Consider the following 57,671-nt stretch of genomic DNA (forward strand, 5'->3'; position numbering starts at 1 on the left):
CTACCTTCAATGATTCTGGATAGTGTTTAAAGGTTTGTCCCTTATGCGCCATGAAAAAATGCACCCCTTAGAATTCATCGGAATAACCAAGGGTTTTTCCAATGTCTATTCTAAGGGGTGCACTTCATGCAGAGCCGGGGGGAGTTTTTGGTATAGGATGCAAGTATGTTATCGATTCAAGGCTGAGAAGTATTGATCATCGGAGGCTGCGGGGCTTGAAGCTCGTAGCCTTGGGCAATGGAGCCCTGCTTGTGAACCTTGGCGATCAGGAAACCTATCAAACCGCCGATGGCAGAAGCCGGGATGCCGATGGTCCCCATTCCGAACATGCTGGCAAACAGGACTTCAAAGAGTGTGAGCCCGGATTCAGGCAGCGCATAGGCGACAAGCCAGGATACGGGATGGATCAGAAGAGCGACGGATACGCCTGCCCAGATGCCTTTTTCTACCGTAATTTGCTTGACTTTATGAAGGACAGATGTCCATACGACGAGCGCAACGACAAAGCTTGAGACGGTGACAACGACAGTAAAAGAGAAACTGAATTTCAAACCGACCGATAACAGCCAGGCCAGTAAGGAATAGGTGCAACTGTACAGCAAGCTTTTGAATACGTTCATTGTGATCACCCTGTCGTTTTGGTTTAATGGGTTGCAAACGGTCTCTTCCGAGATAAGGCAAGGCGTCTATTAACTTGGGCGACATACGACTTTACGAGATAAGTATACATCAGAACAGGCAGATCTGGAACGGGGGAATGTGGAGATTATTATTATTTTTTTGTGAAAAGAAGGGCCTTTGTACCTGTCTCATAGGCGGCGAAGCGCAAAAACAAAAACTCCCGCGCTCTGAATGTTAACAGAAGGCGGGAGCATATCGAACCAGGGGGACTGGTTAATCAAGCCGGGTACAGTTAATTATCACAATTAAAGCAGAATAATCAGGCCGCCGGGAGGCACTGGCAATGAATGCAGACCCTGCGTGAATGATACCACCTGATAAGCCGCTACATCGCCCTTGCAGTCGAGAACGGTCATCTTGCGCTCTCCGGTATCCGCAGCAAAATCAGCGGCAATCCGGTTCTGCAGGGTTCCGTTTACCAAGATGAAGGAGTCTCTCGGGAGCTCGCCGACTCTCACAATATGTTCGGCGTAAACGGCTGTAATGGTTTTGTGTTCAGCAGCCGCAGTTACGACCGGATAGAGCATGTCCGGCGATAACGGTGTGAGCTTGCCGCCGAGCAGCACATCCCGGTTGGTCATCCAGAAGCGGAGCCAGAAGCTGACCATCTGCTGGTGATCCTCCGGTAGACGGTCCAGCAGCATGGAGATCTGCGGCACCGAGAACAAGGAGTTGATAAGCTGCAGCGCAGCGCTCTCTACGGGTTCTTCGGGGTTCCACATCAGCATGTCCGAGTGAACCGCGGTATCTCCGCTCAGCAGCCGGATGTCGATGGAACCGATCCGGTTCTGGCTGGAGTTGTTCGGGCAGTCCGCAACGCGGAACATGTTGCCGTACTTCCTCATCAGCGGGCCGATGTACTTCTGCCGGAACTCGATGATGATATCCGGCTTGATGCTGCGCAGGCGCGCCATGATGTCGGTCAGCAGGCGGTCGACCGCTTCCGGTACGGAATCGTAATCTCTTCCGCCGCCGAGCGAGTCTTTCATCTCCTCCGACAGGTTGAAGGAGTCGACGAAATCAAGCTTGAAGCCGTCGAGATCCCAGTCGCGCAGAGCCTGCTCGTAAGTGCCGATGAGGTACTCGCGGACTTCCGGGAAGCGCGGGTCGACCACGGCTGTGCCATCGGTGCCGTACGTATCGATGAACTTGTTCTCGAACTTCCGGTAAGCGCCGGAATACGGGCCTACGAACGGTACGGAGTACCACAGGATGTATTTCAGTCCGGCTTCGTGCACCTTGAATACATGACCCTTCATGTCGGGGATGCGCTCCGGCGACACTTGCCAGTCGCCGCAGTAGGCGTAGCCGCGCTCATTGCTCGTCGTCTGCCAGCCGTCGTCGACAATGACGGCTTCGCAGCCGAGCTGCTTGGCGAGGCGGCACTGCTCTTCGACCTGTTCGGGTACCAGCTCCTGATGGAAGCTGTACCAGGTCGAGTACATCGGCATCCGGGCCGCCGCCGGAACCGGAGATGGCTCGCAGCCGGGCATCGCGGCCCACCACTCGCCGACTTCCCGCAGGCTGTCCGCGTAGAACAGCTCGCGGGTGTCGAGCCGGATGACCGCTTCGTACTCGGTCATTGGCGGGCTCGGCTCCGTAAAGAGCTGCAGCAGGCACTCGAACTCGGCGGTTTCCTCATGGATGCCTGCGCGCATTTTGTGCGGGCGCAGCGCATCGGAGTAGGCGACGGTCAGACGGTTCAGACCGTTCAAATTGTACAGGCTGTACACGGGCGCAAGAGAAGTGGCTTTCGAATCGAAAGCCGGGCTGAAGTCGATGCGCAGCCCTTTGTCGCGGTTTGCGCCCGGGTCCCAGTACCCCTGGATATCGACCGCGGGATGATTCCAGCGGATCTGAATATCGCGAGGGGCCAGGGGAGTGTCCGATTCCATGCGGAGCCGGATAAGCTCGATTTCCCCTTCGCTGGAAAAGGGAGTCAGGGAGATGCGGAAGCCTTCTCCTCCCCTGACGTTCATGGCGTAAGTTCCGGTAGCGTAGGTCATGAATGTTCCTCCATGGTGCATGTGATGGTAAGGCTGCCTGGAGAGTTTGCCAGTCCATTGCAGCGTGTTTTCCATATTCTCGCATAATTAATCCCGATATTGGGAGCGCGCTTTGCAGCTATCCAGTATCGCCGTTCTTCATAGGCTGAATCTTACAGGCTTTATTTGACTGCCTTATCCTTTGACAGCCGAGCTGACGGTCAGTGCTTTCTCTACTTGTTCGGAGAACACCAGGTAGATGAGCAGTGTCGGAATCGTTGCAATCATCATTACAGCGCCCATTGCGCCCCAATCGGAGCTGAACTGGGTCTGGAAGTACAAGAGTCCGAGCGGCAGCGTTTTGAGTGTTTCTTCACTGATCATGACGAGTGCCATCAGGAATTCGTTCCAGGCGAACAGGAAGACGAAGATACTGACGGATGCAATCGCAGGTATTACGAGCGGCACCATGATTTTGAAAAAGATCGTATAAATGCTGGCCCCGTCGATCTCGGCCGATTCTTCGATTTCGTGCGGTAGCGAACGGAAGAACGCATAGAAGATAATCGTAGCAAAAGAAAGCTGGAACGCCACATAAGGCACAACGACCGCCAGGTAGCTGTTCTGCAGATGCAGCGTGCGCTCGATAATAAGCAGCGGAATCAGGATGATCTGCATCGGGATGAACATGCCGATCGTCACATAGGTGCGTGCCGCACCCGCGAATCTCCATTTCATACGGGCTGTCGCATAGGAGAACATGAGCGCCAGTACTACGGTACAGATCACGGTAGCGATGGAGACGATCAGACTGTTTTTAAAATATAAGACGAGATCGAACATTTTGAACGCATTTACATAGTTTTCAAAGCGCCATACTTGGGGCAATCCATATACGTTCGTTGAGAAAATTTCCTCATTGTTTTTAAAGGAATAGAACAGCAGCCAGACCAGAGGATACAAGCTCACCACGACAAAAGCGGAGAGGGCTGCATAAACGGCAGTTTTCTTAAAAGTTTTCATGATGGCCTCCCTCCTAATAGCTGATTTTTTCTCTGGCGATAAAACGGTTGATCAGAATCGTGAACAGCAGGCATTCCAGTACGAGAATGGTCGCCGATGCGGCCCCGTACCCGTATTCGTTCGCGCGGAACGCGGCTTTGTACATCATGAAGGTCAAGGTGTAGGAAATATTGCCCGGGCCTCCGTTGGTCATGACGAACATGTTTTGGAACGCATTCAGACCGCCGGTGATAGCGATGATGAGACAGAACTTGTACGTTTCGCTGAGCAGAGGAATTGTGATGCGCGTATGTTTGATCCAGGATGTAGCGCCGTCAATAGCGGCGGCTTCGTATAAGTGCTCGGGAATCGCTTTGATCGCGGTGTAGATCAGAATCAATTGAATCCCGAGGTTCTGCCAGGCGTTCGTAAAGGCAATCGCCCAGATGGACGTGTGCTCCCCGGCCAGCCAGGATTGCTGGTAATCCAGTCCGAGTGAAGCGAAGATGTTATTGAGAAGCCCGCCGTCCGCATTATAAATGGCAATCCAGAGCTGCGAGACGACGACACCGGACAGAACGACCGGCACAAAGTAGGCTGTTTTGAAGAACTTGCGGCCTTTCAGTCTGGCATTGGACAGGGCAATCGCCAGAATGGTTCCAAGCCCGATCTGGTAGACAACTAGAACGAGTGCGAAGATCAGTCCGTTTTTGACGGACACGAAGAAATCAGGGTCATCCATCAGACGGATGTAGTTATCCAGACCGTTAAAGATCGGGGTGCTCAAGCCGTCCCAATCGTAGAAGCTTTTCTGGATCGTTTGAAGAATGGGAATGAAGACAATCACGGTAAATACCAGCAGGGTGGGAACCGTGAAAACCAGCAGCGCCAGATTGTTTTTGAATTTTGTGCTCATGGTTTCCTCCTTTTAAAAACAGGTTATCCCTCTGCAGGATAACCTGTTTTTATTTCTACCGAATTATTTGCGGGCTAACTCAAGCGCTTTGTTCATGTCATTGATATAAGCGTCTGTTTTACGGTCGACCAGGAACTTCTGGGTGTTGTCTTCTACGGAAGTCTTGAACTTCGCATTGGACAATCCCCAAGGGAAGGTGGTCATCGTCTTGAAGTTAGCGGAATCTGCTACGTATTTCTTCTGAAGAGCACCATGTGGTGTGTTAGGCTGTGGAGCGTCTTTCAGAATCGGGTTAGGATCGCCGAGCAGCATGATTCTTTGCTTTGCAAATTCAATGGAGAACAAGGCTGCGTATTTAGCTGCGATATCTTTGTTCTTGGAGTTTGCCGATACCGCAAATCCCTGGTTGAACCCGCCGCCGCTGACATTCCATTTCACGGCTTCCGCTTTGTCTTTGTCTGCGAAAGGAGCGTAGATGATGTCTACATTGTCGCCCATGGCCTTGGTGATATCGTTCATCGCCCAAGCGCCGTTCAGGGTCATAGCCGCTTTACCGGAAGTGAACTGCGCGAGCGCATCTTCCCAGTTGGTGTTGAACGCGCCGCTGCTCAGCAGGCCGGCTGCCGTCAGTTTGGACAATTTGTCCGCTGCTTTGGTGTAAGCGGCATCGGAGAAAGTGCCTTGTCCGCTTTCAAGCTTCTTCAGGCCGCCTGGTTCTTCGCTGACAATAGCCATATCCATCAGCTGTACGCCGGGCCATTTTTCTTTAGCAAAGAGAGAAAGCGGAGTAATGTTTTTAGATTTGAACGTTTGTACGGCTGTCAGGAACTCATCGTAGTTGGCAGGAACTTTGACGCCGTTATCTTCAAACACCTTTTTATTGATGAAAATCAGGGATGCCCACTGGCCGACGTTAGGTACTGCGTAGGAGTGGCCGTCCTGGTCCCAGAGAAGAGTCTTGGACGTTTCGTTCAGCTTCTCTTCGATTTTGTTTTCTTTGATTACGTCGTCAAGCGCAAGAATGTTGTTGGATTTCTTGAATACGTCAATCAAACCGCTGGATGCGAAGAAAATGTCGGGCAGATTGCCCGCCGCCGCATACGTTTTGATTTTCTGCTCATCGTCTTGAGCCGCTACTTCAAAATCAACATCAACTTCAGGCATAACTTTCTTCAGTTCGGCTTTAGCCGCGTCATAGACTGGAATGTTTTCTCCACTGTATTGGGCGTAGAACTTCAGTTTAACCGCTTCGCCTGTTTTGCCGTCTGTTCCGGTGCCGCCGGAAGACTTGTCATCGCCGTTTCCGCACGCTGCAAGCATCAGCACAAGTGCCATGGCAAGCAGCAGGCTCATTCCTTTAACTGCTGTCTTTCTCATCCCTAATCCCCCTTAGGTGTACGTTCATCTGTTGGTGCAACACTTATTCTATAGGAAATAGGCCTTTTACAGCATGGACAAAACGGCACTCATTTGTACTATTCGGACAGTCTGCTCTTGCGGGTCTCGTATTCACTGGGCGAAAGACCTACATGCTTCTTGAAGGTCTTGCTGAAATAACCGGGGTCGCTGTATCCGACCATCTCGGAAATATCGGACAACCGGATATTATTTCCCGAACTGAGCAAATCTTTGGCTTTCTGCATGCGGACTTCTGTGATGTAATCGTTAACACTAAGGCCAAGCTCGTTTTTGAAAATTTTTCTCAAATACCGGGAGTTGATATACAAATGGTTGGAGACCTCTTCCACCTTCAGCTCGTTATTCTTGTACTGCTGGTCAATATAACTGCGAGCCAGAGAGAGCAGCTTGGCTGATTTGGACAGCTTGCCGCTGCCGGATGCATTCATCGTCGCTAGGTACATGCCGGAAAGCCATTCGAATGTGGATTCGAGGGACGGCTTGTTGCGGATTTCGCGATAAGGAAGGAAGCCGCTGCCGAATACTTCGTCGACCGTTTTTTCCACCTCATAGATATGAGTCAGACACAAGGAAACAAGACCGGCGAGGATCATGTACGTGTAGTCCCCCGACAGGTTCCGCTCCCGGATATAATCGTAAATTTCGTTCAAATCGGCCTGTATGCCGTCCCAGTCATGCAGCCGGAGGTGAAGCAGCAGATTCTCGTTAATTTCACTTGGATAAAAGCCGATGTTGGCCGTTCTGGACTCAACGGCTGAATAATCAATCACTTCATCCCCGCTTAGAGCCATCCGGTTCTGCAGAGCCACGACGGATTCCATGTACGATTCGCGGATGGAGGCGCAGCCGGCTCCGGGATTGCCCAGGCCCACCGTCACATTAAATCCGAAATGCCGTTTGATAAAATGGTACAGCTTCCGGAACGGATCACGCATCTGCGCGGGCATCTGCTCTTCGGATTCGGTCATCATGATCGAGATGACTCTGCCCTCAGGGCCGTTAAAAACGAGGTGGCTTCCTTCTAAATCGATGAGATCACTAAGCAGATTGGCGATAATGTATTTACGAAAGCGGAGTTCGTTTGCATCAGGAAGCTGGTCCTGCGTGTGCACGATTTCAACGGAGGCCACCCGGAAATAATTCAGCTGTGCCGGAATGCCGAACAGCTCAAAGTTCTTATGCAGCTCCTCGCCGCTGCTATATTCGTCACTAATCAGGGAGTTGAGGAAGCTCTCGCGAATCAGGAGATGGTCCGCCTGTTCCCGGTTCTCGCGGTGTTTCCTTTTATCAAGCGACTCCTTTACTTTGAGCAGGGTCACCAGCAGTTCCTCTTCGGTAAAAGGTTTCAGGATATAATCAACCACCCCCAACCGGATTGCCCTGCGGGCATACTCGAATTCGCTGTGGCCCGTTACAAGAATAACGGCCAGATGGGGGTGGTTTTCCCGGACCCGCTCTGCGAACGTCAGACCGTCCATGAACGGCATATTGATATCGGCGAAAATAATATCGGGGGAGTGGGTCTCTACGAGCTCAAGGGCTTCCAGGCCGTTCTTAGCTTCCCCGCATATTTCAAATTCATAGGAATCCCAATGGATCGCATGCCGCAGGTATTTGCGGAATACGGCTTCATCATCGGCAATAACTACTTTATACATCTGAGCTGCCTCCTCTTTTGACAGGTGAGGGAATCGTGACGATCACGTCCGTTCCTTCGCCAGGCTCACTTTCGACTGTGATTCCGTACTGCTCTCCGAAATATAATTGAATCCTCTCGTCTACACTCGCCAGACCGAACGAAATTTTCTCTTCCTGGGGCCGGTTTAGTAAGGCAGCCAGACGCTCCGGCGCAATCCCGACTCCATCGTCCTTAATCTCGAAAATAGCCAGCTGCCCTTCCAGCCGCCCCTGAAGAATAAGCTTCCCGAAGGTGCCCTTCTCCTTCAGGCCGTGGTAGATTGAATTTTCAACCAACGGCTGAAACGTTAGCTTGGGAATCAAATAGTCCATCAGTTCTTCGGGCACATCGATCTGGAAATCAAACGTATCGGAATAGCGTGTCCGCTGGATAAGCAAATAATTGTAGACATTCCGGATTTCTTCCCGCACGGGTATGATTTCTTTGCCGTTGCTTAGCGCGATCCGGTAGAAGTCGGCCAAGGCCTTGGTGGCCCTGCTGGCCTCATCCGGTTCGCCGGATTTGCAGAGCACATAGATCAAATCGAGTGTGTTATAGAAGAAATGCGGCTTGATCTGCTCCTGCATCAGAGCCAGCTCCAGCTCCCGCTTCTTCTTCTGCTCGACCTCTACCTTGGCGAGCAGATCCTTCACCCGTCCGATCATGAGATTGAAGCCGGAGCCAAGCATCCCGACCTCATCGGAGGTTTTGACTTCGATCGGCCCTTCGAAATTGCCGTCCCGAATCCGGCTCATGTTCTTGGTTAGCTTAATGACGGGACCCGCAATAACGCGGGATAAGATAAGCGCCCCTGCCAATGCCAGCAGAACACAGACCAGGCCGATGATGATAATCGCGGCGGATACTTTGCGCGTATCTTCGGTCAAAGCCTTGAGCGGGGTTTCGTTAAACAGTTTCCAGTCCAGCTTTTGAAAATCCATTGCGGTGACAAGTCTGTCCTGGCTGCCGACTGTTCTAATCTCCGCAACGGTCTGTTCGGACTTGGCGAGAGCTGCAATATCCTTATCCTCAATCGGCTGCAGGATATTCTTCTTATCGAGGGAGGAGACGATCACTCCTTCCCGGTCGGCGATGTAATAGTCGCTTTGTTTCACGGGGCCGATTGTGTTATAGACCGAGGAGAGAGCCTGTTCCTTAATGTTGAGGACAAGGACGCCCAGACTATCCATCGATTCGGTGTCCAGAATATTTTTGCCGAGAGTAAGGACGGGCTGGGTCTTATCCGAGACCAGGTAATCCCTCACCTGCAGCGGGAACCATAAATGCCTGCCGTTGGATGCCCCGATCTCGCGGAGCAACCGGCTTTCCAGTGCCTTATCCAGTCCGGCTTCCATCTGCCTCTGGGTGCTGTAGATCTGATTGCCTGTATCAATGAAGGCAGCCGATTCTATATCCGGGAAAGTCATCAGAGCGAACTTCAGCTTGTCCTCAAGCTGCTGCCGGTACACGAGCTCATCGGCCTCCTGAGGACCCTGGCTTTCCGGCTGGTCGGGATTGGGCTGTTTGGGCGTGCGGACGCCGCTTTTATTCAGCTCCATCATAATCATATTTGCGGAGCTCTCCGCATTCGTCAGAATCATATCGATCCGGGTGACAATCAGCTTGGATTCGTCCAGTACATTCTTTTTGGTTTTTTCTATAATGCTCTGCGTATACACATAGTAAGAAATAAGACCAAGTAAAAATAGCGGGATGACGACAAGCGGAATAAAGATAGTCATTATTTTATTTTTAATGCGCTGTTTGCGGAACCAGCCCGTTAATTTGGCTTTCATGAGGTTTAGATCTCCTTGTTTACCTTTGTGGGGGCCTTATTGAACAGGCACGGTGGCTTATAACCTGCCATGTCGTGTTATTTTAGTATAGTTGATTTAGCTGGCTTCATGCGACCCATATCGTCAATAACCGAGTTTTTTCAACAAATTCTAGCAAAGTTAATTAGGGTTTATCTTCTTTAGACCGGCTTGGAGTGAGGCGGTTTGTCAGTTTGCATTTTAATGGATAATATCAGAAAATTTGACTTTGGCTTCCGGCTCTTTTACGATTAAAACAGGATAAAGTTAGGTCATTAAACTATTCGATAATGGAACTATTTAGAGGAGAGCAGGTGGACCATGCCAGTAGAGCCGCGAATCGGATTTATGCTGAAGCAAATGAATGCGGCCCCGCAGCCCGATTATGAACAGTTGTCTGCGGATGAACTCCGCCGGAGTAAGAATCCGGTCTATGTGTCTGAAGAGGGGAGAGAGGAAGTCAAGCAGGTCGCGGACCGGGTGATTCCTCTTGAAGGCCGTGATCTGCCCGTCCGGGTATATACACCGGAAGGAGAAGCGCCCTATCCGGCGCTGGTTTACTATCACGGAGGAGGTTTCGTGTTGGGCAGTATCGATTCACACGACTCGATCTGCCGCAACTTGGCCAACTCTGTCCGCGCGGTTGTCATTTCGGTTGACTACAGGCTCGCCCCCGAGCATAAATTTCCGGCAGCGGTAGAGGACGCTTACGAATCCCTGCTGTGGATTGCGGAGCATCCCGATGTATTCGGTATCGACTCAGCGCGCATGGCTGTAGGGGGCGACAGTGCGGGAGGCAACCTCGCGACAGTGGCCGCTATCAAGGCCAGGGAAGCGGGCAAGCCAGCCCTTCTTTATCAGCTGCTCTGCTATCCGGCCGCAGGTTTCGAAGAGGAAGATCCCGCTTCTCTGCGTGAGAACGGGGAGGGTTATATTCTGACTGCCGGCATGATGGAATGGTTCTCGAAGCAGTATTTGAACAAGGAAGAAGAAAGCCGGAACCCGTATGCGTATCCGATTCATTTTCAAACAGAGGATTTGACGGGTCTGCCGCCTGCTATGGTTGTGACTGCCCAGTATGATCCGCTGCGCGACAGCGGACAAGCTTATGCGGAGAAACTGATGAACGCCGGAGTAGAGGTCGTCTATAAGAACTATGAGGATCTCGTGCACGGATTTATGAATATGCATCAGCTTGTGCCGCGCACTCAGGAAGCGCTGAATGAAATGGCTTCCCAGCTCCGGCTGGCTTTAGGAACAAACGGGAGATTTAATTGACGTATGCTATCACGACGTGGATGCCGGTCTGTGCGGAAGGTTACTTTTAAGAAGAAAAACGGAGGCGATCTGGAATGAATGAATTGTTTTCCATCGATTTTCTGAGAAATCCTTACCCGACTTATGCTTATTTACGGAGCAACCAGCCTGTTATGTATATGGAACCTTTGCAGACATGGTCTGTGTTTCAATACGATCACGTCAAAAGTGTGCTGTTCGATCACGCGAATTTCTCCTCCGAACACCGGCTGAAGCCTAAGGACGGACCCGCTCCGGGTGCCGGGGGGGATCATGTAGACAGTCCGGACAGCAGTGCAGGCGGCTTCAGTCTGATTACGCTGGACCCGCCGCGGCATACCCAGCTCCGCTCGCTTGTCAGCAAGGCGTTTACGCCTAAGGCCATAGCCGCGCTGGAGCCCCGGATCGTCGAACTGACCCATGAGCTGCTGGACAAAGTCAGCGCCAGCGGTGAAATGGATCTCATCGGGGATTTCTCCTACCCGCTTCCGGTCATAGTTATTGCAGAGATGCTGGGTATTCCGAGCGAGGACCGTGAGCAGTTCAAGCACTGGTCGGACGAAGTGGTGGCCTCGGCCGACAACTTCGCCGGAGAGCAGAGCAGCGAAGCGGCGGATGCGCGCTCGGCTATGGATGATTACTTCCGCAGCATCATCGCAGAGCGCCGGCTGAACCCGCAGGATGACCTGATCAGCGCCCTGATTGCTGCAGAAGACTCGCAGCAGCAGCTCTCGGAGAAGGACATCCTGTCGTTCTGCGCCCTGCTGCTTGTGGCCGGGAACGAGACGACGACCAATCTGATCGGCAACGCGGTACGGTCGCTGCTGGACCATCCGGACCAGCTGCAGAAACTGAGAGAGCAGCCGGAGCTTCTGCCGTCTGCGATTGAGGAGGTGCTCCGCTACCGCTCCCCTCTGCAGGCGATGTTCCGTACGGCGGCGCGCGATGTCGAGATCGGCGGCCAGAAGATCCCTGCCGGCAGCCGGGTCGTGGCGTGGATGGGGGCCGCCAATCACGATGAGCAGAAGTTCGAAGATGCCGGCACCTTCGACATCACGCGCAGCCCGAATCCGCATATCGCGTTCGGGCACGGGCTTCACTTCTGCCTCGGCGCGCCGCTTGCCCGCCTGGAGGCGAAGGTTGCGCTTGAGGCGATCCTGGAACGCCTGCCGGATCTTGCCCGCGCGAACCAGGAGCCGCTGACGCCGGCCCGCGGGTTCATCGTGCACGGCGTCAGCAGCCTGCCGCTGACGTTCACTAAGACGCCAGCGCGAGGCGGGAGCTAGGGCGGGTGTAATCCCGCAGGGGCGCGGCGGGGAGCGCCGATTGTGATTATTCTTCAGCCGCCTGCTGCAAGAGATCGGATTCCGGCTGTTAACAGGGTATCACAATTAGCCTAACCGTTTATTCCAGTCAGACAGGACGGACAGGACAGACAGGTCAGGCGGGACAGACAGGTCAGGCCGGAATAACGGACAGCAGCATCAAAAAAAACGGAGGCCGGTTGGCCTCCGTTTTTGCGGCATTAAAGAAAGACGGCCCGGCTTTACGCCGACCCGTTGTGATTATGATTCGTAAGAATAGGAAGCATTTTGACCTGCTTCACCATCTCGGATTTACAGATCGGACAGAGGGGTACTTCATTAAACGAGAAGTTTTCCCGCATCCAGCACACACAGCTTTCTTGGCTGCAGGCCCAAACGGCAATTTCTTCTTCTGGAACAGGTTCCATGTTCTTTTTGGAATAATGCATAGTGACCCTCCTTCATTTCGTCGGCCTACTTCTATAATACGCAAGACCGTACGTGAACTTGACTGCCATGAAAAAGAACTGCCTAATCCCAGGACAGGCAGTTCCTTCTATAGATTGTGTAGTTGCTTATAGTTTAACAACGTTCTCAGCTTGCGGTCCGCGGTTGCCTTGAACGATGTCGAATTGTACGCGTTGTCCTTCGTCGAGTGATTTGAAGCCCTCACCAGTAATTGCGCTGAAGTGTACGAATACGTCTTTGCCGCCTTCAACTTCGATGAAGCCAAAACCCTTCTCTGCGTTAAACCATTTTACTGTTCCTGTTTCCATTCTTGGAAAACCTCCTAGAAATTTAAAGATTCATTCGTATCGGTTTAGGAAAAAAGTTCACACATTACAAAGTGTACCCATTCCTGCGTGATATCCTTTGTAATATGTGAACTGATTTCTAATCTTATACGAATAACTCATTTTACCATATATTTTGTGTTAAAGCAACTTGCCGGGGATTCTCCGAAGATAATCCTTACAACCCGGAAGCAGGGCTTCGCATGCCATAAACCCTTGATATGAAAGGATTTATAGCTTTTTCTCCCCGAGTGGAAATGGTCGTATCCAATGAAACATTTTGAAAATGCTGGTATACGGTGGAAAAGAGCAGCTGGTAAAAATCAAGCGCCCATTTAACCGGCTTCGTATCACCGCATAGGAACAGATCGACATGAGAAAATAAAGGGAGCGGACATACGGCTGCCCGAAACGGCGGAAATTCTGATCGTACCTGTCACTGCCGTATGAGAGGTGCCGACCAGGCGGCGATTCATTGAAACGGCTTCAATTATTTCCGATACGTTTCTCCTTTGTGCAGAGCGGGTACTTGTACTTCTAAGGAATTTTCCATTTTAGAGGGAGAAAAGGTCGTTTGCATTCAAGGTGCATCTAAGGCCTTTGTGCGGCGGATGTCCGTCGTTTGTATAAACCTTTCATCACTTTTAAAGGCCTTGAATGATACGACGCTTTCTTCCGCCATAAAAGGAGGGAATGTGTATGAAGAAAAAAGCAAGTTTATCCCTGCTGATGTCAGCCAGTCTGCTTCTCTTGACCACCGTTCCCGCAAGTGCGAAACAGGAAATGATAGAAGAACCGAAACTGTCTTTTCCGGTTATCAGCGATATTCACGTATCGGTTGACCACCCGGAATCTCAAAGTAAATTTAAAGCGGCTGTGGAAGATCTGTACCGCATTGACCCGGACGCGGATGCGCTCGTTATCAACGGGGATTTGACGAATGGAACAGCCAGGGATTATAAACTTTTGAGCGAAATATGGAAGCAGGTACCGCTGCCGCCCCGGACATTCGCCAATATCGGGAATCATGAGTTTTACTCGTCATGGCTGAATAAGGATGGCGACTGGAGTCCGGATTCTTTTCCTAATAAAGTATCGGATTCCGATTCCATTCAAAGCTTCCTCAAATTTGCCGGAGAACAGAAAGTATACCGCGAGGAAATGGTTGGCGGCTATCCATTTCTCTTCCTGGGCTCGGAGAAATACCGGCAATCGGATCCCAGTATTGAGGAAGACGCCTACTTATCGGATGAACAGCTGGACTGGCTGAAAGATCGGCTGGCAAGGCACGGTGAATCGGCCAAGCCGATTTTTGTCTTCCTTCACCAGCCTTTGCCGGACACAGTAGCGGGCTCCTCCGTCAAGTCTAACCAAAGAGCCGTTGTACAGCATAAGGAACTGAAAAGTATACTGTCTGAGTATCCCGAGGTTATTTTCTTTACGGGCCATTCACATTGGGAACTGAATCAGCCGAATACGCTGGTGACGGACGGATTCACAATGGTGAATTCCTCTTCAGTTGAGCGGCCGTGGTCTTCTGATGGCAACGGCGGGGAGAAACAGCTCGGAGAGGAAGAAAGCGAAGGTCTCTACGTAGAGGTGTATGAAGACTCGGTTTCTATTAAAGGCCGCGATTTTAAGGAAAAGAAATGGATTACCGAAGCACAGTATACGGTCCCTATCCGGAGATAATTTCAGCTTCAGGGGGAATCGGGCGGAACACGTGATAGAGAGAAGACAGCAGCCTTGTCAGTGGAAAGATCGGGACAAGCTTGCCCCTATGAGATACATAAGGCATCGGCCAACGGCCGGTGCCTTAGCTTTTTTAAGCGTGCGCGTGATTCAGCTTGTGCAGTATAATGAGGAGAATAATCGGAAGCAGGGGGATTGGATGAATGGGGTATCTGTATTTGGCCATTGCGATTATCGGAGAAATTATTGGCACCACCATGCTGAAATATTCGCAAGGATTTACAAAACTGCTGCCCAGCGCCGGGGTGATCCTGGGATACGGGTTTGCCTTTTACTGTTTGTCGCTTGCGCTTAAAACGATTCCGCTGGGTGTGAGCTACGCTATTTGGTCCGGAGTCGGAACTGCTCTAACAGCGATTATCGGGTTCCTTCTCTGGAAGGAAAAACTAAGCGCTGCGGGAGTGGCGGGGATTGTCTTCATTATTCTGGGCGTCGCGCTGCTCAATATTACTAGTAACACACACGCGTAATGAGGGGATAGCGGCTGGAGCGCCCGGCAAACGAATCGGCTGCCTCTGAATACTTCTTCATTCAATGATCGAGGTTGCAGCTCTTCCGTTTCTCAGCCAGATGGCGATAGAGATGAAGGACCTGTTCTCGGCATTCCGGACTGAATAGGCCTGCCGGTGACCCCGGCTTGCCGGGCGGTTACATTGTGCATGCCTGCTTACGCCATAAAGAGGCTGCTCCCAAGTCATCTATGACTTAGGAGCAGCCTCTTTACGCGTCTTTGCAGCTCGTTCGCTTTATCTTGCCGGCTCATGCATTTCCTGTAATAAACAGGTAGGCGGAGTAGAGGGCAAGAACGACGATCGCAGAAGCTACGAAGGCTTCCGCCGGCCTGTACATGGAGATCGGGCCGCCTCTATGGGTACCGGAGAACGAATAGAAGAGCAGGCCAAGCGCGTACAGCATACAAACGTAGAGCAGATTGTTTATACCGGACGCATAGAGCAGGAACAGGGAGTAGAGAAAAGCCGTACAGCCGAATACCAGTTCACGCTTGCGCACGGATGACCATGCGCCGGAGGCTGCATCCGGCAGCTTATCCGCTGTCTGTCCGTAAGCTTTGCCGCTCAAGGCCATCTTAATTAGAAAGAGGGCGGAGAGAAGATACGGCAGCAGGGCAGCGGTAGTCGCCACCAGGTAGAGCGCTCGGTAAGTTGAGGATGCCAGGACCACGAGCAGCAGGAACAGCTGCACCGTACCTGTCGTCATCCACAAAGCGGCAGAGGGGGCTCCCTTGCTGTTCTCGCGGGACAGCCAGCGCGGCATAATGTGCCGCTTGGAGGCTACGAATAACGTCTCCGCCGACATGAGTGACATGCCGAGCAGTAGCCCCAGCAGGGAGACGATCAGACCTGCGTTGATCAGCAGAGCCCCCCAAGGCCCTGCCGCCGCTTCGAGCACATAAGCGGCAGACGGGGTCTGCAGTCCCGCCAGCTCTTCTCTGCTCATCACTCCGTAGGAAAGCAAAGAGAGCAGCATGTACAGGACGAGTGTGCCGATCAGCCCGATAACGGTCGCTTTGCCGACATCGGACTTGCGCTTGGCGCGTCCTGACAGGACGACTGCGCCTTCGACGCCCAGGAAGGCCCAGACGGTTACGAACATGGCCTGCTTAATCTGGCTTCCCACATCAGCCAGTCTGACCGGTTCGTGTGCGGCAGATACCGCAGTCGTCCACAGATCCGCCAGGAATGTCGGAGAGTGGAAGAATACAGCCGTAATCGCGATGAAGACAAGCACAGGGATCAGCTTCGCCATGGTAACCGCGATATGGACGGAAGTCGCTTCTTTCATACCGGCTAACTGCAGGGCATGAAGCAGCCAAATGACAACGGAAGCCAGGAAAATGGCAAGGAGATTGTTGCCTCCGTCAAAGATCGGGACAAAATAATCGAGCGCCCCGAAAAGCAGCACAGAGCTTGCCACGATCGTAAGCATATTAGCAAGCCAGTATCCCCAGGCGCTTATAAAACCGACAAAACGGCCGAACCCCGTCTCGGCATAACGGACGATTCCATTATCCAGATGAGGCAGCCGATTAGCTAGACTTTGAAAAGTAAGGGCGAGCATAATGACTCCGAGACCAGTTAGCATCCATCCGATCAGGGCCGCGCCGCTTCCCGCATCCTGCGCCATATCGGCGGGCATGCTGAAGATTCCGCCCCCTATCATTGAACCGACGACTAGAGAAATGAGCGGAAGCAAACCGAGTTTGCGCGGTTCGTTAGACATTTAGAAGGACTCCTTTATTGCACCTTTTGTATACCTGTGTTGAGTACAGGGTTGTATTATAGAGGGTTTAATCGGATAAAGCAATGAAGGATAAATGGCATTTATGGAGCTGCATGATACGATCAAAAAAGAGCGCGGGAGCTGTCCTGCACTCTTTTTCCCAAGTGGACTGCCAGCCTTCAAGCTAAGTAGTGATCATTCCTCCGCCGTTGACGTGGATAGTCTGACCGGTCACATAGCTGGAATCATCGCTGGCCAGATACACATAAGCGGGTGCCAGTTCAAAAGGCTGCCCTGCGCGCTTCATAGGCACATCCGTCCCGAATGTGCTCACCGTCTCGGCCGAAAAGCTGGAGGGGATAAGCGGTGTCCAGATCGGACCCGGCGCGACTGCATTTACCCGAATGCCCTGCTCGACCAGAGAGAGCGCGAGTGAACGGGTGAAAGAGACAATGGCGCCTTTGGTCGACGAATAGTCGATGAGATCCTTCTTACCCTGATAAGCGGTAATAGAGGCGGTGTTTATAATAGCGGACCCGCACGGCAGATGAGGAAGCGCAGCCTGGGTCATGAAGAAGAAAGGGAATACGTTAGTCCTGTACGTGTCGAGCAGCTGCTCCTCCGAGATGGCCAGAATACCCAGCTGCGGGAACTGGACCGCGTGATTGTTAACGAGTATATTCAATTTGCCGTAAGCCGCCAGCGTCCGCTCAACCGCTTCACTGCTGGCCTCTTTACAGCGCAAATCCGCCTGGATGAGCAGACAGCGGCGTCCCAGCTGTTCGATTCTGGCCTTGGTTTCCTCGGCGTCGCTCCACTCATAGAGGAACACGATAGCCAGATCAGCGCCTTCTTTGGCGAAGGAAATCGCAGCCGCGCGTCCGATGCCGCTGTCACCGCCTGTAATCAGGGCGACCTTATCCCGCAGTTTGCCGCTGCCCTTGTAATAAGGATTCTCAGAGATGGGCCTGGGTGACATGAGGGATTCTATTCCCGGCTGGCGGGCCTGGTGCTGCGGGGGAAAGGAGATCGGCTTCTCTTCACAGACGGTTTCTTTGCCTACATAAGGATAAATGGGATACATGACAAACCTCCTGGAACACATTGTTGGAACTCACTTATATAGCAATGTATTCCGCCCGCCCAGAAGGGTGCGTAATTCGCCGGCATCCCGGCCCGGCTGCATCAAAGCTTGCGGAGCATGTCCAGGACACGCATATAGTAATCGTCCGGATGGGGAACGAAGTGCTCCTTGCGCAGGATGCGGGCAGTGTGGACGGGGAGTCCGGCAGCCGCTGTACCTGCGGCTGACACCCCGCGGATTTCGATCGAGTCCACCTTGCCCTCGAAAAGCGCTGTCAGCTGCTGTAAATCCGCTTCGTAGAGTCCGGCGACTTCTTCCTGTTGAAGCTTGTACGCCGTTAGCGGAAGATCGCTTGAATAACCGAAGACATGACAGATTTCCCGGTCGATAAAAGGCTTGCCTGACACGATACCCCGCGCTTCATAACGGGTCGTGAACAAGAGTGACAGAACATCAAAGCTTACGGCAAGCCCAAGCTCCTCTTCGAGCTCGCGCGCCGCTTCCCGGATCGTTTCACCGGCGGTCATGTGGCCGGCAGCCGTTATATCATACAAATCCGGGAATGTGTCTTTGGTAGACTGGCGCTGCTGGAACAAGACCATCCGCCGGTCGCCCTCGGGACGAACGAGCCAGCAGTGAAATGTCTGGTGCCAGTATCCCTTGGCATGTACCTCTGCCCGGGGAGCTGTGCCGATATGGTTGGTTTCTTCGTCATAGATATCGAATATTTCCTGGTGCATGGAAAATCCCTTCCTTCTAACGTTCTAACGTTGCTGGAATCTAAACGAAATATATCATATAAATCCGAAGGAGGACCACTCCGGGCGCATGATAGATCGGATTCATCCAGACTGGCACATTCAGAATGCAAAATAGAGCTGCGTCGGCGGTTCACCCGCTTCACGGGCTGCTCCGGCATGACCCGGCTCTTGCTCCAGCGGCAGCCATGGGACCTCCAGCGGGGCCGGGCGGCCGGCCTCACGGACTGAAGCGGGGCGGTAAGCGTCTTGGCTGTCCGCCCGATCTTCGTCCTCTTCCGCAGCGCCAAGCCCATACCGCTGCCTGAGCCCGTCGATATAGTGCTGGACGGGTTCGCGGTATTCCCTGGGCGCGTAGGCCGACTGCTCGTAGAGCTTGGCATATTTGCCCGTGAGATGAGGATAGTGCCGCCGGATAGACTCGAAGAACCATACCTTCACCTCGGAGGCACTGAGCCGGAGGTATGAGGTCATCACAAACCTCGCGCCGCTCTCGGCAGCGGCTGCGAAGAGGGCTTCAAGCTCTTGCTGCCCATCCGTTATATAGGGAAGCAGGGGAGCCGCGAAGATGCCGGCGGGAATACCGGCATCTGCAAGCTCGCGGACGGTCTCCAGCCGTTTGGCAGGGGAGGGCGCCCCCGGCTCAAAATTCCGCCAGACGGCTGTATCCAGCGTATTCAGGCTGATATTCACAGAAGTAATCCGCATCCGCCGGAGTAGGTCCAGATCCCGCAGAATCAGCGGGGAGCGGGTCGTGATGGACACGGGGACCGGATAATCCGCCAGCACCTCCAGGCATCCGCGCGTCAGCTTCGCCCGGCCCTCGGCCTGCTGGTAAGGATCGGTTGCCGTACCGATTGCGATGCGGCCTAAGCCGGCCAACCCTTTGCGAGAGCGTTCCGCTTTGCGCAGTTGTTCCCGCAGCGCCTCGGGGGCGTTGGTCTTCATTAGAATTTGCCGCTGGAACGTATCGTCTCCGTTCATCCCGAGAAACGAATGCATAGCGCGGGCATAACAAAAGCTGCAGCCGTGCTGACATCCGCGGTAAGGATTGATTGAGTGCTCAAACGGCATAGAGGGCGCTTTGACCGGATTAAGTACTTGTTTGGCTTTCACTTCTTCATATTGGACAGGATTCATCGATTCAGGAACCTCCCGTTGACAGCTGATTTACAAATAAGAACATATGTTTCTATTTAGTGTATCATACATGCGTCAGCCATGAATACCGTCTCTTGCAGAATGAGACTCCCCCAATAATATCCATAGCCTAGAGAAGGCTTGTCCGATCCTGTAAACGGGAGGCGAAACAGGTCGGATCGGCGCTTGACAAAATACGCAGACGCATTGTATTCTAATACAGGTCGGTTTTGGCCGGCATTATTTGTAGCTGAATATGCTGGTGTAGCTCAGGGGTAGAGCAACGCACTCGTAATGCGTAGGCCGGGGGTTCAATTCCCTTCACCAGCATTTTTATAAACTTATGAACTTGACACTAACGCGGTTTCTCGATTAACGAGGAGTCGCGTTTTTTAACTGTACGATCCTATACCAAATGCCCTGCCGGAGAGACCGGCAGGGCATTTTTTATTTGGACCCGTATTTAGAGAGCACTTCTTTCTTCAGGGTATTAAATTGGCCGACTTCTCTTCCTACATAATCAAGCTTATCGAACTCCTGCAGCGTATACTTTGTCGTTTTATAATCGCTTTCCTTAGCAGGCTGGCTGATCGTTAAATCGAATTTCCCCTGGTACAGACCTCTAATGGCGTAGACCCCCTCGGGTGATTTAGCTAAGAAGAGCATATATTTCCCGCTTGCGGTCATGTTTTTATACCCTTCCGTATTTACATACATCCCGTCCTCCATATAGCCCGGTTCATACACGGTAATGATGTCCCCGGGATTAAGATCTCCTTTAAAGGACTGGTTTACTTTCACATCGACTTTACCTGCCGCATCAATCTTATGGCCATTCTGAGTGAATTCTTCTACTTTAGCCGTGGATACAACTTGGGCTTCTACAATTACTTTTGAAAAAGACTCCAATTCTTTAAGATCTTTATATACCTTATAGTCGGCTTGAGAAGTGGATAATAGAAATCCCTCCTGATTAACGGCTTCTTCAGATTGCATACGGGTTGGCGGGTATTGGTTTACCGCTGCATAACTTCCTGCTAGAAGCAGGACCAAGCCTGCTGCGTATAGCCATTTTCTATTAAACAAAGTGATCTCATCCCCTTAAAATAAGTTACAAACAATAAAGTGAGCAATTTTAATTTGATTTAGTATTTCCACTTCACATTTTGTTCATCAGCCCAACTAGGAGCTAACATTGAAAACTGTCCTGTTATCATTACAGAATCCCAAACTCCGTTATTGGAAGAAGGTGGGGATTGATGAGCCAGTTTCATTACATGCCCCCACTCGTGTATAGCTGTCTTTAAACGTTCATTATCACTGTACAGGAGTTCATCCATAATATAGTCGTTTAGAAGAACATGTGCCTTGTAGAACGGCGTTTCAGGTCTTAAATAATCAGCATCCGGAACTTTGCTTCCATTGCTATAATAGGCTTGCATTAATCCGGAATAGTCAGCCCATGTATAATAACCAGCAAAAGCACGAGTGTCGGCACTTTGGTAATCAAATACTCTCCCATAACCTACATCTGCATCAGTAATTTTATCCCAGCCATTTCTTGCGCTTTGATTAATCCAACCGTAACCAAGATCGGTGACACTCTGATCTACATAATGTTTCATGTCAGCATAAACGTTGGTTGGGAACCCTTTACATGGCCAAAATGCTGCATCATACATGGCTGCAGCTTGTGTGACATTTGACATGTTAAAGAAAGTGAGTGAAGCAAGTACAGCGCAAACTGGAAAAATATTTAATTTTTTTTTCGTGATGATATTCATAAGTACCCCCTTAAGTGAAAAATTATACTGGTTAAATTTTATGCACTAGAAATGCATATTATTTTCTATCTTTCATAACGTGAAAAATATTCCAAATGTTGCATTATTTATATTTTTTTATAAAAACCTATTATTTTTCAGTAACGCGCAGGAGAACGGACAAAAAACGTCTGCGGGATCCACAGACGTTCCGTCATTTTGGAATAGGAGTTAAAAATTAGCAGCAGTCAAAACGGGCTCTTACCGAGAGCCTCATTAATCATAGCCTTGATCTCCTTACTCATTTCTTCCTTACTTTTATCCGCCGTAACATCAGGCAGTTTGCGTCCATTCACAAAAAACGCCGGTGTCTCTTCAGCTCCCATTAACAGCGCTTCATTATGATCGCGCGATACCGCATTGTAGACACTGACGGTATTCAGTTCCCGCATGACCCGGTCAGCATCAATCCCCGGCAGATGGGTCTGGATAAGTGTCGCGAGGTTGGCGGAACTCCAGCTCGCCCCCCGCCGGGAAGCGATTTCCCGGAAATATTTCTGGAAGGAGGGAGGGTTCTGTCTGAATATGGCTTCTCCCGCGTAAGCAGCCGTTTCCGAGTCCTCCAGAACGGGATAATGAATGAAACGGAAGCGTAACTCGTTATTCATGACGGAATCTTTGAACGCTTCATATATTTCGTCATGAAGCTTGAGGCATTCGTTGTCCGTAACGGCGCAAGCTTGCGCGATTTCTACCTTAGCCGCAGGGCTGCCGATGATTGGACGTCCAGCGGAGGGGGCAGGGTCTTTCAAGTCAAGGAGTTCCAAAACCGCATTCCGGTTGTCTTCTTTATACCGGTTAATCGCTCTGGCTTCCGCAAGATCCATAGGACGGACTGTAACCGGGATTTTTTGTGCTTGAATTTTCTTTTTAGCGGTACTGATTTCTCTTTTATCGACCCATATAAGGGTAAAAGCCTCTGCTTCTTTGGAGAAGAATGTGGACCGTATTTGCAAATGATTGGATTTGCCGCCGGACATTCGCGGCTCGAATGCCACTTGGCTGACGGAAGACCATGGCGTGAGCTTCTCCCCGCTCCAGAATCTGTTTACGTGTATGCCGTCCTTATCCAGGTACTGGTAGGTGAGCAGGCTGAGTACAGATATTGCAGCCACTGCCGCATAAGTACTTAGCAGGATTGCTTTACCTCTGCGTGATCTTCCCATCCACCAGCCCAGCATGACCAGAAAAACAATCAGAAATGCGGGCAGGACATTAACGGTTGAATAGAATGCCCACCCGTCTTGAGGGAAAAAGAGCCGTTTTTGCAGCCAATCCAGTATGTAGTGAAGCACGGCTAAACCAGCCATGAATAGAAGGACCTTTAATAACTGGGCCCAGAAGCCGGGTTCTTTTATTTTTTTGTACCCGGCCGGAAGTTTCTTTCTTTGCCGTTTTTTTCCCATCTTGCCTCCCCCTTTTTTGGAGCCTAGGTTTTTCCGGGCTTCCTTACAGGTATTGTTACGATTCATTCATGTACAGGTTTCTGCCGTTAGTATTTCTTGCTTTAAAAGATCAGCAGGATTGAAGATCTGCTCTGGCAATCATAAACCTCCTAAATGATTTTGTAACAGCCGATATAGGAAAAAAATGGGGAGAGCGAAGATTTAAAACCGACATGTTTCGAACATTTCGTGTGAGGTCTTATAAAAGAAAGGCAAACATCCGATAAACGGGTAGAATGCTGCTGCAAGCGGCAGACAAGCGTAAGCCGGATTCTAGATAGCCGTCTTATCTGCAGCCTGGATAACGGCAGCCGTATCCGAAATTACAGCAAACTCTTCGTGAAGATTCGCAAGTGTCATCGCATGAATATCCTCGGCCTTATAAAGTTTGCCGTCCGGACCGATCCGGTCAAAAGTTGCGGCGGCATCCGATACGAGGATGGTAGGAAAGCCCAGATTGCCTGACATGCGCGTGGTCGTCTCGACGCAGTGATTCGTCGTAAGTCCGGCGGTAACCACACAGTCGCAGCCCAGGTGACGAAGCCGCTCTTCGAGGTCTGTGCCGATGAAGCCGCTGTTCACGGATTTGCGGAGCACCAGTTCACCCGGCAGCGGCAGTGCTTGCTGCTTAGGGAGGACGGCTTCGGAATGTTCACGGAACAGGGAATCCGGGGATACGCCGATATGGTGGATATGAATGACGGTCCGCCCGGTCCGGCGCCACGTATCGAGAAGCCGTGCGATATTGGCTTCTGCCTGAGGATTGTTTCTGCGGCCGTAACGCGGATGGTCAAATGCTCTTTGAACGTCAATAAGGAGAAGGACGGCGTTGCTGCTGATTAGCATACTAAAACAGCTCCTTTCATTTCTGCTTATATTTTACGTGGCAAAGCAGGGATGGAACAGATTATACTGAAAGGAAATGAATGTCTCATCCAATTCTTTGTAAGCCGCTTGCGATAATAACTTAAAAATTGAAGGTCAGGGAAAACTAGCAGAAAATTTCACAGCAGATAAAGAAAAGGGGGAGCTAGTTTTGGATCACACAGATCATAATATATTAGCCATTCTTCAGGAGAACGGACGCATCAGCATGACGGAGCTGGGGAAAAAGGTGGGGCTGACCTCACCTGCCGCAGCGGAACGTGTCCGTCGTCTGGAGGACCGGGGGGTTCTGACCGGGTATCGCGCCTCTGTATCACCCGATGCTTTGGGTAAGACCGTCGTAGCCTATATCCTGATGGAGACGGAACATTGCAAAAGGTACGTCGAGTTCGTGCGGACGGTTCCGGAAGTGGCGGAGTGCCACAGAATTGCGGGTCCTTACAGCTATTTGACCAAGATTATCACGAGTACTGTAAGGGACCTCGAACTATTTATCGACGCATCCATGCAGTATGGCAAACCGACCACGCTTGTCGCTTTGTCATCGCCTTTGGCGCATGCGCCCATACTGCCGAAGCTGGAGCAATCGGTCTTATAAAGGATCTATACAAAAGGTTCTTAGAACGCACCTTAATTTGACTTCCTCCCGTTATAAACGTATATTGGTTTCAGACATTTTAATTTTGCGCAATTTAAATTGGATCAAAATGGATAATTCGGGAGGTTAAGAAGATGGGTGTATATGAATACAAGGCTCAGCGGATTAACGGAGAAGAACAGTCGCTTGCCGATTACGAAGGAAAAGTCCTATTGATCGTCAACACGGCGAGTAAATGCGGATTTACCCCCCAGTATAAAGGACTTCAGGAACTTTACGACCAATATAAAGACCGGGGTTTTGAAGTGCTCGGCTTCCCCAGCAATCAGTTTATGGAGCAGGAGCCGGGGACAGCGGAGGAAATCGAGCAATTCTGTCAAGTGAATTACGGTGTTACCTTTCCCATGTTCGCCAAAGTCGATGTAAAAGGAAAGGATGCCCATCCTTTGTTTGACTATCTGACCAGCCGCACAAAGGGGATTCTGTCCAAAGAGGTAAAGTGGAATTTTGCCAAATTCCTCGTTAACCGCTCCGGAGAAGTGGTAGAACGGTTCGCGCCGACCACGGTCCCTGCCAAAATCGCGGATGACATTGAAAAGCTTCTGGCTGAATAAAGAAACAAGTTGCGGTATAGCTTCACTTGACCTGTAAAGTAAGGATGATCTCAAATGAATTCAGAATCCAGACATAAGCTGGAGAATCAGCTTTGTTTTGCTCTCTACGCTTGTTCGCGCGAAATTACGCGGATGTATACACCGCTGCTGGACGAGCTGGGTGTCACCTACCCGCAGTATCTCGTTCTGCTGGTGTTGTGGGAGGAAGGGGAGGCGACGGTTAAGGAGCTCGGAGAACGGCTCTTCCTCGACTCCGGTACCTTGACGCCGATGCTGAAGCGGATGGAGGCGTCCGGTATGCTTACCCGGACGCGGTCGAGCCTGGATGAGCGCAGCGTCGTCATCCGGCTGACGGATCAGGGCCGGAAGCTGGAGAAGCGCGGCGCCTGCATACCGGACCAGCTGCTCACCCGTGTTGACGGAGATCAAGAGGAGGCGGACCTGCTGCTCAGGCAGGTGCGCGGTCTTCTCATGACGGTCAACAAGCTGAACCGCAGCGCCAAAGACTCTTGATCTGGCGGGAGAACCGCCGTAAGAGCCTCTTCTACGAGCCTTTGCTTGAGGGCTGGGTCGCCGCAGCAAGCATGCTCCTTAGCGGGTATGTTATGCAAGCGGATAATCGACAATCAGGCGCGCTAATCCCCAAAGAAGCCATGAAACCTGTCTGGACGGGTTTCATGGCTTCTTTGTAATGCTGCCGGCTCTTACGTATGAAGTGAGGCATATCCCTATTCGGATTCTATTGATTGGTAAACGTTACGTAAAGATGTGCATTGTAAGACTGCTGACTGGTACGCTTCTCCGGGTTCCGGCTCTGAGTTCGGATGGTCACGGAAGAATTGCCGTCCATTTTGAGCTTCACGGGAAGTTCCTCCTGCCGCAAGAAGGCGGTGCCACTACTCAGCTGCACATATAAATCGACCTTATCCTGAGAAATCAACTGGATAGTCACATATTTAGATCCGTTGTTAGGGAAAGTCTGCTTGAGCTCTCCCTCTCTCTTAAGATCACGGATCGCGCTGGCTCCCGGCGGAGCGATCAGGTTGTTCGTTTCATTGCCGCTGCCTGTACCCTTATCGGGCTTGGTCGTTGGCGGAATCTCATCGTGGAACGAAACGTGCAGGGAGGCAGGGTACGTGCTTAGCGGCGATCTTTTCTCCGGGTTGCGGCTTTGCGATTTGATGCCGATTTGCGCCGCACGGTCCACTTGGATATACCGGGGCAGTTCTTCCTGCCTCAGAAAAGCAATATCTCCGTTCATGTAGAGGTACAGATCGACCGCATCCTTGGAGGTAAGCTCCAGTTTCATATATTTCTTACCGCCGGGATATACAATCGTATTGAATTCTCCTTCCCGCTGAAGATCGCGGCTGTACGGCCCGGTTCCCTCGGCAGCTTCGCCAGGCTTCGGTGCGGGCATGGGAACAGGCCGCAGGATATCGGAAGGATTGATGCTGGAATACTCGTGCAGGACGCCTTCGGTTTTGAGATGATCGAGTAGGCGGTGAAGAACCGTTACGGCTTCTGCACGTGTCAGCTTCGCGGACGGATAGAATTTACCGCTTGTGTCCTCCGCTGTAAGGATGCCCGAAGTATGGACATTTAACAGGGCGTCTGCATTCAGAGCGCTGTAATCGTCGTGGCTTGATGAGCATGTGCCGCCCGGCTCTTTGAGCAGAAGAATAGGGAAGATCCCCCCGGGAATTCCGGATTCGTACCGGTCTGTCTTTTCATTATCGCGGAAAGACTCTAAATCGGAATCATTCGTGAAGGTCCGGGTTTCAATATCTTTGAGCTGTCCGAGCTGGGTGCATACATCACTCCGGGTCTCTGTCCATTCTTCAATTCCGTAATAGCCGTGCAGCATGGAGGCCAGGTTAAACCGGCTGAATGTATACTCCGGGTTATACAAATCCTGATTACCGGAACGTGTGACGGTATTGTCGGCTATGCTGACGAAGGAATCGGAGATTTCGCGGTAAGCCCAGTGAGAAGCGGGGACATCCGCATAGGCGTCAATAAAATGGTAGCCTTTAAGCTCCGGACGCAGGCTGGGGCGGTATTTATCGAACAGCCGGTATGTCATAACGGCCCATTCTGTTTTCGTTACGTAACGTCCGGGCTTGAAAGTGCCGTCGGGATAGCCCTGCAGAATGCCTTTCTGCGCCATGAATTTAATGGACTGGACGGCCCAGCCGTATTGGGCACTGTCTACGTCCGGAAAAGGCGTCTCCGTCAATCCGGCTCGTGTAGGTCCGGCATATAGCCCTGAGAACGCTACGAGCAGAACTAATGTTACTGCTAAACGGTGTGTAAACTTCTTCATTCTAAGCTCCTTCCATGTAAGAATTCAGGGAATGCTAAGAAGCTGCCGGCTTATACTCCATCATGCAGTCTCCACATTAAGGATATTATCGGCTTCTAACCGCCTAAATTTTAGTAAATGACCCAAGGGCTCCTGAATGAGACGGAGACCAGGCACCGGATAAAGGAGTACTAAATCAAGCAGAGTCAGCAATAGAATGCCTGAGCGGGCAAAAGAAAAACAACGCCCGGATTGCGGACGCTGTTTATTTTTGTTGTACAGGATGCAAGGATGAGAGGTGACCGTCCTGAGCTATACCCCGAGTTCAGGGGTTTCTTTGGCGGCGGATGGCTGGACTTGAACATCATGCTCTCGTTTCTTGCCTAACGTGAAAACGACATTGAGCAGGATAGCCGTGAAGCTCCCGGCAACGATCCCGTTGTCTACGAGAATCTGAATGCTCTCCGGCAGTTGGTCGAACAGCGTCGGCGCAACCGTTACGCCAAGCCCCATGCCTACCGAGCATGCGACGATAAGCAGATTCTCATGCTGGTTAAGATCAACGGTACCGAGCATTTTGATGCCGGAGGCTACGACCATTCCGAACATCGCGATTGTCGCTCCGCCGAGTACGGCAGTTGGAACAAGCATGGTCAGTGCGGCGATTTTGGGCACAGATCCGAGCAGAATGAGCATAACGCCCGCGGCCGCAATCACGCTTCTCTTCTTCACTTTTGTGAGCTGGACGAGACCGACATTTTGAGAATAGGTGGTGTAAGGGAACGAGTTGAAAAATCCGCCGATGATGCTTGCAAGACCTTCCGCACGGTATCCGCGGGCGAGGTCACGTTCAGTCAGCTCTCTGTCGCAAATTTTGCTGAGGGCCATGAACACACCCGTAGATTCCATCACGCTGACAATGGCAACGAGAGTCATCGTCAGAATGGCCGGTAGGTGGAAGGTCGGCGCGCCGAAATACAGCGGCTGGACCATATGGAACCACGAAGCGTCGAGGACGCCTTGAAAGCTTACTTTTCCCATAAAAGCGGCTGCTATCGTACCGGCTATGAGTCCGATGAGGATGGAGACGGCACGCAGGAAACCGGTGAAGAAGCGGTTCATGATAATAATGAAAGCAAGGACGCCGAACGATAGCGCGAGGTTCTGCAGGCTGCCGAAATCTTCGCTGCCGGGACCGCCTCCCATATCTTGAATCGCGACCGGAATAAGCGTCAGTCCGATGATGGTAACGACGGAGCCGGTAACCACGGGTGGGAAGAACCGGGCCAGTTTGCCGAATAATCCGCCGAGCAGCAGGATAATAACGCCGGAGGCGATGATCGAGCCGTAGATGGCGGTCATGCCGTATTTATTCCCGATGGCGATCATCGGCGCAACCGCCTGAAACGCACAGCCGAGCATGACGGGCAGCCCGATTCCGAAGAAGCGGTTCCCCCATACCTGCAGCAAAGTGGCGATCCCGCAGGTGAGCAGGTCAATCGAGATGAGGTAGGAAAGCTGCGTCGGCGTCAGCTCCAGCGCCGTGCCTACGATGATCGGTACAATGACCGCACCGGCGTACATGGCCAGGACATGCTGCAGGCCCAGAGAGCCTGTCTTAAACCAGCTGAACATGAGAATCCTCCTCAGCAGCGGGTTCGTTCACGAATTGCAGCTTCTGGTTATCCAGAGAGGCAATCCGTGCCAACGATTCCACCCGGTAACCGGCTTCGCGGAGTTTGTCTGCTCCAGGCTGGAACGACTTCTCGATGACAATTCCGATTCCGGCTACCTGAGCGCCCGCTTTTTTTACGATATTAGCCAGACCAAGCGCAGCTTCTCCGTTAGCCAGGAAATCATCAATGATCAGTACACGATCCTCGGCGGATAAGAATTTGCGCGATACGGTGACCTCATTGGTTTGCTGTTTGGTGTAAGAATATACACTTTGTACATACAAATCATCGGTAAGAGTCAATGATTTATGTTTGCGTCCAAATACGACCGGAACATTCATTTCCAAACCCGCCATAACGGACGGGGCAATCCCGGAAGATTCCAGGGTTAAAATCTTGGTGATGGGGTCTCCCTCAAAGCGGCGCTTGAATTCCTTGCCGATCTCGAGCATCAGAAGAGGATCAATTTGATGGTTCAGAAAAGCATCCACTTTGAGCACTTGGCCGGACAGGACAATTCCTTCTTCGACAATTTTCTTCTTTAACAATTCCACTGTGTCAACCTCCGCGAATGAAAATAAATTGGAAACACCCCAAGAAACTAAAAAAACCCGAATCACTGGCGCAAAGGCCGGTTACTCGAGTGAAAGTCCAAAATTTCGCCAAACGCCAAAAGAAGCTCAGCCGGAAGAGAGACCGAAGTCACAATAATCCGGGGGAACACGCTATGGCGATAGCGAATTTCTCAATCACTCGTAGTCTGATCATTTACGGTGATCAGGTAGAGACTGGCGGGCCTATTCCCGCCTTTATACGAGCTGGCTATTTAATTGACTGGGTATGCGTGTTCCTCATTATACTCCAGACATGTGAGGTTGAAAAGTGGTAAATTGACGAAAAGACGAACTTTTTGGCGATATATGGATAAGTTTGTTCGTCTATACTGCAAAAAAGCTTTTTTTACGAACTACAATCCTAAAATGTGGAAGGGATGCTGCGCAATGGGAGAAGGCGGTCGTGCATCCGGGTAGTGAGAAGGCTGCGCTTGGGACCGGCACGGGACCGGTATGGGACTTTATACCTGGGAGGTGTATTACCATGTTGCCCCGATCACTTTTTTGAGAGAACGCAGGAGCAGAAGTTAAAAGAAGAAAAGTAATAAATAGATAGCCGACTAAACATATGGATTATTTTAACTAAAAATTATAATATCTAACAGTTTCCTGACGGTTTCTTAACACTTTCTCTAACTAAGGGTGGTACAATTGTCCCACTTACCAATGAAGAAGGGGAATTGTTTATGGACTTGATTTCCAGAATTTCAGAGAAAAACACCATTACCCGTAATGCTCTTGTGTTAAAAGCTTTAAGCATCTCGCTGGCACTTTCTATTCTGCTGCTAATGGTTGTTGATATTCCCCTGCTGTCTGCCTTAAGCACGACGGGACTGAGTCTTCTGACGGTGGGACTGGTTTTCTATCTGCACCGTACCGGTAAACACATTTATAAGATTGGCTATATCGCTGTTATCGGTAATGCGCTCACAACTTTTTTTATTCTGATGCAAATGCCCAATGAAACAAACGTGTTCTCGATTTACTTCTTACTTGTAATTGCTCTTGTCTATATGCAAATGCCTGTGCTGCTTACAGGAATGGGGCTTGGACTTATTCTGATGGTCGTTCATCTGTTCGTGTCAGAGACGGGGGCTGCTGTTAACCCTACTATAAAAGGCACCTACTTCTTCTATTTTATTCTTATCTCTGTTCTGTGTCTGGCAATTACGAGAAGCGCCCGGTACCTAGTCGCTGACATTGTTTCAGCGCAGACGGAAGCCGAGAAGATGCTGGCGGAACAAGAACGGCAGGAAAAGCTGCTGAATGAGCAGGTGACGATTATATCAGGGAACATTTCTATGTTGGCGCAAAAAAGCGGGGAAAATAATTTGTCGTTCGACGAAATGAGTCTTGCTTTTCAGGAAATTGCGGAGGGCGCGAATAATCAGATGGAATCCACGCTAAGTATTACGGATTCCATTCAGCATTCCAACGGTATGCTGGATGAAATGTTCGGTAATATGGAGGGCTTGCTCCGTAATATGGAAGCGAGCGGGGAATCCGCCGAAGAAGGCGGGAAGCGGATGGATGAGCTGGCGAGCGTCATCGAACAGTTCAAGGAAATCATCATGGAAATGTCCAAGGACATTCATGCCCTGACAGCGAGGATCGGGGAAGCTTCCGAATTTAACGTTTCTATTCGTGAGATTGCCCAGCAGACGAATCTGCTCTCGCTGAACGCCAGCATCGAGGCAGCCAGAGCGGGCGATGAAGGCCGCGGTTTCGCGGTGGTAGCGAGCGAAATCCGCAAACTCGCGGAGATGTCAGACTACGCGGCGGAGCAGATTTCGCTTAAGCTCGCGGAAGTGAACGGCCAGGCTGTCCAAACCAGCCAGAATATGAACAATGTGGCCCTGCAAATGGATCGCAGCAGTGAAATGACGGCCGCAACGCGCAAGGCATTCGAAGAGCTTCGCGCTTCGATCCGTGAACTGGGTGAACGTACGCGCAGCACCAATGGAATGATCGAGACGATCCGTGAATCGGCCGGATCGATTGAAGAATCGACCAACAATTTCGCTTCCATTACGGAGGAATCTACAGCGGCTCTTCAGGAGCTTTCCGCGACCGTACACTCTCTGCTTAATCAGAACGCTCAGATGGTCGTCCTCATTCAGGAGAATGATACGTCGATCAAAAAACTTTTACGAACCCAAAACTAAATTCGCACGTAGAAAACAGCAGAGACGCGCTCTGCTGTTTTTTTAGTACCATGCGTTATAAATCAGCATGCTGAATTTGAGAATTCACATCCCGGGGTTAATCACGGCTGCGGATCACCAGAAGAAGCCCGGAACGGATCTGAATGATCCCGCGCTTCTCTTCCAGCACGTTGCTGATTCCAAGGGATTGTCCGATGGTGAGTGTGGCCTCCTTAAGCGGGTAGCGGAAACCTGTTAACGTGATACCAGTAACTTCTGTTGTAAGAGGAAGCAGCGAGACGTTGGGATAAGGTCCCGAGGAAATCTCGGTCGTACTGCTTATGACCTCAATTTCATTGTAGGCATCCATAATCCGGGAACGGATCCCGATCTCAGCTCCTTTGCGAAGCAAGTGGATGTTGGCAAGTGTATGGTCCATACGGGTACCCAGAGCTCCGAGCAGAGTGATTTGAGACGGACTGCGTTCAAGCGCCATACTGTAGGCCAGTTCTGTATCCGTCCAATCTTTATCCACCGCATCGCAGGTAATGAACTGATCGCTGCCCGCGCGGATTTCTTCCCGTTCTTCCGGGGTAACGGAATCGAAATCGCCCAGCGCAAGCTGCGGTCTGTATCCGCTGCGGATCAGATGAAGCGCGCCGCGGTCAGCTCCGATTAAATAATCACAGGAGGGATGGAGACCTTCCAGCTGATCATGAGCCCAAGGGCCAATGGAGCCTCCCGTCACAATGACAATATGCTGTTTCTGACTCACGCGAGCTGCTCCTTCCGGACAAACGTTAAGATGAATTCCCATTATAGCATATGGGATGGGCAGCTATCATAACGGTTGAACAGCAAGATTTGGGGCGGATACAGGAGCAAGATCGGATTTTTGGACCATTAAAAAAACGGGCCTCGGAGGCCCGTTCTAATCTTACCGGTCACCCTGCTGAACATGCAGGCGCGGCGGTGTGTTTTCTTGCTGCTGGTGGTCAATTTCCGCTTCATTCATGGAGAAGCCTTTCATTTCCCATGTGGTTCGGCCAAGTACGAGATCGGCAGGGAATGTATCCCCGCGCTTAAGGGTGACTTCACGTCCCGCTTCATCCGCGTACACACCATCTGTTTCAACGGTTTCGCCTGTCATAGGATCCATGCTTTTATCGTTGGACATTCCTTCAATCTCCTTTCTGTTCTCTTATTATGAACTTTTTTTTCGACAAATATTTTGAACGCTAACTGAATTTATTGTCTTAATTTGTCGAAATAGGTTGTAAATTGATAAAAATTTAATGGGGATACAGGAAATTTGGCATGGGGGTCGAAATCAATTCTTTAGTGAAACATCTGCTTACAGAATAACCAGGATATGCCGAAATGTGGCAACAGCTCGGTAAGAGGATAAATACAATGACCAAGAAAAAACATTATATATGGGTAACCGTATTGATCTGGATGCTTATCCATCTATTCGAGGGAAGCACCGCGCTGGCCTATCCCGATGTAATGAATGACCGATTGAATGCACAACCTGTGCTGCTGACGAATTGGGAATATACATGGGATGCCGGCGAAGGAGACTTCTGGTGGAATGCAGTGTCCGACTGGAAGCCTGTGGACAAATTAAAGAATCCTGAGGACCGGATGGGGCGCAAAGATTTATGGCTGCGCGTCCGACTGCCGGATAGCAGTACATTTAGTGACCCGGGCATTCTGATGAAAGGATACGACAATGTCGAAATTTATAATGAACAAGGATTAGTCTACCGGTTCGGTGATTGGAAATCGAGCAAGAAACATCCTTATTACGGAACGCCGGAACGCATCGTCCCCCTGCCGGGCGGGACCCAAGGAATGCTCTATTTCCACCTGAACTCGGGCTCAAGCAACATTGGTATTAAAGAGGGCGTGTTATACGGATCAGAGAGCGGGTTCGTTAAGCAGATGGTCCGCGAAGAGTTCGGACGGGCCGTTCTTGGGGTCACGTATGTCTTAGCGGGCCTTGTTGCCCTATACGTGTACATTGCTTTCCGCGGCAATAAAGTATTTCTTGATTTCAGCTTATTTTCCGCCAGTTTCGGCATTTACAGCATTTGCCGCACCTCTGTAATCTATCTCGTCTTTGATCATCCGGCTCTGCTGACTTATGCCGAACTCGTCTCTCTCTTCGCTGGAGTTATCGGAATTCTTCTGTTCGTGGAGCATTTGCTCGGAGCGGGAAGATTTGAATACATAAGACGTATCTGGCAAATTCATCTGATCTACGCGATCGGAACCATTCTTCTTCATACATGGCAAGTATTCTCGGTCATGGCTATTATCGATATTTATCAGATTGTTCTTCTTTCCACCATGCCGCTTGTTCTTGTGCGTATCGCACAGTGCGCGGTTAAAAGGACCGAGGGGGCAAGGCTGCTGCTTGCCGGTACAATCATCATCTGTCTGGCAGGGGTGCTGGACATTGTCCAATACCGTCTAAGCCTGAGCATGATGTTCGCGCCTCTCACGTACTTGGGGGTATTGGCCTTTATTTTCATGCTCATCATTCTGCTGATCCGCCGGTTTACCGATATGATGCTCCAGGTACGACGCACGGAGAAGCTTTCTCTGGTCGGACAGATGGCTGCCGGAATGGCGCACGAGCTTCGTAATCCGCTGACGATTATTTCGGGGTTCCTGCAGTTATCCCAGAAGCAGGCAGGGAGTGCTTCTTATCTGGGTATGATGAGTTCGGAAGTAAGCCGGATGAATGAGATCATCAGCGACTTCCTGCTGTTATCCAAGCCGGTGAACAGCAGGTTTGACCGCCACCACCTCATGCCGCTGCTTCAAGAAACACTGGAACTGTTTGAGAACCAGTGCAGGGATGCCGGGGTCCGTGTGATTCTGGAGGAAGAAGGCAAAGTGCCGGAGATTGACTGTGATTTTAATCAGCTGAAGCAGGTTTTTATAAATATGGTGAAAAACTCCATTGAAGCGATGCCGGAAGGCGGACAGCTGCAGATCACTTTATCCGTTCTAACCAAGCATCGGGTGCAGATCCGGTTATCGGATCAAGGAAGTGGAATCGATCCTGAGGATCTGGCCCGGATCGGAGAGCCGTTCTTCACAACCAAAGACAACGGGACGGGCCTCGGACTCATGGTCAGCAACAAAATCATTGAGAATCATTCAGGCAAGCTTAATATATCCAGCCGGCCGGGAATAGGGACAACAATTGATGTTATTCTGCCGATCGAAATAAAAACGACGTAACTCCTTAAGAGTTGCGTCGTTTTTATTTGTGTTTTCCATTGTCTCTGATGGTGGAACGGGATGGTGAAGCCAGCTAGAGTGGTGTGCCATGGAACTTATAGCCCACGCCCCGGACCGTAATGATGAAGCGGGGCTCGGAAGGATTCGGCTCAATCTTTTTACGGAGATTGCTAATATGAACGATCAGGGTACGCGGATCCCCGAAGCTCTCCAGGCTCCATACCTGCTCGAAAAGCTGTTCAATGCGGTATACGCGATTCGGGTTCTGTGCAAGCAGACTCAGCAAATCGAATTCTTTGGCGGATAAGGCAATAGGCTGGTCTCTGACTTTAACGATATGACTATGCAGGTCGATTTCCAAGTCTGGAAATTTTAAAATGTGAGGCTCGGTCAACTGACGAGTAGGAGAGCAGCGGCGCAGCAACGATTTGACACGGGCAACGAGCTGCCCGGGACTAAACGGTTTGGTTACATAATCGTCGCCCCCGATACTCAGACCGAGGATAATATCGATATCTTCCGATTTCGCGGATAAAAAGATAATGGGCGTATCATTTGTTTTGCGCAGCTGGCGGCACAGTTCAATCCCGTCTACACCGGGAAGAAGTATGTCCAATAAAATGAGATCAGGTCGTTGTTCGGCCACCATTTGAAGAACATGATCCCCGTGATCGGCCGTGATAATTTCAAAACCTTCGCGGCGGAGATAGAGAGACACGATCTCTAAAATATGGTGATCATCGTCGACAACGAGAATTTTACCTGCATGCATGACGAACCTCCTAGTTGCTGCACGTGCTCAAAAAAAGAAAAAATCCAACCGAACATTCGCGCTCTGTTACTTTTTTCCTAACAAAAAAAGGTTTACACCCTACATTCTATCCTTTTTTTGCCTGAAATGAAAGGAAAAATCCTTCTCTGTGCATAAGATATAGGAAAGGAGAATAGGTAATAAGAACTAGTAACGCGAAGCTAAAACCGGAAGGGTGAATTTCATTTGAATGAGCCGCTTGTATCCATTGTTATTCCTACGTTTAACCGTCCCTTTGTATTATCCGAGCTTCTGGAGACCATTGCCTTGCAGAACTATCCGAATCTGGAGACGCTGATTGTGAATGATGCGGGAGAATCTGTAGATTTTGTCAGAGAAGCTTTCCCGGAACTGAATATTAAGGTATCGGTACAGCTTCGTAATCTCAAGCATGTACACGCCCGGAATTTGGGATGCCGACAGGCCAGGGGGGAGTTCATCATGCTCTGCGATGATGATGACTTACTGACGCCGGGACATATCAGGCGCATGCTGGAGGTTATGGCAGACGGAGCTGACTTGGCTTATTCGGACGCAGAGCTGTTCAACTACCGGGTGGAAGGAAAGGGGCGGGTTCCGGTAAGCCGCAGATTGTTCGCTTATGCGTATGATCCGGCGGAAATGCGCAAGTTTTCTACTTTCATCCCGTCCGGCTGCTTGTACCGCCGTCAGATTCATTCCGTGATCGGAGAATTCGATCCGGATGTGTACCACTACTGGGATTGGGACTTTATCCTGCGGGTCTCTGCTTTATATTCCGTTGTTCGGCTTCCGGTCGCAAGTGTCCTGTATGCCTTCTCCGATCAGGGCGGCAACCTGTCTGCCAACCGGCCTTCGGGCCGGCTGTTTCTGGATAGGCTGGCGGCAAAACACGGCCTCGGGCCCCTGCCCTCCGCCAACTTTGCCACTCTTCTGGATGAGCCTCATATGCAGCAGCGGTCTGCACAATCCTCGGTTATATGGGACGGACTCCCGGTAAAGTCGCGGATAAACAAGGTGTGAAGCCCGGGGGGGGATCCGGGCTGACAACGGCTACAAACTGCTTCCGATTGTTTCAAATTGCCCATAACATCATGAATCGCTGTCATTCAGGGACAAAAGTCACCTGGACCTAAGACTAGGTATAAAACCGCCGGGAGTCGGTTCTGATTCAGCCGCTATGCCGAGTAGAATAGTGACAAGATTACTTGTTACGGAGAGGGTTGCGGGCTATGAATAAGAACGGACATAGAGTATTGATTCTTTCAGGCAGCTATGGGGACGGCCATAAACAGGCTGCGGAAGCGATACGTCGTGAAGTGTTGCATCGTTATCCCGGAGCGGAGACAGTTCTGCTTGATTTTATGGAGTGGACGCATCCTTTTACGAATACAATCGGACGGTATATGTTCTTGAAGGGCCTTCAGACCTTCCCGTCGGCATACGGATACGTGTACAACAAAACACGGGAGGCTAATATGTTCTCTTATATCCTCAAGCGGTTTAACCGGCTCGGCCTCGGCCGTATGCTGAAGCTGCTGCAGGAAGTGGAGCCTACGGTTGTGGTATCGACCTTCCCGCCGGCTGCGGGGGCTATGTCTGCGGTGCGTGCTTACGGGCTGTATGAGGTGCCTACCGTGACTGTCATTACGGATCACACGGACCACAGCTATTGGGTTTACCCGGAGACGGACAAATATTTGGTCGGCTCGGGCACGGTGCTCGAAGGGTTGATACACGCGGGGGTATCACGCGATAAAATCGAAGTCACAGGGATCCCGATCCGTCCGGAGTTTCAAGGGACGTACGAACGGAGCCAGACGAGAATCAAACTAGGTCTGGACCCGGAGATGCCGACCGTCCTGTTCATGGGGGGCGGCTGCGGCATGATGGGAAGTGAGCTGGCCCACCGGCTGGAAGCTGTCGAATCCCTCCCGGTTCGGACACAGCTGATTGTCGTATGCGGCAACAACGAGAAGCTCCGCAGCCAAATCGCCGAGCTGGCGGGACGGACACGGCACCGCATTATCGCTACAGGCTACGTGAACAATGTACACGAATGGATGGCGGCTGCCGATCTGCTCGTTACCAAGCCTGGCGGGCTCACCATATCCGAGGCGATGGCCATGAAGCTGCCGATCGTCATCTATAAAGCTCTGCCGGGACAGGAAGAGGACAACGCCCGTTTCCTGCTCGCCTCGGGTGTCGCGGTAAAGGCGGGGAATATGACAGGCCTTATTAGTCATCTGGACGGATTCCTGAGGAACCCCTCCCTGCTGTCAGCCATGCGCGGCAAGCTGGAAAGCATGGAGCGGATGAACGCTTCTGCGGAGGCGGTGCGGATTATGCTGCAGACAAGGGTACAGCGGCGTTATGCACCTGTTTTACAAGAAATTTGGTGAGCGGAACTATAATATGCATGTAAACTTTGCATAATAACCCTATTCCAAGTACAGGAAGTGTGGGTAGGAAGTGAATTCCGATGCCAAAATTCTGATTTTGTATGCCAGTTACGGCGACGGCCATCTGCAAGTATCCCGCGCGCTTCAGCAGGCTTTTCGTACCCAAGGGGTCCGGAGTGTCGAGATTGTGGATCTATTCTCTCATGCGCATCCGCTCTTCAGCTTTCTGACCCGCCAGCTGTACCTGAAAAGCTCTTCGCTTGGCTTATACGGACTCAGCTATTATTTAACGCAAGATATGCGGCCGGATACTCTCTTGGCCAAATGGCTGCATTCTATCGGAGAACGCAGACTGAGGCAGATGATTCGGGAACGTTGTCCCGATGCGGTCGTGAACACGTTCCCGCTGCAGGGCTCCTCAAGACTAGAGCCGGAAACAGAGCGGGATTTGGAACCGGAGCGGCAACCGGAGAATCGATTGGCCGAAGGGGCGGGATTTCTTGCGGATATGCATGTCCCGACTTTCTCGGTTGTAACGGATTATGATTTGCATGGACGCTGGCTGCACCCGGGGGTCCATCATTATTTTGTGCCGGCGGAGGAATTCAAGACTCAGCTGATTGCCAAAGGCATTGTGCCGGAACGCATTCATGTGAGCGGAATTCCCGTAAGGGCCCCTTTCTGCCATAACCGGAGGGATGGGAGCGTGCTGCCCGGCGAGAACGGTAAAACCGGGGAACCTGTGATTCTTCTGATTGCCGGAGCGTACGGGGTGTTAAAAGGGCTCAGAAGGCTGTGCACCCGCCTGTTAGATAATCACCCTAATGTTCGTATATCGGTAGTCTGCGGCCGTAATGAACGTCTGAAACGTGAATTCAAGAGGCGTTTTGACGGACAAGAACGGGTGCGTATTTACGGATTCGTGGATAATATCCACGAGTTGATGGCCGCTTCCTCGTGCCTGATTACAAAAGCAGGCGGAGTCACGTTATCCGAAGCGCTCGCAATAGGCGTACCGGTCGTGATTTACCGTCCTCACTTAGGCCAGGAGAAAGAGAATGCGGACTTTTTTGTGAAAAAAGCAGCGGCTTTATCTGCATCACGCGCCGATGAGCTGATCCGGCAGGTCGGGCGGATCCTCCGCGCTGAATGGCCCCCGTCCTGTACAGAGCATACTAGGCAGAGTCTGTTAAAAAAGGATGCGGGAGAGACGATTGCTGCTCACATCTTATCAGAGATAGAGCGCCGCTCTAATCCCGCCGAAGAAGGAGCCAGGTGAGAAAAGCGTGATTATGAATCGAAGAAAGCCGCTAAAGTTCCGAATAACGGGGGATTATTCCGGACTTAGCCGTGTATGGAGTCATGTTTGAGCAAGTTTTGTGGATGGTCCTGCTTTTTTGCACGGCTTACACTCTCCTGCCGACCGTTCTGATCCGCAGGTTCGGATTTGGGGTCTACCGCGGCAGAAACGATTGCAGAAGTGCGGCATTGACCTTTGACGACGGCCCCGATCCGCGGTATACACCCCGGCTGCTGGATTTGCTGGCGGCAAGCGGGGCGAGGGCGACTTTCTTCGTGCTTGGAGCCAAGGCGGAGCATCATCCGGAGCTGATCCGCCGGATGCATGAGGAAGGGCATCTCGTCGGCCTGCATAATTATAAACACCATTCCAACGGGCTCATGACCCCGTGGAAGGTGCGCCGGTCTCTGCGTCAATCTGCCGATATTATCGAACGCATCATAGGTACGAGGCCGGTTCACTACCGGCCTCCCTGGGGTGTGTTCAATGTGTTCGATCTTCTGCTGATCCGCCGGTTCCGGATCGTGCTCTGGTCGACAGCCGCTTGTGACTGGCGCAGCTCCGGGGGCAAAGAGAAGATCCTGCTCCGGCTGAGAGGCAGGATTAGAAGCGGTGCGGTCATTCTGCTCCATGACAGCGGGGATACTCTGGGAGCCAACCGGGAGGCCCCGGCGCACATGCTGGAAGCACTCGCCGAAATCCTGGCGGAGGCCCGGCGCAGCGGCCTGTGCTTCGAGCGGGTGGATGAGCAGCTTCGGGGAAGGAGAGCGGATGGTGCCGCGCTGCCGGAGGCTGCGGTGCAGCCAAGCGGGCCGGCGGGCTGCCGCGCCGGCATACACCGGTCCCGGCGGCGTTCCGGGGCGGTGGCGCTCTGGATGCGGTGGGAGCGGATGTTTCACCGGTTGTACCGCGTACGCCCGGCCGATCCGCATCACCGCTTCCTGCATTACCGCCTCCTGACTTATCGTGGTCAGGAGCTGCCTCTGGGGGACGGAGAGAGAATCCGTCCCGGTGATTTGGTGGCGGAGCTGCATCTCGGCAACGAGTGGCTCTGCGAGGCGTGCGCCCGCAGCGGCTCGGTCATGCAACTCGCCGTGCATATGATCCGGTCCATGGAGAGTACGATGCCCGTACTTGCCGGGTGTCTTCTGGGAGAAGACACTCCAGCCCGAATCAAAGGGGTGTACGGCATCTCTATGATCCACCGCGGTACAGAGCGGTTCGGCTTCACCGTGCTGCCTCTGAAGAACGGCTTGTGGCGCTGGGTGACGACCCGTTATTTGCACGTGCTGATGGGTATGCTGCACCCCGGCGGATTCCGCCGTCTGCATACCAATAAGGCCCAGCTGGAGCCGCGGATTATTGCGATGTCTGCGGTACATATGCGGCAGCGCTATGCTTCTGTCACGCCCGTTAAGCAAGCGTGCGGCCTTTTACCTCCCGAAGCTGATCCTTCGGACGATGGCGGTCCTCGATATGAGGGAAAACCGGGAGGAATGATGACGGCGGAAGATGATTTTGCCTATATTCCGGAATGGTCCGATGCCCCTTTACCGCCACTTACTTGAAGCAAGCGCCCTTTTTTAGTAATCTTGAGGAATCAACATGTGGTCCGGAAGAGGTGCGAAGTGAAGAACAGCAGCATAGAAGTGGTTAAGGTGCTGAATAACAACGTGATCATAGCGCTACATCCCGTTTATCAGGAAGTCGTTGTTATCGGCAAGGGGATCGGGTTCAACCGCAAGGCCAAAGATCTAATCCGTTCCGATGCGATTGAGAAGCTGTTTATTCTGACCAACGAAAAGGAGAAAGAGCAGTACCAGCAGCTCATTCCCCAGATTGATGAGAAACTCATCGAGGTCATGAATGAAGTGATCTTATATATTTCGAAGAACGGCGATTCGCAGCTGAATGAACACATCCATATTGCTCTGACTGACCATATCGCTTTCGCCATCAAACGGCTTGAGCAGGGCATCGTGCTGCAGAATCCTTTTTTGCTGGAAACAAGAGAGCTCTATCCCAAGGAATTCGGCATGGCTGAATATGTCATCGGCACGATCAATGAACGAATGAACACGAACCTGCCCGAAGCGGAGGTCGGCTTTGTCACGCTTCATATACACGGCGCCCTGACCAATCGCCCTGTCTCTGAGGTGAATGAATATTCGAGGCTGATCGCGGAGCTGATCGCGCTTATTGAAAGCCGGATGCAGATTACGATTGACCGGAGCACCATTGCGTATTCCCGTCTGCTCCGGCATTTGAGGTTCGCTATCGAAAGGATCCGCCGCAAGGAGAAGGTCAACGAACCGGACAAGCTGGGCGAGCTGCTTAAGCAGCAGTATCCGGAGCTGTACTCGATTGCCTGGACGTTGATGAAGGTCATGCAGCGCAGATTGAAGCAGCCCGTTTACGAAGCGGAAGCGGTCTACTTGACGATGCACCTGCTGCGACTTTTACAGAAAGACGAGGCCCAAGTCACAGACGGGTACTGATTCTGACTTGCGGGCGGCCCCCACGACGGGCTTGTGATGTACGGTTTTTATCAGCACGTCCTTGCTTCTGTTCTCTGAATTTATATGCACATCAGACAAGACGGGTTCTGCGCGGCGGCGCAGAGCTCTTTTTTATTTGTTCATTTTTTGCAAAATAGAGTCTTGACCGATCTTGTACGGGGTGATAATATTTGTCTATTCCTATAAGAATAGTATGAAATAAGTGCTGACTAGTTAACTAGAAGCGCCTGCTTACCGAGTGAATCCCATTCGGCCGGCATGCGCTTTTTCTGTTTTTCCATCCAGATATGCAGGTATCGTTCTACAGGTAACGTTCTATTAGAGCGCTAGAAGCGGTATGGGGAAGCTAAGCCGCGCACACGACCCGGGCAAGATTGTAGCGAAGCTTAAGTAACCGGAATTCAGAGAGGGGAATGAAAATGAGTGCTCCGCTGCTTGAGGTTGGACGATTAAACAAAGTATTCGAGACGAAGAAAGGCAGGGTCCACGCGCTCCACAACATTGACCTGGCCATAAAAGAGGGCGAATTTATTACGGTCATCGGTCCAAGCGGCTGCGGCAAAAGCACCCTGCTCAAAATTGCGGCAGGTCTGGACACGGATTACGAAGGAGAGGTCCGGCTCAGCGGGGAGAAGGTGACAGGTCCGGGGATTGATAAAGGCTTTATATTTCAGGAGCCCAGGCTGTTTCCCTGGTTAACCGTGGAGAAGAACATCGCGGCGGACCTGTCGTTAAAAAAACCGGAAGTCCGCCAGAAGGTGGATAACCTGATTGAACTTGTAAAGCTGACCGGCTTCGAAAAGGCTTATCCCCGCGAATTGTCCGGAGGGATGGCTCAGCGGGTCTCCATTGCAAGAGCACTTCTCCGGAATCCGAAAATCTTGCTGCTGGATGAGCCTTTCGGGGCGCTGGATGCTTTTACGAGAGCGCATATGCAGGAAGTGCTGCTGGATATCTGGCAGGCTAACAAGACGACGATGGTCTTCGTCACTCACGATATTGACGAGGCGATCTTTCTCGCGAACCGGGTCGTCATTCTTAAACCGCGTCCCGGGGCTATCAAGAATATTATCCCTGTTGATCTGCCGTTCCCCCGTAAAAAAGCGAGTACGTCGTTTCAGGAGATCCGCTACAAAATTTTAAGTGAATTTGAGAAGCTTGATGAGCTTGAACTGGTGGAGAGCGCAGGGATTTGAGAACGCTGGGGGTGAAATGGAATGAGCAAACCGCTCGAAGTTCTGGCAGCGGAAGTTTCCGCGGCAGGTAACCCTGCCATACATAGGGGAGGCGGGGCGCATGGAGGAAGTAAGCGCAGGCGGAAGCTGGAATCCCTGTGGATCGGAGCGCTGCTTCCCGTCACCGTGCTGGTCGCCTGGCAGCTGCTGGGAGATGCCGGTTATATCTCCCGGCTGCTTTTTCCGACACCGCTGACGATTGCGAAGTCTTTTCGCACCTTGGTGGAAACGGGCGTGCTTGCCGAGAATTTAGGCATCAGCCTGGTGCGGACAGCGGCCGGGTTCGGGATCGGCGGCGGTGCCGGGCTGCTGCTCGGTTTACTGGTCGGGTTTTTCCGCAGAACGGAAAAACTCCTGGACCCGTCCGTGCAAATGCTCCGGATGATTCCGCATCTTGCAATCGCCCCGCTGCTTATTCTCTGGTTCGGGTTCGGAGAATCCTCCAAGATTCTGCTGATCGCCAAGGGAGCGTTCTTTCCGCTTTATATTCATACTTTTCTCGGGATCCGCGGCGTGGATAAGAAACTGTTCGAGGTAGCCAAGGTGCTCGGCTTCAGTGCCTACAAACAGATCATCCGGCTAGTCCTGCCCGCAGCCCTGCCTCATATCCTGCTTGGCGTGAGGATCTCACTCGGGATCGCGTGGCTGGGGCTTGTAGTAGCCGAATTGATGGGAGCGACATCGGGTCTGGGATATCTGATGTCGGAAGCCCGTCAGGTTAACAAGACATCCGTAGTCTTCGTCGCCATTATCTTATTTGCCCTAATCGGCAAAGCCGCTGATTCACTCGTTCGTCTGCTGGAACGACGTCTGCTCCAGTGGCGGGACAGCTACGAAGGGAAATAAAGGAGAAGATTGACTCATGAGCCATTCAGCCGATGTGCTTCATCATTCATCCGTTCCCGCCAAAGGTGCTGCAAAGGTACGCCAGTGGGCGGCTTTCAGGCAGAAATTTTCGGATTTTGCAGCCGGTGCTCTGGTTCCGGCGCTGCTCCTTATCGTCTGGCAGTTGGCGGGAAACCTGGGACTTATTTCGACGTTCTTTCTGCCCACACCGCTTATGATCGCAGAAGCCTTCAAGAATTTGACTGTAACGGGCGAGCTGTCCGGGCATTTGGGGATTAGTGTAAGCCGGGCCGCCTCGGGTTTCGCGGCGGGAGGCACGCTGGGCCTCCTGCTCGGCATAGCGGCAGGTTACTTCCGCCGGGTAGAGCAAGTGTTTGATCCGACGCTCCAAATGATCCGGCTGGTGCCTCATCTGGCCATTGCGCCCCTGGTCATTCTGTGGTTCGGATTCGGGGAAACATCCAAAATGGTCATTATTGCAAGCGGTGCGTTCTTCCCGCTGTATATCAATACGTTCCTCGGTATCCGCAGCGTAGACAACAAGCTGTTCGAAGTATCTCAAGTTCTGCAGTTCAGCCGCTACAAACAAATGGTCCGGGTTATCCTGCCTTCCTCACTGCCGCAGATTCTGATCGGCCTGAGGCTCTCTCTGGCCGTATCCTGGCTCGGCCTGGTCGTGGCGGAGCTGATCGGCTCCCAATCCGGCATCGGATTCCTCATTAATTTTGCCAAACAGAATTCAACGACGGAAGTTATCTTTGTAGGCGTCCTGCTATTTGCAGTTGTAGGCAAAATCGTGGATTCTTTTGTCCGGATTCTGGAGCACAGGCTGCTTCAGTGGCGGGACAGCTACGAGGGATAAACAGGGTATTTGCGTAATGGCGCTCATCAAATTGGAATCAGATGAGTCGGGCCGAAGGAATGAGAATTGGAGATTGATATAGAAAAGGGGACTGAACAAAATGGGCAAACTTGCGCAAAAAAAGACGTCATTCAAGCTGAGCACCATTCTCGCGCTGATATCGCTGGTCTTACTTGCTGCTGCATGCGGCAAGGCGGAAGCGGACCCTACAGGAGGACAAGAAGCGGGCAAAATCCCTTCTGTGCTGAGAATCGGCTATATCGGTTCTACCAAGCTTAATCTGCCCGGCGGGGCAGAAGGCTGGGGTTTCTATACAGGGATTACGAAGCAGGAACTGCAGAAATATGGGATAACGGACGTGCAGTTTGTCGGCTTCCCGAGCGGTCCCGATCTCAGTGAATCGCTGATCAGCGGAAGAATCGACATCGGCTCTCTGGGAGATACGCCTGCTGTTCTGGCCAAGTCTGCGGGGGCTCCTTCCAAGTTGATTACACTGAATGCAGCCAACAGCAACGCGTTTATTCTAGCCAAAAAGGGCGGTCCCGCAAGCCTTGCGGAGCTTAAAGGCAAGAAGCTGTCCGTGAAAAAAGGGTCCTATATGCACCGTTATGTGGCCGGCCTTTTAAAGGAACAGGGCATCAAGGACGTCCAACTGATCCATTTGCTCGATGAGGACGCGGATGCGGCGCTGGTGCGCGGCGAGGTCGATGCGATTGCCACTACAGAGGTTCGCGGTCTCAAAATGATCCCGCAGGGCTATCCGGTGCTGGATGAAGCACTTAAGGATCATCCCGATCTCGTCGGTGGAAGCATAACGGTCGTATCGGAAAGTTACCTGAAGAAATTCCCGGATCTTCCGAAAGTATGGAACGATTTGCGGGTGAAGGCGCTGGAAGACCTTCAAACCAAAGAAGAGGATTATTATGCGTTTCTCGTAGAGAATACGGGGAATTCGCTGGAGCTGGTTCGCAAGACGAGTGCCATAAGCCGCATCCAGAAAGAAACGTTTACGGATAAGGGGCTTCAGCAGTTGGAAGCGGCCAAAGATTTTCTGGTCAGTGATAAGCTCGCGGAAAATGACTTTTCCATAGAAGAATGGATTGCGAAATAAAGAAGAGGAACAAGCAGAGGAAGCCGTGAGAAGAATAGGCTGACAGGAGATAGGGGGAAGTGCAATGAGTCAAAAGCAGCCTCTGCGGCTGACAGCAGATGTGCTCGTTATCGGGGGCGGTCCCGCAGGCGCGTGGGCGGCATGGAGCGCCGCCTCTCAGGGAGCACGCGTCATTCTGGCGGATAAGGGATTTCTCGGAACAAGCGGGGCTACAGCTCCAGGCGGGACCAACCTGCTGTACCTTCCAAGAGATCCGGTTCTTAGAGAAGAAGCGGTACAGAAGCGGATGAAGGGCGGAGGTTACTTGTCGGAGCCCGAATGGATTCACCGGGTCCTCGATCAGGTCTATGAGAGCCTGGAGCTGGTCGAATCTTGGGGTTACCCTTTCCGCAGGAACGAAGAAGGTGTGCCGATGCGCGATCATCTGCAGGGCCCGGAATATATGAAGCTGATGCGGCGGGCCGTCATTAAAGCAGGCGTGAGAATTCTGGACCAGTCCCCGGCCCTGGAACTGCTTACGGATGAGCACGGCGCGGGAGGGGCAAGAGGGATCTGCCGTCTGGATGACCGGGACTGGGAAGTAAGGGCCGATGCGGTGGTCATTGCGACCGGCGGCTGTGCTTTCCTCAGCAAAGGCCTGGGCTGCAACGTGCTCACCGGAGACGGCCTGCTGATGGCGGCCGAGCTTGGCGTGGAGCTGTCCGGAATGGAGTTTAGCCGCCAGTACGCCCCGAGCGCCGCATTCGGCACGAATACGCGCGGCAGGCTGCTGAACTGGGCGACTTACAGCACAGAAGACGGCACGATTCTGCACAGTGAAGGTCCCCGGCCGCACGACTTCCTCCCGCGGATGCTGAGCCAAGGCCCGGTGTACGCGGTTATGGATAAAGCGGACACACCGGAGAAGCGCGCGATTCTCAGACAGTCGCATGCGATCTTCTTCCTTCCGCTGGACCGCGCGGGTCTCGATCCGTTCACGCAGCGGTTTCCGCTGACTTTGCGGTACGAGGGCACGGTACGCGGTACAGGCGGCATCCGCCTGACGGGCGATGACTGCGGCACGACCGTGGCGGGCCTATACGCTGCCGGCGATGCCGCGACGCGCGAGCGTGTGACCGGCGGGCAGTCCGGCGGCGGGGCGTTCAACGCCTCGTGGGCAATCTCGTCGGGAACATGGTCGGGCAAATCCGCCGCGCAGTATGCCTTGAAGCTCGGCGCCAAGGCGCTGCTGCGCGAGCTGAAGCCCGCAGGCGGAGCGGGCATCGTGCCGGCGGCTTCCGCCGGCGGGCAGACAGCGGATGCGGCGGAGCTCATCCGCGCCGTGCAGGCGGAAGTGTTCCCGCTGCACATCAATTACTTCCGCAGCGAACCCGTGCTGCGGGAATCTCTCCAGCGGCTCCACGGGTTGTGGCCGCTGGCGGAAGCGCTGGCCCCGTCTGGAGCGGGCCAGCGGGTACGCGCCCGCGAAGCCGCGGCGCTGGTGGCAAGTGCCCGCTGGATACATACAGCGGCTCTTGCCCGCCGCGAGACGCGGGGGATGCACACGCTTGCGGAGTATCCGCAGGCGGACCCGGCGATGCAGCGGCGGCTGCTCGTCTCCGGGCTGGATGTCATTCATGCTTCCTTTGAGAACAAGGAAGCTGTCCCGGCAGCGAGCAGCCCCGCTGCGGTTCCGGTTGATCGTGCTCCTTTGCACAGGGCATCGCTGGAGATCCGGAGCGGGAGCAAATCGGAGGCCCGCGCGGATTCGGTCCAGAATCCGGGTGCCTCATGGAAGGAAGTGACCCAGGGATGATTGAACTCGTGAGCGCCTCGCGCTGCGTGGAATGCGGCATATGCGTCAAAGTCTGCCCCACGAATGTGTTCGACGAGGGACCTGACCGCATTCCGGTCATTGCCCGGCAGGATGATTGCCAGACCTGCTATGTGTGCGAGGTCTATTGCCCTGCGGATGCCCTGTATGTTTCTCCATACGGCGATGTTCCCGGCGGCGCGGATGAGGAGAAACTGGCCGAGTCCGGTGTATTGGGAAGCTGGCGGGCATTGATCGGCTGGGGGCCGGGCAGGACCAAACTGGCCAAGATCGACACGACCCCGTTTATCGACCGGGTGCTGCCCGGCCAGCCTCCGCTTGCTCCCGGAGAAGCGGCTTTTATTCTTGCTTCGGACCCTGAATGACTGGAATCCAGCTCGTGTGTGAAGCCTTGACCGGCTAAGATAGAGAGACCCCTAAAATGGAGTTTTATGTGAGATTATTTTGTGTATGAAAGAGTATTGTCGAATCGAAATGGCCGTGCTATAATGACGGTGCTTAGGATTTATGACAACTGAACAGGCGATATGCGCGTGTGACTGATTCGATCAGGCATGAGCAAGGGAAAGAGAATGAATGGAAGCTGTCTCATTCGGGTTATATTAACCCTTATGAGATACGGATTCCGGCATCTCTTTTGCTGCTCATGCCTTTTTTGGTGTTTCGGGCTTGCCTGGGGCGTTGAATAATCCATAGACAATCATTACCATCGAATACATCGAAAAGGAAGTGAAGCACATGTTAAAAGGCACGTTTGGTGCTCTTCAGCAAGTCGGTAAGGCCCTGATGCTTCCGGTTTCCATTCTTCCGGCCGCGGGTCTGCTTCTGGCATTAGGCGCGGCAATGAAGACACCGGATACGATTGAGCTGATGCCTTTTCTCAGCGCAAACGGCTTTCAAGTAGCCGCATCGCTGATGTCCAATGCCGGTGACATTATTTTCGGCAACCTGGCTTTGCTGTTCGCGATTGGTGTGGCAATCGGTCTGGCAGGCGGCGACGGTGTTGCCGGTATTGCAGCCACGATCGGCTACCTGATCATGAACGTGACGATGGGGGTCCTTGCAGGTGTAACCCCTTATTCACTGACTCTCAAAGACCCGTCTTACGCCAGCGTGCTCGGCATTCCTACCCTACAAACCGGCGTATTCGGCGGTATCATTATGGGGGTCATAGCGGCGATGCTGTACAGGCGGTTTCATAATATCGAGCTGCCGTCCTATCTCGGATTTTTTGCCGGCAAACGTTTCGTGCCGATCATTACATCCTTGGCCGCTCTGGCGGCAGGCCTGATCCTGATCTTTATCTGGCCTCCGGTCCAGCATGGCCTCAGCACGTTCTCCCGTTCCGTTCTCGACGCGAACCCGGTACTTGCTTCCTTTGTATTCGGAGTCGGCGTACGTTCCCTCATTCCGTTTGGTCTGCACCATATCTGGAACGCGCCATTCTGGTATGAATTTGGCCAATATACGGACGCTGCGGGTAATCTGATCCGCGGTGATATGAAGATCTTCTTCGCTCAGCTGAAAGACGGAGTGGAGCTGACCGCAGGTACGTTTATGAGCGGTAATTTCCCGTTCATGATGTTCGGTCTTCCGGCTGCGTGTCTCGCAATGTATCATGCGGCACGTCCGGAGAATAAGAAATTCATAGCAGGAATCATGGGTTCCGCGGCACTGACGGCATTCCTGACAGGGATTACCGAGCCGATCGAGTTCTCGTTCTTGTTCGTTGCTCCTCTGCTCTACGTGTTCCACGCTTTGCTGGCAGGTCTGTCTTTTGCGATCATGACTCTGCTTCAAGTGAAGCTGGGTTTCTCCTTCTCAGGCGGCGCGATCGACTTCCTGCTGCTGGGTGTACTGCCTAACCGTACGCCGTGGTGGCTTGCAATTCTGGTAGGTCTCGTCTTCGCAGTCATTTATTATGTCGTGTTCCGCTTTGCGATTAAGAAGTTCAATCTGCTTACACCAGGCCGTGAAGCCGCTCAGGAAACGGATGGCGATACGGAAGGGAAGTCGTCCGCAGCTCCATCTGCTGCAGGCGCTGCAGGTTCGGCAGAGCTTCCAAGCAATATCCTAGCGGCCCTCGGCGGTGCGCCTAACATCTCGAATCTGGATGCTTGTATCACACGTTTGCGTGTACAAGTGAAGGATAAAGGTGAAGTGGACAAGGAGCGTTTGAAGAAACTTGGCGCTTCCGGCGTTCTTGAAGTGGGCAATAACATTCAGGCGATTTTCGGGACAAGATCCGATTCCCTCAAAAATCAGATCCAGGACGTTATGGCTGGACGCGTACCAACCTCGGCTCCGGCTCCTGCAGTCGAGTCGGTGGGCACAGAGGGCAGTCATATTCTCGCAGAGGAGACGATTGTTGCCCCTGCTGACGGTGAACTGATGGATATCACACTCGTTCCCGATGAAGTGTTCTCGCAGAAAATGACCGGTGACGGCTTTGCCATTCTGCCTAAGAACGGCACGATCGTGTCCCCGGTTAACGGTAAAATTTTCAACGTGTTCCCGAGCAAACATGCGATTGGCATCCAGTCGGACGGCGGCAAAGAACTGCTCGTTCATATTGGTGTCAACACGGTGAAACTGAAAGGCCAAGGCTTTGATGTTCTTGTGTCCGAAGGGGATATCGTGGAAGCGGGACAGCCGATCATGCAGGTGGATCTGGATTACGTCAAGGAACATGCGCCTTCGATTATTACGCCGGTAATCTTTACGAACCTGCCTGAGGGCACCGAAATCCGTTTGAACAAGCAAGGTGACGTGAAATCCGGGGAGAAGAATATCATTACGCTGAAGTAACCTTTTTCTAACTTCCTGATTTCGGTTAATATAGACAGAAGCAATTTAAATCCTATGAGCGGAGATGAATGAACCATGGAAAAAACATTTAAAGTCACGAGCGATACAGGAATTCACGCACGTCCGGCAACGGCTCTAGTTAATGCCTCTAATAAATTCAAGTCCAACGTATTCGCTGAAAGCAAAGGCAAGAAAGTTACGATGAAATCGATCCTGGGTGTGCTTTCCCTGGGTCTGGAAGAGAACGACATCCTTACTTTGTCGGCAGAGGGTGAAGATGCCGCTGAAGCGATCGCCGCGCTGGAAGAGATTATGATTAAAGAAGAGCTGGGCGAGCTTCATGCCTAACATCCGCGGCATTGCCGCTTCGGCGGGCATTGCCATCGCCCGGGCGTTCCGCCTGGAGCATCCCGATCTGACCGTGGCGCGGAAACAGATTCAGGATGCGGAAGCCGAGGTCGCCAAATTCGAGTCTGCGCTGGAGAAATCCAGGGCAGAGCTTGAGGTGATCAAGGAACAGACTCTCCGGGAAATGGGAGAGGAGAAGGCGGAGATCTTCGAATCGCATCTGCTCGTCTTAAGCGATCCGGAACTGATCGATCCTGTCATCGCGAAGATCCGTGAAGAACAAGTGAATGCTGAATTCGCGATGAATGAAGTGGCGATGACGTTCGTCGAGATGTTCGAGAACATGAACAGCGAATATTTGAAAGAACGCGCGGCCGACATGCGTGATGTAACGAAGCGGGTGCTGGCGCATCTGCTTGGTGTCAAATTCGTCAGTCCATCGGCTATCTCGGAAGAGACGGTCGTCGTGGCGGAGGATTTGACACCTTCGGATACAGCGCAGCTGAACCGCACTTACGTCAAAGGCTTCACGACCAATATCGGGGGCCGCACCTCGCACTCTGCGATTATGGCGCGCTCGCTTGAGATTCCGGCGGTCGTGGGCACGAAGAACGTGCTGGATCTGGTTCAGGACGGCGATCTGCTGATCGTGGACGGTCTGGACGGCGAAGTCCTGATCAACCCCGAGCCGCACGTCGTCGAGGAATACCGTGCGAAGCAGCAGCGGTATGCCGAGCAGCGCGCGGAATGGGCCAAGCTGAAGGGTGAGCCGACCGTTACACCGGACGGTCACCACGTAGAGCTGGCCGCCAACATCGGAACACCTGCCGATGTGGCAGGCGTGCTGGAGAACGGCGGCGAAGCCGTCGGCCTGTACCGGACGGAGTTCCTGTACATGGGCCGCGATCAGCTACCTTCCGAGGAAGAGCAGTACAAGGCTTACAAGGCGGTACTGGAGAAGATGGAAGGCAAGCCGGTCGTCGTCCGCACACTGGATATCGGCGGAGACAAAGAACTGCCGTATCTGAAGCTTCCGAAGGAAATGAACCCTTTCCTCGGATTCCGTGCGATCCGGCTGTGCCTGGAGCGGGAAGACATATTCCGCACCCAGCTTCGTGCTCTGCTCCGCGCCAGCGTGCACGGCTCCCTGCGGATCATGTTCCCGATGATCGCCACACTGGACGAATTCCGCCAGGCTAAGGCTCTTCTTCTCGAAGAGAAGGAGAAGCTTGCGGCGGAAGGAACACCGGCTGCCGAAGGCATTCAGCTCGGCATCATGGTTGAAATTCCGTCTACGGCGGTAATGGCCGATCAGTTTGCGAAGGAAGTCGATTTCTTCTCCATCGGGACGAATGATCTCATTCAATATACGATGGCGGCTGACCGGATGAACGAGCGGGTATCCTACTTGTACCAGCCGTACAACCCGGCCATCCTGCGTCTGGTCAAGATGGTCATCGACGCGGCTCACCGCGAAGGCAAATGGGCCGGCATGTGCGGAGAGATGGCCGGAGACGCACTGGCTATTCCCCTGCTGCTGGGCCTTGGCCTCGACGAGTTCAGCATGAGCGCGACTTCGATTCTGCCTGCACGCAGCCAGATCGTCAAGCTGCCGCTCGCTGACATGCAGAAGCTGGCAGCGCGTGCGATCGAGCTGTCTACGGCCGAAGAAGTCGTGGCGCTGGTGGAAGCGCAGATGCGTGCGTAAGCAGCGGTTATCATCCCTTCTTTGGTGATTGAGAAGCCAAGAACGGTAAGCAGCACCCCTTGGGTCACTTTCATTGGATCATTATCCGATGTAAGTCTTGAGGGGTGTTTTTTTATTGTAAACAGGAAATTGGATCCGGGACGGAAGCGGCCGCAAAAGTATCTTGAAGGCATGCGGTTTAATTATGCAAAGAGGTTTTCACAAAAGGAATCAACCGGGTTGACATGGAAATCACTTATAGTCTGCCTTAGATTGAAGGTCGAAGACTGTTTGGTTTAAAAATGCGGGAGGGGGTTGTTGCTGTGAACGTCAGAGATGTTTATACCTATTGCTTGCAGAAGCCCGGGGCAGCTGCGGAGCGGCCTTTTGACGAGACGACGGATGTAATCAAGGTCGGGGGCAAAATGTTTGCCTTGATGCCATCGGATGCGTCTGGCGAGGGCGGCAGTGTGACGCTGAAATGCGTACCGGAGGAAGGGGAGCTGCTCAGGCAGCAGTATCCCGGCACGGTCATGGCGGGGTATCATATGAACAAAAGGCACTGGAATACCGTGCTTTTGAATCAGGAGGTCCCGGCGGAGGAATTGCAGGAGATGATCGATGTATCGTATCATCTTGTGGTCAAAGGTTTGACGAAGGCCGAGAAGGAGAAATTGGGCCTGTCGGCCGGGCGGTTATAGCCGTTATTAATAGTCTAGACCCTGTGAGTGTATCTGCTTGCAGGGCTTTTTGTTTTCTATGGGGGAACGCAGGGTAAAATACCGGGGGATGACCGCGGACTGAATACGCGATTCCTTGCGAGGACGAGACCCGATTATATCGGGTTGAAAAGGTCCTGGAAATGACGGAAGTCTTAAATAGATCTCAAGGAGGCAATACCCATGAAGAATAACCGACAAATCCGCTTGATCAGCAGACCTCAAGGTATGCCCGGCAAACAGAATTTCGAGTTCACAGAGTCCGAGGTTCCGGCCATAGAAGAAGGACAGGCTCTTGTACGTACTTTATATCTTTCGGTGGACCCTTACATGCGCGGCAGAATGAACGATCAGAAATCGTACGTACCGCCCTATAAGGTAGGGGAAATCATAACGGGCGGTGTTGTCGGACAAATAGCAGAGTCGAGGACATCGGAATTCAACAAGGGTGACTATGTGGTCGGCAACCTGGGCTGGCAGGAGTATTCCGTGGTCAAAGCAGGCCAGGTGACGAAGGTGGACCCTTCTCTGGCTCCGGTAACGACAGCGCTGGGCATTCTGGGAATGCCGGGTCTGACCGCGTATTTCGGACTTCTTGATATAGGTCAGCCCAAGGAAGGGGAGACCGTCGTCGTATCCGGCGCAGCTGGAGCCGTTGGAACAGCCGTCGGCCAAATCGCGAAGCTCAAAGGTGCGCGCGTAGTCGGGATAGCCGGATCAGAAGAGAAGGCCGAATACCTCAAGAACGAGCTCGGCTTTGATGTGGTCGTCAATTACAGAAGCGCGGGCGATATCCATGCAGCCATGAAGGAAGCTTGTCCGGACGGCGTTGATGTTTATTTTGATAACGTAGGCGGCGAAATCTCGGATGCGGTTTTGAGCCTGATTAACAAAGGGGCCCGCATTCCGCTGTGCGGCCAAATCGCCCTGTATAACCTGGAGAAGCCGGACAACGGGCCGCGCATCCAAGGCCGCCTGCTGACCAACAGTGCGCTTATGAAAGGCTTTATCGTAGGTGACTATAGTGCGCGCTATCCCGAAGGAATGAAGGATCTGGCGTCTTGGTTGAAAGCAGGGAAATTGAAGTACAGAGAGAACATTGTAGAAGGTTTTGACCAGACGATCGAAGCGTTCCTGGGCCTCTTCAAAGGAGAAAATACCGGGAAGCAGCTTGTCAAGGTAGCGGAAGCCGAAAAAACGTCTTAAATCGTTAAATTAAGTGATCCTAGTCGAATAATATGATATAATATAGGTATTCGATGTTTGTTTACCAGGTGGAAGTCTGTTTGCAAACAGACTTCCTTTTTTGTTCGGTAGGCGGCATCCGGCTGTATATATTATAAAAGGGGTGTAAGGCCATTGAATGTAGACAATGCGGCATTTCATAGTTCCAAAGGTTCCAAGCAATCCATTGCTAAGCTTGTGCGCAGGGCCGTCTTTATTATTATAGGTGCAGGGCTCTTCTCTGTAGGACTGGAAGTTTTCCTCGTCCCGAACAACATCATTGATGGCGGTATCACGGGCATTTCCATCATGCTTTCTCACTTTCTTGGACTTCCTCTCGGTATCTTCCTGACTCTTTTGAATCTTCCCTTCTTATATCTGGGCTACAAACAGATCGGTAAAACCTTTGCTTTATCAACGCTTTTTGGCATTCTGGCCATGTCTCTCGGTACGTATCTGCTTCATCCTGTTCCGGCCTTTACCGCGGACCCACTGCTGGCGGCAGTGTTCGGGGGCGTCATTCTAGGCGTCGGGATCGGCCTCGTTATCCGTTCAGGAGGTTCTTTGGACGGTACGGAAATCGTAGCGATTCTCATTAACAAAAAGTCACCTTTCTCCGTCGGTGAGATCGTTCTGTTCGTGAATTTATTTATTCTGGGAAGCGCCGGTTTCGTCTTCGGATGGGACCATGCGATGTACTCCCTGATTGCGTATTATATAGCTATGAAAATGATCGATGTGACCATCGAAGGTCTGGATCAGTCCAAATCGGTGTGGATCATCAGTGATAAGTATAAAGAAATCGGCGATGCGCTCACTCAGCGTCTGGGCCGCGGCGTGACATTCCTGCATGGGGAAGGCGCCTATACGGGAGATGATAAGAAAGTGATCTTTATCGTTATCACCCGTCTGGAGGAAGCCAAGCTCAAAACGATCGTCGAGGAATGGGACGAGAATGCGTTTATTGCGGTCGGCAATATTCACGATGTGAAGGGCGGACGCTTCAAGAAGAAAGATATTCACTAAATCTGCGTGCTTGATAAGGATACTTACAAAGTAAATAAAGACTCCTGAGCCGAGATAGCGGTTCAGGAGTCTTTATTTTGATTTCCGGCTGCCGGGCGATGCGGGAGCTTTCTATTGCAGGGCAGACCGGCAGCAGCAGCCTCAGTAGTAGCCTCAGCAGCAGCGGGTGATCTTCCCGTCTTTAGAATCGTAGCGGTTATCCTGGGCCTGCCGGAAGAACTCTGCACGGCTCAGGACCGGACGGTCGCAATGGCTTGTTTTCATATGTTCCACATAGGTTTCATAGTTCGGCACACCGACCAGGAGGTCCAGAAACTGCCTGCGGTAGCTCCACATGATTTTGAGGCGGTTAAACATATTTAGCCGCCCCCGATCCGCCTTGCGGCCCTCTTGGAATATAAGGTGTCTCGGTCGTGTCCATCGGCTTGTTCTTGATCGCCCGGATCCATACGCGGACGGAGGAGATCAGGATAATCAGAACGACAATCATAAAGAAGGCGGTCAGCGACGAATTAACATAGTCGTTCATAATAATCTGTTTCATCTGGTCGGCATTCTTGGCCGGCGCGATGAGGGTACCGCCGTCCAGGGCCGTCTGGTACTGCTTGGCATGAGACAGGAACCCGATATTCGTTTTCTCGTGGAACAGCTTCTGCCAGCCGGCGGTCATGGTCACGATAAGCAGCCAGACGGTGGGAATGAGTGTGACCCACGCGTATTTTTTCTTACCCATCTTGAATAGAATGGTCGTGCCCAGCAGAAGGGCCATGCCCGCCAGCATCTGGTTAGCGATGCCGAACAGCGCCCACAGGGAGTTAATGCCGCCGAGCGGATCAATCACACCCTGATAGAGGAAGTAGCCCCAGCCGGCGACACAGAGCCCCGTGGCAATGAGATTGCCCAGCGTGGACTGCGTGTTGCCGAGTTTCTTGCTGCCGAAGCGCAGCAGATCCTGAATGAGGAAGCGGCCCACCCGGGTGCCCGCGTCTATCGTCGTCAGGATGAACAGCGCTTCGAACAGAATGGCGAAGTGATACCAGAACGCCATCATGGCCTTGCCCCCGACGACGGAGGAAAGGATCTGCGCCATCCCGATGGCGAAGGTCGGGGCCCCGCCTGTTCGCGACAGAATGGTGCTCTCGCCGATGTCCTTCGAGAGCGTGGTCAGCTCCTCCGGCGTGATCGTGAAGCCCCAGTTCGTCACCGTAGCGGCCGCTGTGACGACATCGGTACCGCCGAGCGCGGCAGCGGAGGAGTTGATCGCGAAGTAGGTGCCCGGTGTGATGACACAGGCAGCGATCAGCGCCATTATCGCGACGAATGACTCCATCAGCATGGCGCCGTACCCGATCGGCCGGGCATGGCTTTCACGCTCGAGCATCTTGGGCGTCGTTCCGGAAGAGATCAGCGCATGGAAGCCGGATACGGCTCCGCAGGCAATCGTGATGAACAGGAACGGGAACAGATTTCCGGCGAATACTGGACCCGTACCGTCAATGAATTTGGTTGTAGCCGGCATCGACAACTCCGGCAGGACGAAGATAATTCCGGCGGCCAGACCGGCAATCGTACCGATTTTGAGGAAGGTGCTGAGATAATCGCGCGGAGCGAGCAGCAGCCATACCGGCATGACGGAAGCGATGAAGCCGTAAGCAATCATCATCAGCGCGATCGTTTCGCCGGAGAAGCTGAACAGGGGGGCGAGCGCGGCGCTCTCCGCTACATACTTGCCTCCGATCAGAGAGAGGATCAGGA

General features: G+C 52.3%; 52 protein-coding genes, 1 tRNA gene and 1 riboswitch (1 of these 54 running past the window's edge). Of the genes, 28 read left to right on the forward strand and 25 right to left on the reverse strand.

Annotated elements, in window-relative coordinates; all coding sequences use genetic code 11:
* Positions 1 to 176 precede the first annotated feature (176 nt).
* Both EDM21_RS17795 and EDM21_RS17800 read right to left on the reverse strand, forming a co-directional pair.
* The gene (locus EDM21_RS17795) at positions 177 to 620 is read right to left on the reverse strand and encodes a hypothetical protein (protein ID WP_157337691.1); all 444 of its coding nucleotides are present in this window, start codon (positions 618 to 620) and stop codon (positions 177 to 179) included.
* A 306-nt stretch (positions 621 to 926) separates the two neighbouring features.
* Complete coding sequence (locus EDM21_RS17800; protein WP_157337693.1) at positions 927 to 2,132, reverse strand: glycoside hydrolase family 36 protein; 1,206 nt, start codon at positions 2,130 to 2,132, stop codon at positions 927 to 929.
* Between EDM21_RS17800 and EDM21_RS17805 the strand changes: the two genes are divergently transcribed.
* A complete protein-coding gene (locus EDM21_RS17805; protein ID WP_157337695.1) occupies positions 2,100 to 2,774 on the forward strand; it encodes a hypothetical protein in 675 nt (224 codons plus the stop codon). The two genes, EDM21_RS17800 and EDM21_RS17805, sit on opposite strands and share 33 nt — an antisense overlap.
* A gap of 87 nt (positions 2,775 to 2,861) precedes the next feature.
* Here EDM21_RS17805 and EDM21_RS17810 read toward each other — a convergent pair whose 3' ends face one another.
* The 5 genes from EDM21_RS17810 to EDM21_RS17830 form a co-directional block, all read right to left on the reverse strand.
* Positions 2,862 to 3,689, reverse strand: coding sequence for a carbohydrate ABC transporter permease (locus EDM21_RS17810; protein ID WP_068777068.1), 828 nt, complete (start codon positions 3,687 to 3,689; stop codon positions 2,862 to 2,864).
* Between the two features lie 13 nt (positions 3,690 to 3,702).
* A complete protein-coding gene (locus EDM21_RS17815; protein ID WP_068777067.1) occupies positions 3,703 to 4,584 on the reverse strand; it encodes a carbohydrate ABC transporter permease in 882 nt (293 codons plus the stop codon).
* A gap of 63 nt (positions 4,585 to 4,647) precedes the next feature.
* Positions 4,648 to 5,961 (reverse strand): ABC transporter substrate-binding protein, encoded by a 1,314-nt coding sequence (locus EDM21_RS17820; protein WP_157337697.1) that lies wholly within the window; start codon positions 5,959 to 5,961, stop codon positions 4,648 to 4,650.
* A gap of 98 nt (positions 5,962 to 6,059) precedes the next feature.
* The gene (locus EDM21_RS17825; RefSeq protein ID WP_157337699.1) at positions 6,060 to 7,661 is read right to left on the reverse strand and encodes a response regulator; all 1,602 of its coding nucleotides are present in this window, start codon (positions 7,659 to 7,661) and stop codon (positions 6,060 to 6,062) included.
* On the reverse strand, positions 7,654 to 9,477 hold the full coding sequence (locus EDM21_RS17830) for a sensor histidine kinase (RefSeq protein WP_157337701.1): 1,824 nt from the start codon (positions 9,475 to 9,477) through the stop codon (positions 7,654 to 7,656). Before EDM21_RS17830 ends, EDM21_RS17825 begins: the two co-directional genes overlap by 8 nt.
* Positions 9,478 to 9,816: 339 nt before the next feature.
* On the opposite strand from EDM21_RS17830, the gene EDM21_RS17835 reads away from it, so the two are divergent.
* Entirely contained in the window at positions 9,817 to 10,773 is a 957-nt protein-coding gene (locus EDM21_RS17835; RefSeq protein ID WP_157337703.1) for an alpha/beta hydrolase, read from the forward strand.
* Positions 10,774 to 10,847: 74 nt separating this feature from the next.
* Positions 10,848 to 12,077 (forward strand): cytochrome P450, encoded by a 1,230-nt coding sequence (locus tag EDM21_RS17840; protein ID WP_157337705.1) that lies wholly within the window; start codon positions 10,848 to 10,850, stop codon positions 12,075 to 12,077.
* A 260-nt stretch (positions 12,078 to 12,337) separates the two neighbouring features.
* On the opposite strand, the gene EDM21_RS17845 is transcribed toward EDM21_RS17840, so the two are convergent.
* Both EDM21_RS17845 and EDM21_RS17850 read right to left on the reverse strand, forming a co-directional pair.
* A complete protein-coding gene (locus EDM21_RS17845; protein WP_068777062.1) occupies positions 12,338 to 12,544 on the reverse strand; it encodes a cold-shock protein in 207 nt (68 codons plus the stop codon).
* 126 nt (positions 12,545 to 12,670) lie between these two features.
* On the reverse strand, positions 12,671 to 12,871 hold the full coding sequence (locus EDM21_RS17850) for a cold-shock protein (protein ID WP_068777061.1): 201 nt from the start codon (positions 12,869 to 12,871) through the stop codon (positions 12,671 to 12,673).
* Between the two features lie 717 nt (positions 12,872 to 13,588).
* Between EDM21_RS17850 and EDM21_RS17855 the strand changes: the two genes are divergently transcribed.
* Positions 13,589 to 14,581 carry a metallophosphoesterase family protein gene (locus EDM21_RS17855; protein ID WP_157337707.1) on the forward strand — a complete coding sequence of 331 codons (993 nt, stop codon included), beginning with the start codon at positions 13,589 to 13,591 and terminating at the stop codon, positions 14,579 to 14,581.
* Positions 14,582 to 14,784: 203 nt separating this feature from the next.
* Positions 14,785 to 15,111: a DMT family transporter gene (locus EDM21_RS17860; RefSeq protein WP_157337709.1), complete on the forward strand. Its 327-nt coding sequence runs from the start codon at positions 14,785 to 14,787 to the stop codon at positions 15,109 to 15,111.
* A gap of 289 nt (positions 15,112 to 15,400) precedes the next feature.
* Here EDM21_RS17860 and EDM21_RS17865 read toward each other — a convergent pair whose 3' ends face one another.
* The 4 genes from EDM21_RS17865 to EDM21_RS17880 all read right to left on the reverse strand — a co-directional run bounded on the left by EDM21_RS17865 (position 15,401) and on the right by EDM21_RS17880 (position 19,864).
* Entirely contained in the window at positions 15,401 to 16,882 is a 1,482-nt protein-coding gene (locus EDM21_RS17865; protein WP_157337711.1) for a basic amino acid/polyamine antiporter, read from the reverse strand.
* 184 nt (positions 16,883 to 17,066) lie between these two features.
* Positions 17,067 to 17,966, reverse strand: a complete 900-nt coding sequence (locus tag EDM21_RS17870; protein ID WP_157337713.1) for an SDR family oxidoreductase — start codon at positions 17,964 to 17,966, stop codon at positions 17,067 to 17,069.
* Positions 17,967 to 18,067: 101 nt separating this feature from the next.
* Positions 18,068 to 18,706: an NUDIX hydrolase gene (locus tag EDM21_RS17875; protein WP_157337715.1), complete on the reverse strand. Its 639-nt coding sequence runs from the start codon at positions 18,704 to 18,706 to the stop codon at positions 18,068 to 18,070.
* 120 nt (positions 18,707 to 18,826) lie between these two features.
* Positions 18,827 to 19,864 carry an SPL family radical SAM protein gene (locus tag EDM21_RS17880; RefSeq protein ID WP_157337717.1) on the reverse strand — a complete coding sequence of 346 codons (1,038 nt, stop codon included), beginning with the start codon at positions 19,862 to 19,864 and terminating at the stop codon, positions 18,827 to 18,829.
* Between the two features lie 258 nt (positions 19,865 to 20,122).
* Between EDM21_RS17880 and EDM21_RS17885 the strand changes: the two genes are divergently transcribed.
* Positions 20,123 to 20,194, forward strand: a tRNA-Thr gene (locus EDM21_RS17885).
* A 117-nt stretch (positions 20,195 to 20,311) separates the two neighbouring features.
* Here EDM21_RS17885 and EDM21_RS17890 read toward each other — a convergent pair.
* The 4 genes from EDM21_RS17890 to EDM21_RS17905 all read right to left on the reverse strand — a co-directional run bounded on the left by EDM21_RS17890 (position 20,312) and on the right by EDM21_RS17905 (position 23,972).
* Positions 20,312 to 20,950 carry a hypothetical protein gene (locus tag EDM21_RS17890; protein WP_157337718.1) on the reverse strand — a complete coding sequence of 213 codons (639 nt, stop codon included), beginning with the start codon at positions 20,948 to 20,950 and terminating at the stop codon, positions 20,312 to 20,314.
* 59 nt (positions 20,951 to 21,009) lie between these two features.
* Positions 21,010 to 21,648 (reverse strand): hypothetical protein, encoded by a 639-nt coding sequence (locus EDM21_RS17895; protein ID WP_157337720.1) that lies wholly within the window; start codon positions 21,646 to 21,648, stop codon positions 21,010 to 21,012.
* Between the two features lie 227 nt (positions 21,649 to 21,875).
* The gene (locus tag EDM21_RS17900) at positions 21,876 to 23,093 is read right to left on the reverse strand and encodes a DsbA family protein (protein ID WP_157337722.1); all 1,218 of its coding nucleotides are present in this window, start codon (positions 23,091 to 23,093) and stop codon (positions 21,876 to 21,878) included.
* Between the two features lie 312 nt (positions 23,094 to 23,405).
* Positions 23,406 to 23,972 carry a cysteine hydrolase family protein gene (locus tag EDM21_RS17905; protein WP_338044019.1) on the reverse strand — a complete coding sequence of 189 codons (567 nt, stop codon included), beginning with the start codon at positions 23,970 to 23,972 and terminating at the stop codon, positions 23,406 to 23,408.
* 196 nt (positions 23,973 to 24,168) lie between these two features.
* On the opposite strand from EDM21_RS17905, the gene EDM21_RS17910 reads away from it, so the two are divergent.
* The 3 genes from EDM21_RS17910 to EDM21_RS17920 all read left to right on the forward strand — a co-directional run bounded on the left by EDM21_RS17910 (position 24,169) and on the right by EDM21_RS17920 (position 25,742).
* The gene (locus tag EDM21_RS17910; RefSeq protein ID WP_157337726.1) at positions 24,169 to 24,615 is read left to right on the forward strand and encodes an Lrp/AsnC family transcriptional regulator; all 447 of its coding nucleotides are present in this window, start codon (positions 24,169 to 24,171) and stop codon (positions 24,613 to 24,615) included.
* Positions 24,616 to 24,749: 134 nt separating this feature from the next.
* Entirely contained in the window at positions 24,750 to 25,229 is a 480-nt protein-coding gene (locus EDM21_RS17915) for a glutathione peroxidase (protein WP_157337728.1), read from the forward strand.
* Positions 25,230 to 25,283: 54 nt separating this feature from the next.
* Positions 25,284 to 25,742 (forward strand): MarR family winged helix-turn-helix transcriptional regulator, encoded by a 459-nt coding sequence (locus tag EDM21_RS17920; protein WP_157337730.1) that lies wholly within the window; start codon positions 25,284 to 25,286, stop codon positions 25,740 to 25,742.
* Between the two features lie 226 nt (positions 25,743 to 25,968).
* On the opposite strand, the gene EDM21_RS17925 is transcribed toward EDM21_RS17920, so the two are convergent.
* The 3 genes from EDM21_RS17925 to EDM21_RS17935 form a co-directional block, all read right to left on the reverse strand.
* Entirely contained in the window at positions 25,969 to 27,555 is a 1,587-nt protein-coding gene (locus EDM21_RS17925) for an S-layer homology domain-containing protein (RefSeq protein ID WP_157337732.1), read from the reverse strand.
* A gap of 291 nt (positions 27,556 to 27,846) precedes the next feature.
* Positions 27,847 to 29,169, reverse strand: a complete 1,323-nt coding sequence (locus tag EDM21_RS17930; RefSeq protein WP_157337734.1) for a nucleobase:cation symporter-2 family protein — start codon at positions 29,167 to 29,169, stop codon at positions 27,847 to 27,849.
* Positions 29,153 to 29,764, reverse strand: a complete 612-nt coding sequence (locus EDM21_RS17935; RefSeq protein ID WP_166542080.1) for a xanthine phosphoribosyltransferase — start codon at positions 29,762 to 29,764, stop codon at positions 29,153 to 29,155. The genes EDM21_RS17930 and EDM21_RS17935 overlap by 17 nt, the downstream gene beginning before the upstream one ends.
* 182 nt (positions 29,765 to 29,946) lie before the next feature.
* Positions 29,947 to 30,047, reverse strand: a riboswitch (purine riboswitch).
* A 463-nt stretch (positions 30,048 to 30,510) separates the two neighbouring features.
* Between EDM21_RS17935 and EDM21_RS17940 the strand changes: the two genes are divergently transcribed.
* Entirely contained in the window at positions 30,511 to 31,989 is a 1,479-nt protein-coding gene (locus EDM21_RS17940; RefSeq protein WP_157337736.1) for a methyl-accepting chemotaxis protein, read from the forward strand.
* Positions 31,990 to 32,086: 97 nt separating this feature from the next.
* Here EDM21_RS17940 and EDM21_RS17945 read toward each other — a convergent pair whose 3' ends face one another.
* Together EDM21_RS17945 and EDM21_RS17950 are read right to left on the reverse strand one after the other, a co-directional pair.
* Positions 32,087 to 32,743 carry a thiamine diphosphokinase gene (locus tag EDM21_RS17945; RefSeq protein WP_338044015.1) on the reverse strand — a complete coding sequence of 219 codons (657 nt, stop codon included), beginning with the start codon at positions 32,741 to 32,743 and terminating at the stop codon, positions 32,087 to 32,089.
* A 162-nt stretch (positions 32,744 to 32,905) separates the two neighbouring features.
* Positions 32,906 to 33,145, reverse strand: a complete 240-nt coding sequence (locus tag EDM21_RS17950; RefSeq protein WP_157337740.1) for a hypothetical protein — start codon at positions 33,143 to 33,145, stop codon at positions 32,906 to 32,908.
* A gap of 236 nt (positions 33,146 to 33,381) precedes the next feature.
* On the opposite strand from EDM21_RS17950, the gene EDM21_RS17955 reads away from it, so the two are divergent.
* Positions 33,382 to 35,226, forward strand: a complete 1,845-nt coding sequence (locus tag EDM21_RS17955; RefSeq protein WP_235918263.1) for an ATP-binding protein — start codon at positions 33,382 to 33,384, stop codon at positions 35,224 to 35,226.
* Positions 35,227 to 35,299: 73 nt separating this feature from the next.
* On the opposite strand, the gene EDM21_RS17960 is transcribed toward EDM21_RS17955, so the two are convergent.
* Positions 35,300 to 35,998, reverse strand: coding sequence for a response regulator transcription factor (locus tag EDM21_RS17960; RefSeq protein WP_157337742.1), 699 nt, complete (start codon positions 35,996 to 35,998; stop codon positions 35,300 to 35,302).
* Between the two features lie 225 nt (positions 35,999 to 36,223).
* Between EDM21_RS17960 and EDM21_RS17965 the strand changes: the two genes are divergently transcribed.
* From EDM21_RS17965 to EDM21_RS18045, 17 genes are all read left to right on the forward strand, one after another.
* Entirely contained in the window at positions 36,224 to 37,039 is an 816-nt protein-coding gene (locus EDM21_RS17965; RefSeq protein WP_157337744.1) for a glycosyltransferase family 2 protein, read from the forward strand.
* 209 nt (positions 37,040 to 37,248) lie between these two features.
* Complete coding sequence (locus tag EDM21_RS17970) at positions 37,249 to 38,418, forward strand: MGDG synthase family glycosyltransferase (protein WP_157337746.1); 1,170 nt, start codon at positions 37,249 to 37,251, stop codon at positions 38,416 to 38,418.
* Between the two features lie 70 nt (positions 38,419 to 38,488).
* Positions 38,489 to 39,697 (forward strand): MGDG synthase family glycosyltransferase, encoded by a 1,209-nt coding sequence (locus tag EDM21_RS17975; protein WP_166542081.1) that lies wholly within the window; start codon positions 38,489 to 38,491, stop codon positions 39,695 to 39,697.
* 83 nt (positions 39,698 to 39,780) lie between these two features.
* Positions 39,781 to 41,286, forward strand: a complete 1,506-nt coding sequence (locus EDM21_RS17980; RefSeq protein WP_157337748.1) for a polysaccharide deacetylase family protein — start codon at positions 39,781 to 39,783, stop codon at positions 41,284 to 41,286.
* A 60-nt stretch (positions 41,287 to 41,346) separates the two neighbouring features.
* Positions 41,347 to 42,216 carry a glucose PTS transporter transcription antiterminator GlcT gene (gene glcT, locus EDM21_RS17985; protein WP_338044016.1) on the forward strand — a complete coding sequence of 290 codons (870 nt, stop codon included), beginning with the start codon at positions 41,347 to 41,349 and terminating at the stop codon, positions 42,214 to 42,216.
* 440 nt (positions 42,217 to 42,656) lie between these two features.
* Positions 42,657 to 43,433 carry an ABC transporter ATP-binding protein gene (locus EDM21_RS17990; RefSeq protein ID WP_157337752.1) on the forward strand — a complete coding sequence of 259 codons (777 nt, stop codon included), beginning with the start codon at positions 42,657 to 42,659 and terminating at the stop codon, positions 43,431 to 43,433.
* Positions 43,434 to 43,454: 21 nt separating this feature from the next.
* Positions 43,455 to 44,318 (forward strand): ABC transporter permease, encoded by an 864-nt coding sequence (locus tag EDM21_RS17995; RefSeq protein WP_157337754.1) that lies wholly within the window; start codon positions 43,455 to 43,457, stop codon positions 44,316 to 44,318.
* 16 nt (positions 44,319 to 44,334) lie between these two features.
* Entirely contained in the window at positions 44,335 to 45,180 is an 846-nt protein-coding gene (locus EDM21_RS18000; protein WP_157337756.1) for an ABC transporter permease, read from the forward strand.
* 100 nt (positions 45,181 to 45,280) lie between these two features.
* Positions 45,281 to 46,291: an ABC transporter substrate-binding protein gene (locus EDM21_RS18005; protein WP_157337758.1), complete on the forward strand. Its 1,011-nt coding sequence runs from the start codon at positions 45,281 to 45,283 to the stop codon at positions 46,289 to 46,291.
* 64 nt (positions 46,292 to 46,355) lie between these two features.
* Positions 46,356 to 48,086, forward strand: coding sequence for an FAD-dependent oxidoreductase (locus EDM21_RS18010; protein WP_157337760.1), 1,731 nt, complete (start codon positions 46,356 to 46,358; stop codon positions 48,084 to 48,086).
* Positions 48,083 to 48,469, forward strand: a complete 387-nt coding sequence (locus tag EDM21_RS18015) for a 4Fe-4S dicluster domain-containing protein (protein ID WP_157337762.1) — start codon at positions 48,083 to 48,085, stop codon at positions 48,467 to 48,469. Before EDM21_RS18010 ends, EDM21_RS18015 begins: the two co-directional genes overlap by 4 nt.
* Before the next feature lie 373 nt (positions 48,470 to 48,842).
* On the forward strand, positions 48,843 to 50,912 hold the full coding sequence (gene ptsG / locus EDM21_RS18020; RefSeq protein ID WP_157337764.1) for a glucose-specific PTS transporter subunit IIBC: 2,070 nt from the start codon (positions 48,843 to 48,845) through the stop codon (positions 50,910 to 50,912).
* A 75-nt stretch (positions 50,913 to 50,987) separates the two neighbouring features.
* Positions 50,988 to 51,260: an HPr family phosphocarrier protein gene (locus EDM21_RS18025; RefSeq protein WP_157337766.1), complete on the forward strand. Its 273-nt coding sequence runs from the start codon at positions 50,988 to 50,990 to the stop codon at positions 51,258 to 51,260.
* Entirely contained in the window at positions 51,253 to 52,968 is a 1,716-nt protein-coding gene (gene ptsP / locus EDM21_RS18030; protein ID WP_157337768.1) for a phosphoenolpyruvate--protein phosphotransferase, read from the forward strand. Before EDM21_RS18025 ends, ptsP begins: the two co-directional genes overlap by 8 nt.
* Before the next feature lie 302 nt (positions 52,969 to 53,270).
* Entirely contained in the window at positions 53,271 to 53,648 is a 378-nt protein-coding gene (locus tag EDM21_RS18035; protein ID WP_166542083.1) for an MmcQ/YjbR family DNA-binding protein, read from the forward strand.
* A 201-nt stretch (positions 53,649 to 53,849) separates the two neighbouring features.
* Positions 53,850 to 54,872 (forward strand): NADP-dependent oxidoreductase, encoded by a 1,023-nt coding sequence (locus tag EDM21_RS18040; protein ID WP_157337771.1) that lies wholly within the window; start codon positions 53,850 to 53,852, stop codon positions 54,870 to 54,872.
* Positions 54,873 to 55,025: 153 nt separating this feature from the next.
* Positions 55,026 to 55,916 carry a YitT family protein gene (locus EDM21_RS18045; RefSeq protein ID WP_157337773.1) on the forward strand — a complete coding sequence of 297 codons (891 nt, stop codon included), beginning with the start codon at positions 55,026 to 55,028 and terminating at the stop codon, positions 55,914 to 55,916.
* Positions 55,917 to 56,069: 153 nt separating this feature from the next.
* Here EDM21_RS18045 and EDM21_RS18050 read toward each other — a convergent pair whose 3' ends face one another.
* Both EDM21_RS18050 and EDM21_RS18055 read right to left on the reverse strand, forming a co-directional pair.
* Entirely contained in the window at positions 56,070 to 56,273 is a 204-nt protein-coding gene (locus EDM21_RS18050; RefSeq protein ID WP_157337775.1) for a YbdD/YjiX family protein, read from the reverse strand.
* Positions 56,266 to 57,671 carry the 3' portion of a carbon starvation CstA family protein gene (locus EDM21_RS18055; RefSeq protein WP_157337777.1) on the reverse strand. The gene runs 685 nt beyond the window's last position, so only the last 1,406 of its 2,091 coding nucleotides appear in the window; its start codon lies off the right edge, out of view — the gene reads right to left on this strand; it ends in the stop codon at positions 56,266 to 56,268. The genes EDM21_RS18050 and EDM21_RS18055 overlap by 8 nt, the downstream gene beginning before the upstream one ends.

Source organism: Paenibacillus lutrae (assembly GCF_009757775.1).
In the GTDB taxonomy this organism is placed as follows: Bacteria; Bacillota; Bacilli; order Paenibacillales; family NBRC-103111; genus Paenibacillus_F; species Paenibacillus_F lutrae.

What these genes read in the sequence shown, in the direction of transcription:
- EDM21_RS17830 (WP_157337701.1), bottom strand. Translation starts at nt 9,477, where the DNA reads ATGAAAGCCAAATTAACGGGCTGGTTCCGCAAACAGCGCATTAAAAAT.
- EDM21_RS17955 (WP_235918263.1), top strand. Translation starts at nt 33,382, where the DNA reads ATGACCAAGAAAAAACATTATATATGGGTAACCGTATTGATCTGGATG.
- ptsG (WP_157337764.1), top strand. Translation starts at nt 48,843, where the DNA reads ATGTTAAAAGGCACGTTTGGTGCTCTTCAGCAAGTCGGTAAGGCCCTG.
- EDM21_RS17895 (WP_157337720.1), bottom strand. Translation starts at nt 21,648, where the DNA reads ATGAATATCATCACGAAAAAAAAATTAAATATTTTTCCAGTTTGCGCT.
- EDM21_RS17805 (WP_157337695.1), top strand. Translation starts at nt 2,100, where the DNA reads ATGGAAGCTGTACCAGGTCGAGTACATCGGCATCCGGGCCGCCGCCGG.
- EDM21_RS17810 (WP_068777068.1), bottom strand. Translation starts at nt 3,689, where the DNA reads ATGAAAACTTTTAAGAAAACTGCCGTTTATGCAGCCCTCTCCGCTTTT.
- EDM21_RS17870 (WP_157337713.1), bottom strand. Translation starts at nt 17,966, where the DNA reads ATGTATCCCATTTATCCTTATGTAGGCAAAGAAACCGTCTGTGAAGAG.
- EDM21_RS18050 (WP_157337775.1), bottom strand. Translation starts at nt 56,273, where the DNA reads ATGTTTAACCGCCTCAAAATCATGTGGAGCTACCGCAGGCAGTTTCTG.
- EDM21_RS17800 (WP_157337693.1), bottom strand. Translation starts at nt 2,132, where the DNA reads ATGCCGATGTACTCGACCTGGTACAGCTTCCATCAGGAGCTGGTACCC.
- EDM21_RS17825 (WP_157337699.1), bottom strand. Translation starts at nt 7,661, where the DNA reads ATGTATAAAGTAGTTATTGCCGATGATGAAGCCGTATTCCGCAAATAC.
- EDM21_RS18000 (WP_157337756.1), top strand. Translation starts at nt 44,335, where the DNA reads ATGAGCCATTCAGCCGATGTGCTTCATCATTCATCCGTTCCCGCCAAA.
- EDM21_RS18015 (WP_157337762.1), top strand. Translation starts at nt 48,083, where the DNA reads ATGATTGAACTCGTGAGCGCCTCGCGCTGCGTGGAATGCGGCATATGC.
- EDM21_RS17960 (WP_157337742.1), bottom strand. Translation starts at nt 35,998, where the DNA reads ATGCATGCAGGTAAAATTCTCGTTGTCGACGATGATCACCATATTTTA.
- EDM21_RS17980 (WP_157337748.1), top strand. Translation starts at nt 39,781, where the DNA reads ATGTTTGAGCAAGTTTTGTGGATGGTCCTGCTTTTTTGCACGGCTTAC.
- EDM21_RS17930 (WP_157337734.1), bottom strand. Translation starts at nt 29,169, where the DNA reads ATGTTCAGCTGGTTTAAGACAGGCTCTCTGGGCCTGCAGCATGTCCTG.
- EDM21_RS17875 (WP_157337715.1), bottom strand. Translation starts at nt 18,706, where the DNA reads ATGCACCAGGAAATATTCGATATCTATGACGAAGAAACCAACCATATC.
- EDM21_RS17865 (WP_157337711.1), bottom strand. Translation starts at nt 16,882, where the DNA reads ATGTCTAACGAACCGCGCAAACTCGGTTTGCTTCCGCTCATTTCTCTA.
- EDM21_RS18005 (WP_157337758.1), top strand. Translation starts at nt 45,281, where the DNA reads ATGGGCAAACTTGCGCAAAAAAAGACGTCATTCAAGCTGAGCACCATT.
- EDM21_RS17995 (WP_157337754.1), top strand. Translation starts at nt 43,455, where the DNA reads ATGAGCAAACCGCTCGAAGTTCTGGCAGCGGAAGTTTCCGCGGCAGGT.
- EDM21_RS17845 (WP_068777062.1), bottom strand. Translation starts at nt 12,544, where the DNA reads ATGCATTATTCCAAAAAGAACATGGAACCTGTTCCAGAAGAAGAAATT.
- EDM21_RS18025 (WP_157337766.1), top strand. Translation starts at nt 50,988, where the DNA reads ATGGAAAAAACATTTAAAGTCACGAGCGATACAGGAATTCACGCACGT.
- EDM21_RS18010 (WP_157337760.1), top strand. Translation starts at nt 46,356, where the DNA reads ATGAGTCAAAAGCAGCCTCTGCGGCTGACAGCAGATGTGCTCGTTATC.
- EDM21_RS17920 (WP_157337730.1), top strand. Translation starts at nt 25,284, where the DNA reads ATGAATTCAGAATCCAGACATAAGCTGGAGAATCAGCTTTGTTTTGCT.
- EDM21_RS17915 (WP_157337728.1), top strand. Translation starts at nt 24,750, where the DNA reads ATGGGTGTATATGAATACAAGGCTCAGCGGATTAACGGAGAAGAACAG.
- EDM21_RS17925 (WP_157337732.1), bottom strand. Translation starts at nt 27,555, where the DNA reads ATGAAGAAGTTTACACACCGTTTAGCAGTAACATTAGTTCTGCTCGTA.
- EDM21_RS17840 (WP_157337705.1), top strand. Translation starts at nt 10,848, where the DNA reads ATGAATGAATTGTTTTCCATCGATTTTCTGAGAAATCCTTACCCGACT.
- EDM21_RS17990 (WP_157337752.1), top strand. Translation starts at nt 42,657, where the DNA reads ATGAGTGCTCCGCTGCTTGAGGTTGGACGATTAAACAAAGTATTCGAG.
- EDM21_RS17815 (WP_068777067.1), bottom strand. Translation starts at nt 4,584, where the DNA reads ATGAGCACAAAATTCAAAAACAATCTGGCGCTGCTGGTTTTCACGGTT.
- EDM21_RS17795 (WP_157337691.1), bottom strand. Translation starts at nt 620, where the DNA reads ATGAACGTATTCAAAAGCTTGCTGTACAGTTGCACCTATTCCTTACTG.
- EDM21_RS17900 (WP_157337722.1), bottom strand. Translation starts at nt 23,093, where the DNA reads ATGGGAAAAAAACGGCAAAGAAAGAAACTTCCGGCCGGGTACAAAAAA.
- EDM21_RS18040 (WP_157337771.1), top strand. Translation starts at nt 53,850, where the DNA reads ATGAAGAATAACCGACAAATCCGCTTGATCAGCAGACCTCAAGGTATG.
- EDM21_RS17855 (WP_157337707.1), top strand. Translation starts at nt 13,589, where the DNA reads ATGAAGAAAAAAGCAAGTTTATCCCTGCTGATGTCAGCCAGTCTGCTT.
- EDM21_RS17850 (WP_068777061.1), bottom strand. Translation starts at nt 12,871, where the DNA reads ATGGAAACAGGAACAGTAAAATGGTTTAACGCAGAGAAGGGTTTTGGC.
- EDM21_RS17860 (WP_157337709.1), top strand. Translation starts at nt 14,785, where the DNA reads ATGGGGTATCTGTATTTGGCCATTGCGATTATCGGAGAAATTATTGGC.
- EDM21_RS17970 (WP_157337746.1), top strand. Translation starts at nt 37,249, where the DNA reads ATGAATAAGAACGGACATAGAGTATTGATTCTTTCAGGCAGCTATGGG.
- EDM21_RS17820 (WP_157337697.1), bottom strand. Translation starts at nt 5,961, where the DNA reads ATGAGAAAGACAGCAGTTAAAGGAATGAGCCTGCTGCTTGCCATGGCA.
- EDM21_RS17940 (WP_157337736.1), top strand. Translation starts at nt 30,511, where the DNA reads ATGGACTTGATTTCCAGAATTTCAGAGAAAAACACCATTACCCGTAAT.
- ptsP (WP_157337768.1), top strand. Translation starts at nt 51,253, where the DNA reads ATGCCTAACATCCGCGGCATTGCCGCTTCGGCGGGCATTGCCATCGCC.
- EDM21_RS17835 (WP_157337703.1), top strand. Translation starts at nt 9,817, where the DNA reads ATGCCAGTAGAGCCGCGAATCGGATTTATGCTGAAGCAAATGAATGCG.
- EDM21_RS17880 (WP_157337717.1), bottom strand. Translation starts at nt 19,864, where the DNA reads ATGAATCCTGTCCAATATGAAGAAGTGAAAGCCAAACAAGTACTTAAT.
- EDM21_RS17950 (WP_157337740.1), bottom strand. Translation starts at nt 33,145, where the DNA reads ATGTCCAACGATAAAAGCATGGATCCTATGACAGGCGAAACCGTTGAA.